General features: G+C 58.5%; 51 protein-coding genes and 2 tRNA genes. 38 read left to right on the plus strand and 15 right to left on the minus strand.

What is annotated here, in order from left to right; translation table 11 throughout:
• Positions 1–226: 226 nt before the first annotated feature.
• The 13 genes from DW037_RS07005 (at position 227) to nrdD (ending at position 12,845) form a co-directional block, all read left to right on the plus strand.
• Positions 227–1,960, plus strand: a complete 1,734-nt coding sequence (locus tag DW037_RS07005) for a glycoside hydrolase family 13 protein (protein ID WP_233542297.1) — start codon at positions 227–229, stop codon at positions 1,958–1,960.
• A gap of 141 nt (positions 1,961–2,101) precedes the next feature.
• A tRNA-Gly gene (locus tag DW037_RS07010) sits at positions 2,102–2,177 on the plus strand.
• 3 nt (positions 2,178–2,180) lie between these two features.
• Positions 2,181–2,255, plus strand: a tRNA-Val gene (locus tag DW037_RS07015).
• Between the two features lie 143 nt (positions 2,256–2,398).
• Entirely contained in the window at positions 2,399–3,028 is a 630-nt protein-coding gene (locus DW037_RS07020; RefSeq protein WP_147326449.1) for a 4'-phosphopantetheinyl transferase superfamily protein, read from the plus strand.
• Positions 3,029–3,057: 29 nt separating this feature from the next.
• Entirely contained in the window at positions 3,058–3,675 is a 618-nt protein-coding gene (locus DW037_RS07025) for a TetR/AcrR family transcriptional regulator C-terminal domain-containing protein (protein WP_117583870.1), read from the plus strand.
• A 322-nt stretch (positions 3,676–3,997) separates the two neighbouring features.
• Positions 3,998–5,284, plus strand: coding sequence for a thiolase family protein (locus DW037_RS07030; RefSeq protein ID WP_233503833.1), 1,287 nt, complete (start codon positions 3,998–4,000; stop codon positions 5,282–5,284).
• Between the two features lie 38 nt (positions 5,285–5,322).
• Positions 5,323–5,745 carry a Zn-ribbon domain-containing OB-fold protein gene (locus DW037_RS07035; RefSeq protein ID WP_117583871.1) on the plus strand — a complete coding sequence of 141 codons (423 nt, stop codon included), beginning with the start codon at positions 5,323–5,325 and terminating at the stop codon, positions 5,743–5,745.
• A gap of 104 nt (positions 5,746–5,849) precedes the next feature.
• Positions 5,850–6,083, plus strand: a complete 234-nt coding sequence (locus DW037_RS07040; RefSeq protein WP_055251381.1) for an acyl carrier protein — start codon at positions 5,850–5,852, stop codon at positions 6,081–6,083.
• Positions 6,084–6,088: 5 nt separating this feature from the next.
• Complete coding sequence (locus tag DW037_RS07045; RefSeq protein WP_117790657.1) at positions 6,089–7,096, plus strand: phosphate acyltransferase; 1,008 nt, start codon at positions 6,089–6,091, stop codon at positions 7,094–7,096.
• Positions 7,097–7,099: 3 nt separating this feature from the next.
• Entirely contained in the window at positions 7,100–8,212 is a 1,113-nt protein-coding gene (gene buk / locus DW037_RS07050; protein WP_117629736.1) for a butyrate kinase, read from the plus strand.
• A 74-nt stretch (positions 8,213–8,286) separates the two neighbouring features.
• Positions 8,287–9,486: an MFS transporter gene (locus tag DW037_RS07055; RefSeq protein WP_117583874.1), complete on the plus strand. Its 1,200-nt coding sequence runs from the start codon at positions 8,287–8,289 to the stop codon at positions 9,484–9,486.
• Between the two features lie 100 nt (positions 9,487–9,586).
• Positions 9,587–10,054: a hypothetical protein gene (locus DW037_RS07060; RefSeq protein ID WP_117583875.1), complete on the plus strand. Its 468-nt coding sequence runs from the start codon at positions 9,587–9,589 to the stop codon at positions 10,052–10,054.
• Positions 10,055–10,622: 568 nt separating this feature from the next.
• Complete coding sequence (gene nrdD / locus DW037_RS07065) at positions 10,623–12,845, plus strand: anaerobic ribonucleoside-triphosphate reductase (RefSeq protein WP_117583876.1); 2,223 nt, start codon at positions 10,623–10,625, stop codon at positions 12,843–12,845.
• Between the two features lie 46 nt (positions 12,846–12,891).
• Here the strand turns inward: nrdD and DW037_RS07070 are convergent, their stop codons facing one another.
• Positions 12,892–13,155 (minus strand): hypothetical protein, encoded by a 264-nt coding sequence (locus tag DW037_RS07070; RefSeq protein ID WP_117583877.1) that lies wholly within the window; start codon positions 13,153–13,155, stop codon positions 12,892–12,894.
• Between the two features lie 116 nt (positions 13,156–13,271).
• Between DW037_RS07070 and nrdG the strand changes: the two genes are divergently transcribed.
• From nrdG to folB, 4 genes are all read left to right on the plus strand, one after another.
• Complete coding sequence (nrdG, locus tag DW037_RS07075) at positions 13,272–13,853, plus strand: anaerobic ribonucleoside-triphosphate reductase activating protein (RefSeq protein WP_117583878.1); 582 nt, start codon at positions 13,272–13,274, stop codon at positions 13,851–13,853.
• Positions 13,854–13,919: 66 nt separating this feature from the next.
• Positions 13,920–14,477 (plus strand): GTP cyclohydrolase I FolE, encoded by a 558-nt coding sequence (gene folE, locus DW037_RS07080; RefSeq protein ID WP_117583879.1) that lies wholly within the window; start codon positions 13,920–13,922, stop codon positions 14,475–14,477.
• 1 nt (position 14,478) lies between these two features.
• Complete coding sequence (locus DW037_RS07085; protein WP_171021502.1) at positions 14,479–15,060, plus strand: HD domain-containing protein; 582 nt, start codon at positions 14,479–14,481, stop codon at positions 15,058–15,060.
• Between the two features lie 43 nt (positions 15,061–15,103).
• Positions 15,104–15,589: a dihydroneopterin aldolase gene (gene folB / locus DW037_RS07090; RefSeq protein ID WP_117583880.1), complete on the plus strand. Its 486-nt coding sequence runs from the start codon at positions 15,104–15,106 to the stop codon at positions 15,587–15,589.
• A gap of 6 nt (positions 15,590–15,595) precedes the next feature.
• On the opposite strand, the gene DW037_RS07095 is transcribed toward folB, so the two are convergent.
• Together DW037_RS07095 and DW037_RS07100 are read right to left on the minus strand one after the other, a co-directional pair.
• Positions 15,596–16,372, minus strand: coding sequence for a M48 family metallopeptidase (locus tag DW037_RS07095; protein WP_158571961.1), 777 nt, complete (start codon positions 16,370–16,372; stop codon positions 15,596–15,598).
• 74 nt (positions 16,373–16,446) lie between these two features.
• On the minus strand, positions 16,447–17,460 hold the full coding sequence (locus DW037_RS07100) for a dipeptidase (protein ID WP_117583882.1): 1,014 nt from the start codon (positions 17,458–17,460) through the stop codon (positions 16,447–16,449).
• Positions 17,461–17,580: 120 nt separating this feature from the next.
• Here DW037_RS07100 and DW037_RS07105 point away from each other — a divergent pair, with 120 nt between their 5' ends.
• From DW037_RS07105 to DW037_RS07115, 3 genes are all read left to right on the plus strand, one after another.
• A complete protein-coding gene (locus DW037_RS07105) occupies positions 17,581–18,009 on the plus strand; it encodes a peptidylprolyl isomerase (protein ID WP_055286916.1) in 429 nt (142 codons plus the stop codon).
• A gap of 3 nt (positions 18,010–18,012) precedes the next feature.
• A complete protein-coding gene (locus DW037_RS07110; protein WP_117629737.1) occupies positions 18,013–18,591 on the plus strand; it encodes an urease accessory protein UreE in 579 nt (192 codons plus the stop codon).
• Between the two features lie 83 nt (positions 18,592–18,674).
• Positions 18,675–19,472 carry an HAD-IIB family hydrolase gene (locus DW037_RS07115; RefSeq protein WP_158551675.1) on the plus strand — a complete coding sequence of 266 codons (798 nt, stop codon included), beginning with the start codon at positions 18,675–18,677 and terminating at the stop codon, positions 19,470–19,472.
• Between the two features lie 15 nt (positions 19,473–19,487).
• On the opposite strand, the gene DW037_RS07120 is transcribed toward DW037_RS07115, so the two are convergent.
• The 5 genes from DW037_RS07120 to DW037_RS07140 all read right to left on the minus strand — a co-directional run bounded on the left by DW037_RS07120 (position 19,488) and on the right by DW037_RS07140 (position 23,010).
• A complete protein-coding gene (locus DW037_RS07120) occupies positions 19,488–19,868 on the minus strand; it encodes a Fur family transcriptional regulator (protein WP_199408885.1) in 381 nt (126 codons plus the stop codon).
• Positions 19,869–19,929: 61 nt separating this feature from the next.
• On the minus strand, positions 19,930–20,340 hold the full coding sequence (locus DW037_RS07125) for an acylphosphatase (RefSeq protein WP_117583885.1): 411 nt from the start codon (positions 20,338–20,340) through the stop codon (positions 19,930–19,932).
• A 2-nt stretch (positions 20,341–20,342) separates the two neighbouring features.
• Positions 20,343–21,449, minus strand: coding sequence for a Gfo/Idh/MocA family protein (locus DW037_RS07130; protein ID WP_117583886.1), 1,107 nt, complete (start codon positions 21,447–21,449; stop codon positions 20,343–20,345).
• Positions 21,450–21,522: 73 nt separating this feature from the next.
• Positions 21,523–22,008 carry a ribonuclease HI gene (gene rnhA / locus DW037_RS07135; protein ID WP_117583887.1) on the minus strand — a complete coding sequence of 162 codons (486 nt, stop codon included), beginning with the start codon at positions 22,006–22,008 and terminating at the stop codon, positions 21,523–21,525.
• Positions 22,009–22,107: 99 nt separating this feature from the next.
• A complete protein-coding gene (locus tag DW037_RS07140; RefSeq protein WP_117583888.1) occupies positions 22,108–23,010 on the minus strand; it encodes a LysR family transcriptional regulator in 903 nt (300 codons plus the stop codon).
• A gap of 272 nt (positions 23,011–23,282) precedes the next feature.
• On the opposite strand from DW037_RS07140, the gene DW037_RS07145 reads away from it, so the two are divergent.
• From DW037_RS07145 to DW037_RS07155, 3 genes are all read left to right on the plus strand, one after another.
• Positions 23,283–24,593 (plus strand): O-acetylhomoserine aminocarboxypropyltransferase/cysteine synthase family protein, encoded by a 1,311-nt coding sequence (locus tag DW037_RS07145; RefSeq protein WP_117583889.1) that lies wholly within the window; start codon positions 23,283–23,285, stop codon positions 24,591–24,593.
• Positions 24,594–24,905: 312 nt separating this feature from the next.
• Positions 24,906–25,682, plus strand: coding sequence for a hypothetical protein (locus DW037_RS07150; RefSeq protein ID WP_117583890.1), 777 nt, complete (start codon positions 24,906–24,908; stop codon positions 25,680–25,682).
• A 187-nt stretch (positions 25,683–25,869) separates the two neighbouring features.
• On the plus strand, positions 25,870–26,076 hold the full coding sequence (locus DW037_RS07155) for a hypothetical protein (RefSeq protein WP_117583891.1): 207 nt from the start codon (positions 25,870–25,872) through the stop codon (positions 26,074–26,076).
• A gap of 107 nt (positions 26,077–26,183) precedes the next feature.
• On the opposite strand, the gene DW037_RS07160 is transcribed toward DW037_RS07155, so the two are convergent.
• The gene (locus tag DW037_RS07160; RefSeq protein WP_233503834.1) at positions 26,184–27,098 is read right to left on the minus strand and encodes a ketopantoate reductase family protein; all 915 of its coding nucleotides are present in this window, start codon (positions 27,096–27,098) and stop codon (positions 26,184–26,186) included.
• A 261-nt stretch (positions 27,099–27,359) separates the two neighbouring features.
• Between DW037_RS07160 and DW037_RS07165 the strand changes: the two genes are divergently transcribed.
• The 5 genes from DW037_RS07165 (at position 27,360) to DW037_RS07185 (ending at position 32,763) form a co-directional block, all read left to right on the plus strand.
• Positions 27,360–28,547 carry an aldo/keto reductase gene (locus tag DW037_RS07165; protein ID WP_117583893.1) on the plus strand — a complete coding sequence of 396 codons (1,188 nt, stop codon included), beginning with the start codon at positions 27,360–27,362 and terminating at the stop codon, positions 28,545–28,547.
• 98 nt (positions 28,548–28,645) lie between these two features.
• Positions 28,646–29,512 carry a deoxyribonuclease IV gene (locus DW037_RS07170; RefSeq protein ID WP_117583894.1) on the plus strand — a complete coding sequence of 289 codons (867 nt, stop codon included), beginning with the start codon at positions 28,646–28,648 and terminating at the stop codon, positions 29,510–29,512.
• A 147-nt stretch (positions 29,513–29,659) separates the two neighbouring features.
• Positions 29,660–30,520, plus strand: coding sequence for an ABC transporter substrate-binding protein (locus DW037_RS07175; RefSeq protein WP_117629739.1), 861 nt, complete (start codon positions 29,660–29,662; stop codon positions 30,518–30,520).
• Between the two features lie 116 nt (positions 30,521–30,636).
• The gene (locus tag DW037_RS07180; protein WP_233505693.1) at positions 30,637–31,998 is read left to right on the plus strand and encodes an ABC transporter permease subunit; all 1,362 of its coding nucleotides are present in this window, start codon (positions 30,637–30,639) and stop codon (positions 31,996–31,998) included.
• Positions 31,999–32,010: 12 nt separating this feature from the next.
• Positions 32,011–32,763 carry an amino acid ABC transporter ATP-binding protein gene (locus tag DW037_RS07185; protein ID WP_118373060.1) on the plus strand — a complete coding sequence of 251 codons (753 nt, stop codon included), beginning with the start codon at positions 32,011–32,013 and terminating at the stop codon, positions 32,761–32,763.
• A gap of 117 nt (positions 32,764–32,880) precedes the next feature.
• On the opposite strand, the gene DW037_RS07190 is transcribed toward DW037_RS07185, so the two are convergent.
• Both DW037_RS07190 and DW037_RS07195 read right to left on the minus strand, forming a co-directional pair.
• The gene (locus tag DW037_RS07190) at positions 32,881–33,300 is read right to left on the minus strand and encodes a flavodoxin (protein ID WP_118373061.1); all 420 of its coding nucleotides are present in this window, start codon (positions 33,298–33,300) and stop codon (positions 32,881–32,883) included.
• Between the two features lie 46 nt (positions 33,301–33,346).
• On the minus strand, positions 33,347–34,051 hold the full coding sequence (locus tag DW037_RS07195; RefSeq protein ID WP_158551283.1) for a DUF3793 family protein: 705 nt from the start codon (positions 34,049–34,051) through the stop codon (positions 33,347–33,349).
• A gap of 176 nt (positions 34,052–34,227) precedes the next feature.
• On the opposite strand from DW037_RS07195, the gene DW037_RS07200 reads away from it, so the two are divergent.
• Both DW037_RS07200 and DW037_RS07205 read left to right on the plus strand, forming a co-directional pair.
• Positions 34,228–34,611 (plus strand): heavy-metal-associated domain-containing protein, encoded by a 384-nt coding sequence (locus tag DW037_RS07200; protein WP_117629743.1) that lies wholly within the window; start codon positions 34,228–34,230, stop codon positions 34,609–34,611.
• A gap of 273 nt (positions 34,612–34,884) precedes the next feature.
• Positions 34,885–37,410, plus strand: coding sequence for a hypothetical protein (locus tag DW037_RS07205; protein WP_147329354.1), 2,526 nt, complete (start codon positions 34,885–34,887; stop codon positions 37,408–37,410).
• Here DW037_RS07205 and DW037_RS07210 read toward each other — a convergent pair.
• Together DW037_RS07210 and DW037_RS07215 are read right to left on the minus strand one after the other, a co-directional pair.
• Complete coding sequence (locus DW037_RS07210; protein WP_233505694.1) at positions 37,407–37,832, minus strand: hypothetical protein; 426 nt, start codon at positions 37,830–37,832, stop codon at positions 37,407–37,409. The genes DW037_RS07205 and DW037_RS07210 overlap by 4 nt on opposite strands.
• Positions 37,825–39,330 (minus strand): DNA repair protein, encoded by a 1,506-nt coding sequence (locus tag DW037_RS07215; RefSeq protein WP_117790651.1) that lies wholly within the window; start codon positions 39,328–39,330, stop codon positions 37,825–37,827. Before DW037_RS07215 ends, DW037_RS07210 begins: the two co-directional genes overlap by 8 nt.
• A 226-nt stretch (positions 39,331–39,556) precedes the next feature.
• Between DW037_RS07215 and DW037_RS07220 the strand changes: the two genes are divergently transcribed.
• From DW037_RS07220 to DW037_RS07235, 4 genes are all read left to right on the plus strand, one after another.
• A complete protein-coding gene (locus tag DW037_RS07220; protein ID WP_158551676.1) occupies positions 39,557–40,081 on the plus strand; it encodes an iron-containing alcohol dehydrogenase in 525 nt (174 codons plus the stop codon).
• A gap of 199 nt (positions 40,082–40,280) precedes the next feature.
• The gene (gene pgi, locus DW037_RS07225; RefSeq protein WP_117583900.1) at positions 40,281–41,975 is read left to right on the plus strand and encodes a glucose-6-phosphate isomerase; all 1,695 of its coding nucleotides are present in this window, start codon (positions 40,281–40,283) and stop codon (positions 41,973–41,975) included.
• 236 nt (positions 41,976–42,211) lie between these two features.
• Complete coding sequence (locus DW037_RS07230) at positions 42,212–43,054, plus strand: Cof-type HAD-IIB family hydrolase (RefSeq protein ID WP_117583901.1); 843 nt, start codon at positions 42,212–42,214, stop codon at positions 43,052–43,054.
• Positions 43,055–43,117: 63 nt separating this feature from the next.
• Positions 43,118–43,777 carry an HAD family phosphatase gene (locus tag DW037_RS07235; protein ID WP_338134623.1) on the plus strand — a complete coding sequence of 220 codons (660 nt, stop codon included), beginning with the start codon at positions 43,118–43,120 and terminating at the stop codon, positions 43,775–43,777.
• A 264-nt stretch (positions 43,778–44,041) separates the two neighbouring features.
• On the opposite strand, the gene DW037_RS07240 is transcribed toward DW037_RS07235, so the two are convergent.
• Both DW037_RS07240 and DW037_RS07245 read right to left on the minus strand, forming a co-directional pair.
• Positions 44,042–44,824, minus strand: coding sequence for a TatD family hydrolase (locus DW037_RS07240; RefSeq protein ID WP_117583903.1), 783 nt, complete (start codon positions 44,822–44,824; stop codon positions 44,042–44,044).
• A 14-nt stretch (positions 44,825–44,838) separates the two neighbouring features.
• Positions 44,839–45,636, minus strand: a complete 798-nt coding sequence (locus DW037_RS07245) for a ThiF family adenylyltransferase (RefSeq protein ID WP_118373063.1) — start codon at positions 45,634–45,636, stop codon at positions 44,839–44,841.
• Positions 45,637–46,097: 461 nt separating this feature from the next.
• Between DW037_RS07245 and DW037_RS07250 the strand changes: the two genes are divergently transcribed.
• The 4 genes from DW037_RS07250 to DW037_RS07265 all read left to right on the plus strand — a co-directional run bounded on the left by DW037_RS07250 (position 46,098) and on the right by DW037_RS07265 (position 49,479).
• Complete coding sequence (locus DW037_RS07250; RefSeq protein ID WP_022094448.1) at positions 46,098–46,376, plus strand: autorepressor SdpR family transcription factor; 279 nt, start codon at positions 46,098–46,100, stop codon at positions 46,374–46,376.
• Entirely contained in the window at positions 46,369–47,073 is a 705-nt protein-coding gene (locus DW037_RS07255; RefSeq protein ID WP_118373064.1) for an SdpI family protein, read from the plus strand. The genes DW037_RS07250 and DW037_RS07255 overlap by 8 nt, the downstream gene beginning before the upstream one ends.
• 177 nt (positions 47,074–47,250) lie before the next feature.
• The gene (ettA, locus tag DW037_RS07260) at positions 47,251–48,930 is read left to right on the plus strand and encodes an energy-dependent translational throttle protein EttA (protein WP_055251458.1); all 1,680 of its coding nucleotides are present in this window, start codon (positions 47,251–47,253) and stop codon (positions 48,928–48,930) included.
• Between the two features lie 291 nt (positions 48,931–49,221).
• Positions 49,222–49,479, plus strand: coding sequence for a hypothetical protein (locus DW037_RS07265; RefSeq protein WP_118373066.1), 258 nt, complete (start codon positions 49,222–49,224; stop codon positions 49,477–49,479).
• The last annotated feature ends 41 nt before the right edge of the window (positions 49,480–49,520 follow it).

A 49,520-nucleotide genomic window follows, 5' to 3' on the forward strand; every position in this document is an offset into this window, starting at 1 on the left:
GCTCCTGTCGTTTCCGTGCCCCTGGATTGGGTCATAGTGTCTGTCGTGGCCGGGGAAGTGGGTCTTCCGTTCTTTTCACTAATCGATTGATTCGCTCCAGGAGGCTCGAGCCCGTGAGGGAGCGAGCGTTTGGGGCGTGGCTGTGGCGTTGTTTGCCGCGAATGTCCGCTTTGGGCGTATCATCGTGGGCATCTCGCAAAACCTCGTTGCAAGGGAGACTCATCCCATGGCTACAGAAAAGTCCTCGTCGCGCCCATGGATGTCCGATGCCGCGATCTATCAGATCTATCCGCGCTCGTTTAAGGATTCGACTGGTTCGGGTCTGGGCGATATCGCGGGCATTACCCAGCAGATGGACTATCTTGAGCAGCTGGGCATCGAGGCCATCTGGCTGAGCCCGTTTTACCCATCGCCTCTTGTCGATGGCGGCTATGATGTGGCGGACTACTGCGATGTCGACCCACGTCTCGGCTCGCTTGACGACTTCGATGACATGATCGCTGCGGCTCATGCGCACGGCATCAAGGTCATCGTCGACATCGTGCCCAACCATTCGTCCAACCAGCACCCCTGGTTCAAAGCCGCTCTTGCCGCCGGCCCCGGATCACCCGAGCGCGCCCGTTATATCTTCCGCGATGGTCGCGGCGAGCACGGCGAGCTGCCTCCCACCAATTGGAATGCCAACTTTGGCGGCCCCGCCTGGACGCGCGTCGCGGACGGTCAGTGGTATCTGCACATGTTTACGCCCGAGCAGCCGGACTTTGACTGGTCGTGTCCCGAGGTTCATGCGTTCTTTTGCGACGTCCTGGCGTTTTGGAGCGATCGAGGCGTCGATGGCTTTCGCATTGATGTGGCGCACGGTCTCGCCAAGGATCTCGACCGCGATGACCTCGACCGGTGGCATCTCGCCGAGGGCGATGACATGGTTGAGGACGGCACCCATCCGCTGTGGGACCGCAACGAGGTCCATGAGATCTATCGCGAGTGGCGCCGCGTGTTCGACCGTTATGATCCGCCGCGCAGCGCCGTTGCCGAGGCGTGGGTTCTGCCCGAGCGCCAGTATCTCTACGCACGCCCCAGCGAGCTTGGCCAGACATTCAACTTTGAGTTCGCCAAGGCCACTTGGACCTATGATGACATGCACGCTGCAATCGAGAAGGGCTTGAAGGCGGCTATCGAATCCAATTCTGCCTCGACCTGGGTACTCTCCAACCACGACGTGCCGCGCGTGGCGACACGCTATGCCCTGCCGCAAATCAAGGCGACGCGCTACCATCAGATTGCGCTCGACTGGCTCTTACGCGACGGGTCGTCTTATGACGAGGGCCGTGAACTCGGTGAGCGCCGCGCGCGGGCGGCCCTTTTGCTTGAGCTGGCGCTTCCGGGCTCGGCATACGTGTATCAGGGTGAGGAGCTCGGCCTTTTTGAGGTGGCCGATATCCCGTGGGTCGCACTCGAAGATCCTACTGCGACCAATACGCACGGACCGAAGCGCGAGAAGGGGCGCGACGGCTGCCGTGTGCCCCTGCCGTGGGTGGCAGCGGACGATCCCGTGCAGGGCGGATCGTTTGGGTTTTCACCGGCGGACGCCGATGCGGCGCCCCATCTGCCGCAGCCTGCATGGTTTTCCGATTACGCTGCCGATAGGGAAGAAGCGGACCCGACATCGATGCTTGCGCTCTATCGTGACGCCCTCTGGCTGCGGCGCAAGCTGCGCGGGCGCGCCAACGATCTTAAGTGGCTCGATCTTGACGGGCGCACCGGCCTTGCGGATGGTGCCGAGGGCGCTGAGGGCGGCGTCATCGCCTATCGCCGTGACAACGGCTGGGCGTGTGTGACGAACTTCGGTGCAGCACCCGTGGAGCTGCCGGCGGGCAGGGTCCTGCTCACCTCATCACCGCTTGCAGACGGCAAGCTCGCGCAGGACAGTTCTGCCTGGATCATGCTCGCTGAGTTGTAGGGGCCTCTTGCGGCGAGTTTGCGTTTGCCTGCGCTTTCCGTGGTGGCTGATGTCTTCGCGAGGTTCGCGAGGGTGTCGCAAAACTTTTCAAAAAAAGTTCTTGCATTTGGGTGGATTATCCCGTATATTAAATCCTCGCAGGCGGACATGGCTCAGTTGGTAGAGCACAACCTTGCCAAGGTTGGGGTCGCGGGTTCGAGCCCCGTTGTCCGCTCCATTTGGGCGTTTAGCTCAGGGGGAGAGCGCTTCCCTGACACGGAAGAGGTCAGAAGTTCAAATCTTCTAACGCCCACCAAATGTTCGCAGCTCAGAGGCTTAGCCTCTGAGCTGTTTTGTTTTGGTCGCCAAATCGCCGGCAAAAGGTACCTCGCTTCATGAAAGAGCGGTTCTGAACGTCAGTTTAGCCTTGTCATCTCAATCGAGTGGGGGTTGACCATTTTGAACATAACCGTGCATCTCGTTGACGTTTCTGCGATCGATCCCGGCGAGACCGTTGATATGGCATCAATCGCGGGACGTTATGCCTCGCGTGCCTCCAATGGAGATCTCCCCATTGCGTCTCGGAGGGAAGCTGCGGGCGTGGGTCTGCTGCTTCGCGACGCCCTGGGTGTCTTCGACGACACCCAGCTTGCGCGCTCTGCTTTCGGCAAGATCGAGCTTGCGGATGGGGAGGCCCCCTCTATTTCCATTTCACATGGCGGAAGCGTGGCCGTCCTCGCTGTTTCCGATGTTGCTCGGTCGGTCGGAGGACCTATTGGCGTGGATATCGAGGCGGTCGATGAGATTGTACCTATTGCGGTTGAGCGTATGGCGAGCTCAAGGGAACGGGCGTGGATTGACGCTGCGGCAGATTCGCAGGAACGCGCCTTTCGGCTGTGTCGGGTTTGGACGCGTATCGAAGCCGTCCTGAAGGCGGAGGGGTCCGGCTTTTCAATCGATCCCCGCAAAGACGGGTTGCCGAGCGGATGGTTTACTTCCTCGGTGGTGTTTGGCCAGTGTGTCATCTCTTGTGCAGCGCGTTCTATGCCCCATATCGCCATTGAGGAGCATGCCTTTCGGGTAGCATAGTAGCCAATCGCCAACAGGGGAGGCCTTCTATGTCACTGAACGCTAAAAACGATATTGCTTCGCGGATCGAAGGCGCCGTCTTTGAACTTATGGCGACAACGCCTGTGCAATCGATTAAGGTCACCGACGTACTCCGTCTTGCCCATACATCAAAATCAACCTTCTATCGTTGCTACCGCTCTGTCGATGATGTGGTCAAGCGCTTTGAAGATGAGCTGCTCCAGAACATGCAAGACATTAACGACGTTGCCCTTGAGGCTCGTTTTGGTGATGCGCAGCTTGATCCCACGCCCACGATGATCAAGCGCATGGAAATCCTCAAGGCCAATCGCTCGAAAGTCCTGGCGCTTAACAGCGATAACGGTGATCCCGTGTTTGCACACAAGGCAACGATCTTCATGCATGACTATTTTCGCGATCGTTTGCGGTCGACGTTTTCGGATGAGACGGACCTCGATCTGTATCTTGCTTTTGCGCTTGCGGGCCACCATAACCTCATCCAGTATTGGCTCGAAGTCCGGCCTGACCTTGAGGCACGAACCGTTGCCGCCGCGCTCAATCGCATGTTCTACGCACCGCTCTTTGTCGACGATACCTCGCGCCATTGGCACCCACGTATCCCCGATTTTGAAAAGCCACTCGGGTGAGCGGCTGTTTTTTAGGGATGAACGGTTGCGCATGCAGCGAACTCAAAGTGCTCCAACCCTATGAATCGGTTTTAAGCACGGTCATTTATCTGCTATTTGGAACGAAATTAAGCTATGCGTACCAAATGATGGGACATATAACGGCTTTTTGTCCCACAACACCAAATAAACCCCTCATAAACTAAAGCTACGTTCAAAAGAACCACTGCAGTAGTTCAACGTGTGACGGCACAGAAAAGCCGCGAGCGCTCTCTCACCTTCGCTCGCGGCCGGACTGCGCCATCACTCCGTACACCCTCACATGATTAGGATGTGATATTCAGTGGTTACGCTCGGAAAGAACATGCGCAGCGTCTCGATTGTAGGCGTAGGCTGCACCCCGTTCAAGGATTTTGAGGAGCATCCCGAGACCCAGGGCATTGGCGAGGGCGAGGCGTTTGGCTATGCTGCCCTCGAGGCAATTGCCGATGCCGGTCTTGAGCCCCGCGATATCGACTTTTTCTACCACGGCAGCGCCAATCCGTATCTTGTTGGCGATTGCATTACCCCCAACATGCAGGTTGCCGATTGGTTTGGCGTTCGCGCCAAGGGTTCCGTCCATCATTCCGAGGCTTGCTGCACGGGCTACGTCGCCCTTGAGCAGGCCGTGATGGCAGTCGCCTCCGGTGCCTACGATGTCGTCCTTACGGGTGCCTGCGATTTGGCTTCGACCCTTCCCGTTGAGCACATGCCCTCGCATATTCGCCAGGACTTTACGCTTGACGTCATGATTCCCTCGCTCGATAAGATCTATGACCGCGCGTATGGTCGCCCGCTCGATGGTGCCTTTGGCGTGTCGTTCGACAACTGGATCAACGAGTATTCGATGCAGTACGACCTTACTGCCGATCAGATCGATGACGCCCTGAACGGCCTTACCAAGAGCCTTCGCCGCGGTGCCGTCCTGAATCCCCTTGCCTGGTACGAGACCACGGTCGAGGAGGATGCGAAGGCGGCTGGGTTCGATACCGCCGACGAGTATCTCAAGAGCATGTACAACCCGCGCGTTACGCAGTACCTGCGCGTTACCGGCTTTGAGAAGAAATGCGACGGTGCCGCCGCTGTTGTCGTGATGCCCACGGAGAAGGCCAAGGCCATGGGTGTCCCGTATGCACCTATCGAGGTTCTGGGCACGGGCGCCTCTGCCGTCGAAGCCGGCCTGCTTCACAACGAGCACTGGGCTACCGAGCTTGCTGCCAAGCAGGTCTACGACCTTACCGGCGTGAGCCCCGATGAGATCGACCTGTTTATGTGCAATGACTTCTTCCTGGCTTCCGAGATCGTCTCGGCCGAGGAGTGCGGCTATATTCCGCGCGGCGAGGCTTGGAAGTATGCGATCGATGGCCGCACCGCTTTTGACGGCGATAAGCCCATCAACCCGCACGGTGGCCGTTGCAACTTCGGCCACGCTCATGGCGCATCCGGTATCGCCGATATCGTCGAGGCCGTCAAGCAGATGCGCGGCGTCGCCGGTGCAACCCAGATGAAGAAGATTCCTGAGACGGCCTTCCTGCGCGGTTTTGGCGGTTCTCAGAATGTGCGCTGCCAGATTCTTCGTACCGTCGCCTAAGCGACCGCGGTTTTCGATTTCCCATAAGGAGTATTCTCATGCAACTCAAAGATATGGAGCCCGTGGTCAAGAAGTTCTACACGGGTCTTGAAGAGGGCATCTATTGGGCACGTCAGTGCCCCGAGTGCGGAGCCGTCGAGTTTCCGCCTCACCTTGCCTGCAATGCCTGCGGCTACCACAAGACCGATTGGGTCCAGGTTTCCGGTCACGGCCATCTGATCGATTTTACCCTGCCTGGTCCGCAGAACGACAAGCCCTACCTCAAGGAGTATGGCAAGTACGCCTACGGCGCCGTCGATATTGACGAGGGTTCTCAGTACACCTACGTCATCTACGGCATTACCAAGAAGAAGGCCCCCGAGATCCGCGCCAAGCTCATGGCGGGCGAGACCGTTGGTGTCCATGCCAAGGTCATCGATCGACCGGGTTACAAAGAGCTCACGTTTGAGCTTGACGACTAGGTTTTCACCCTTTTAACAATTCGATTCCTCTCTTAGGCCACGGCGGGACCCGTGTCTCCAGCCCGCCGTGGCCGCCCCTCTTTTTATCTTAGAAAGGCACCATCATGAACGAAGAACTCACTCAGCAGATCTGCGATTTTGCCAAGTCCGCTTACAACTACGATGGCGATGTGACCCCCGAGACGACGTTTGAGACCCTGGGCAAGGGCTCGATGAAGATGATCGCCCTGACCTCCATGATCGAGAACGAGCTCGATGCCGAGGTCCCCGTTCGCGAGGTCATGGTCATGAAGACCATCGGCGAGCTTATCGAGCGCACTGCCGAAGAGATGGAGTAGCTGCCATGGACCTGATGCAGACCCTGCGCGAGCAGGCTGCCGCCAAGCCTATGCGCGTTGCTTTTCCCGAGGGCGAAAACGAGACCATGATGCAGGCGGTCGCAAAGATCGCCGCCGAGCATCTTGCCGAATGTGTGCTGGTCGGCGACGGCGGTAAGCTCAAGGAGCTTGCCGATGAGCGCGGCATCTCCCTTGACGGCATCGAGATTGTCGATGTGACCGACGAGGAGGCGAACGCTGCCTGCTGCGAGCGCTACCTTTCGCATCCGGATTGCAAGTTTAAGCCCAAGGGCGCCGCGCGCCGTATGGCGCGTCCGCTTGAGCGCGCCCTGATTTTGCAGGTGCTCGGCGATGTCGACGTAATGTTCGCCGGCATTGATAACGCCACGGGCGATATTATCCTGGCGGGTCAGACCATCGTCGGCCTTGCCGACGGGGTGGACACCGTGAGCTCGTGCGGTATCGCCGACATTCCCAACTGGAACGGCGGCGAAGGTGGCCTTTTGGCTTTTGGCGATTCCGCCGTTTGCGTCGACCCTACGAGCGAGGAACTTGCCTCGATCGCGATTTCGTCGAGCGAAACGGTGCGCTCGCTGACCGGATGGGATATCCGTTGCGCGCTGCTTTCGCATTCGACTGACGGCTCGATGGATAACGAACTCGTCGACAAAGTACGCCGCGCTCGCGAGATTGCCAACGATCGCCGTCCCGACCTTGCCATCGACGGCGAGTTCCAGTTTGACTCGGCGATTAACCCCAAGGTTGCGGCCAAGAAGGTACGTCGTGAGTCCGCTGTTGCGGGACAGGCCAACGTGGTCATCTGGCCTGATATCAACGTGGGCAATATCGGCGTCAAGATCATCCAGAACCTGACCGGCGCCAATGCTTACGGCCCCATGCTTCAGGGCTTCAAGAAGATCGTGTGCGATTGCTCGCGCTCTGCGCCCGTCGACGAGATCGTCGGCAACGTGGTGATGAGCTGCGTGCGCGCCCAGGCGCTTAAGGAGGCTTAAGATATGTCCGATAAAAAGACTCCCTGGCGCATCCTGGTAATCAACCCGGGTTCCACTTCCACGAAGGTGGGCGTTTTTGAGGGTGATGAGTGCAAGCTCAGCAAGAACGTTGCGCACGATGCGAAGGACCTCGCCCAGTTCGATGGGGTTTCGGCTCAGATGCCGTATCGCTGCGATCTGATTCTTGGAGCACTGGGGGAGGCGGGCCTGAAGCTCGAGGACTTTGATGCATTTGTCGGTCGCGGCGGCGGCTTGCTTTCGTTGCCCGGCGGCACGTATGCCATCAATGAGGTCATGCTCGAGCATGCCCGCATCGGTGCGAACGGCATTCAGCACCCGGCGCAGCTTGGCCCCCAGATTGCCCATGAGTTCGCTTCAAAGACGGGCAAGCCCTCTTTTGTGGTGAATCCTCCCGATACCGATGAGCTGTGCGACCTCGCACGTATGACGGGCATTAAGGGCGTGTATCGAAACGTGCACCTGCACGCCCTTAATCTTAAAGAGACCGCCATTCGTCACGCGGCAAAGCTCGGTCGCGCATATGACGAGTGTAACTTTATTGTTTGTCATATCGGCGGTGGCATTTCGATTTCCGCTCACCTTAAGGGCAAGATGGTCGACGGCAACGACATCGTCGGCGGCGAGGGCCCCATGGCGCCGACGCGCTGTGGCTCGGTCCCCGCAATCGAGGTCGCGAAGTATACGGCGGAACATGGTCTCGACGTTGCCCGCGCCCATTGCATGAAGACCGGTGGCTTCGTTGACCTTTTGGGTACGTCCGATGCCATCGAGGTGTGTGAACGTGCCGCTGCGGGCGATAAGGCTGCAGCACGCGCTTGGGATGCAATGGTTTACCAAATCTGCAAGTGGATTGGCGAGATGGCCTGCGTGCTGAAGGGCGACGTCGACGGCATCTTGCTCGGAGGCGGCATGGTCCACAGCAAGGAGCTCGTTGCCTCGATTGAGGAATGCTGCTCTTGGATCGCTCCCGTATCGGCTTATCCCGGCGAGTTTGAGCTCGAGGCGATGGCGTCTGGCGCCTGCCGCGTGCTCGATGGTGTCGAGGAAGCGCTCGTGTACAGCGGAGAACCCGTGTTCACCGGATTCAACGACTAATAGTGCTGTGTTTGGGGCGGCCGCTGGTGATGTCTGGCCGCTCCGACCCTTTTCTTTAAGTGTAAGGATGGATCATGGATAAAACCAAGATCAAGTACCTGGTGGGCATTTACGCAGCCGCCATGTGCATCATGGGCATGCTCGTGCCCGTTCCCATCGTGGCCTCTGTTGCGGCCGCGTTTCCCAACGAGAACATCGCTGCCGTTCAGATGATTATCGGCATCATCCCGTTGATGATGGCGTTGTCCGCCATGCTCGTCTCTTCACAGCTTGCCTCTCGCGTGTCCAAGAAGAAGACGACGCTCGTCGGTCACATTATCGTGATGCTGGCAGGCGCCTCGGTGCTGGTGTTCCACGACTCGCTCGGCCAAGTCTTAGCGGCTTCTGCTGTCATGGGCCTTGGTCTCGGTGCCGTGCAGAATTCAACGGACGCTCTTATCGCGGATTACTTTGGCGGAAAGCAGCGCTCGTTTGTCATGGGCATCTACTCCACTTTTGTTGCACTGGGCGGCATTATCTGGACGATGGTTTCCGGCATCTTGGGTTCTGCCGAGTGGTTCCACAGCTATGCGGCGTACTTCATCATGATCATTTTCATCGTAATCGAGGCTGTTTGCCTTCCTGAGGGTCATCTTGAGCCCAAGCGCGAGGTCAACGTGTTTGCCAATATGCCTAAAGAGGTCGCGATTATCACGCTCATGAGCTTTGTGTTCGTACTTACGTTCCAGCTCTTTAGCTCCAATGTCTCGCTGCTTGTCGTGGGCCGTGGCTTTGGCGGTACCGTGGAGGCCGGTCTTGCCTCTACCGTTATGACCGTTGCCGGTATTGCGGCTGGTCTTTTGGTCGGTCCGCTGTTTGCCAAGTTTAAGAACCTGGCTATGCCGATCGCGTGGGGCGTGACGCTCGTCGGCCTGGGCCTGACGCTGGTTGCGCCCGCCTTTATGGTGCTGTGCGTTGCGGGTTTTGTCGTTGCGCTGGGCAAGGAGACCTACGTGCCGCTGGAGGGCAATTTTGCCGCCGGCAACTCTGCCCCCGAGGGACGTGCGTTTAACCTCGCCATTGGCATGGCAGGTATCAACTTTGGCATGGCATTGTCTCCCATTGTGTTTGAGGCCGTGACGTCGCCGTTTGGTGCAACGATTGACCAGAAGTTCATCGCCGGCATGATCGTCTGTGCGGCTTGTGTCGTCTTTGGCGCCATTAAGTATCGCAAGCTCACCCCGGCCCAGCTTGCCGAGGCCGAGAAGATGGCGGCCGGCGGCGAGGCGGAGTAGCCGCTCGAGTAGTTGCTTTGCCGCACATCATGTTTTATCGGGGCCGCCGACATATGCCGGCGGCCCTCTTTCTATCAATGACTTTGAAAGGCTTACGGCTATGAAGTTACCTGTCAGGCGCGTTATCGGTATTCTCAACGGCTTCTTTAACCCGCTATTGCTCTGCGCGTTTCTCCCCATCATTGAAGGGGCGCCTGGCTTGGATCTGACGGGCCCCACGGGCTTTTGGGGACAACTCATCGTGGCCACGGTGATCGCCGAGGTTCTGAGCGCACTCCCGCTGTTTGGCAAAACGGTTGGTATGTGCCTGGACTTTTTTGGTTTTGAGCAGGGGAGTGCATCACACAAGATCGCCGGTACGGTCATCGGTGCCACGCTCCTTTTTATGGTGATCGGTTTTGGCGAGATTGCCTTCCAAGGAGGATTCGGAACGATTGAAGGCCGTACGTTCTTCGCGCGTTGGGCCGGCCTCGTCACAAAGGGATGGGCCTTTGTGGTTATCGCCGGCGTGCTGCTCGATCCCTTTACAGCGGCTCTCGGCCGCATGATGGTTCGCGAAGAGAGGTAATAGATCCTCGCCTATCGAATGCCGGCGGACGGGGCGCCGGGGCTGTAGTCTTCCGAGCGTTTACAGTCCTGTCGCTCCGTCCGCCGGCATTCGACCGCAACATGTTGGTCAAGCATAATCTTTTGGATTCTTTTGGCGTGAGCGGCTTGGTTTTGGTAGGATTTGTCAGCGGCGCGGTTGAGGGGGTTTCAAAACTGCCGTGCAGGTAGTCGAGCTGATAACGTTTTAGCACTCTGCCAAGAGCCCTTCATTTTTAATGCGTTTGCAAAATGACTAATTGCTTTGACCTGCTGAAACACTATATGTTGTGTTTGACCTAAAAAAAGAATACAGGATATAGATGCCTCTTTGTCGTATGATAGATGGCGGACAGAGAACGAAGACCTTAACTGCCTCTTTTGAACGTGTCCTTGAGCCGCTTGATCGGCTTCTGGGAATGTCCGCATGGAGGCTTATGGTTTATCGAGAACACAGATTGCGCGACGGCGCCGCAAGACAGGGACAGGCCCTGCCGGGCATCGTTTGGCTCTGAAGCGCAATGAGGCTACGATGCGAAAGAGGCAAGAGGATGAAGATCATCAAGCGCAGCGGCACCGAGGTTGTCTTTGACATCGATAAGATCGTCAATGCCATCCGCGCCGCCAACTTGGAGGTCGAGGAGAGCTCTCGTCTAACCGACCGCCAGGTGGTTTACGCGGCACAAAACGTCGCCGAGGCATGCGAGAACGCGGGCCACACCGTTTCGGTCGAGGAGATCCAGGATTTGGTCGAGGACGAGATCATGCGTCTCGACTGCTACGAGGTTGCTCGCCACTACATCATCTATCGCTATGTTCAGAGCCTGAAGCGCCAGAAGAACACGACCGACGACAAGATTCTGTCGCTGATCGAGTGCAATAACGAAGAGGTCAAGCAGGAGAACTCTAACAAGAACCCGACCGTCAATTCCGTCCAGCGTGACTATATGGCCGGCGAGATTTCCAAGGACCTGACTCAGCGTGTGCTGCTGCCCCAGGAGATCGTGGATGCCCACAATGAGGGCCTGATCCACTTCCACGATTCTGACTACTTTGCCCAGCACATGCATAACTGCGACCTGGTGAACCTGGAGGACATGCTCCAGAACGGCACCGTTATCTCGGGCACGCTGATCGAGAAGCCGCACAGCTTCTCGACTGCCTGCAACATCGCGACGCAGATTATCGCCCAGGTTGCTTCCTCCCAGTACGGCGGCCAGTCTATTTCGCTGACCCATCTTGCCCCGTTTGTTGAGGTGAGCCGTCAAAAGATTCGCGGCGAGGTTGCCCGCGAGCTCGAGGAGCTCGGTGTTTCGGCATCTGCCGAAAAGGTCCGTGAGGTCGTTGAGGACCGTCTGCGCGATGAGATCCGTCGCGGCGTCCAGACGATTCAGTATCAGGTCGTGACCCTTATGACCACCAATGGCCAGGCGCCGTTCGTGACGGTCTTTATGTATCTCAATGAGGCCCGTACGCCCCAGGAGAAGCACGACCTTGCCATGATCGTGGAGGAGACGCTTCGTCAACGCTATGAGGGCGTTAAGAACGAAGCCGGTGTGTGGATTACCCCGGCATTCCCCAAGCTTATCTATGTACTCGAGGACGATAACGTTCACGAGAATTCTCCGTACTTCTACCTGACCCAGCTGGCTGCCAAGTGCACCGCCAAGCGCATGGTGCCCGATTACATCTCCGAGAAGAAGATGCGCGAGCTCAAGCTGTCGAAGGGCGAGACCGCCGGCAACGGCGATTGCTACACCTGCATGGGTTGTCGCAGTTTCCTGACGCCCGACCGCTCGGGCAACGGCTTTAACAATGTTGCCAACGCGCTGAACTATGACCCGACCAAACCTAAGTACTATGGCCGCTTTAACCAGGGTGTTGTGACCATCAACCTGCCCGATGTCGCGCTGAGCTCGCATCAGGACATGGACAAGTTCTGGAAAATCTTCGACGAGCGCCTCGAGCTGTGCCACCGCGCCCTGCTGTGCCGTCATGAGCGCCTGATGGGCACGCTTTCGGATGCCGCGCCGATTCTTTGGCAGTATGGTGCCCTAGCGCGTCTGAAGAAGGGCGAGACGATCGATAAGTTGCTCGTGGGCGGATACTCTACCATCAGCCTTGGCTATGCCGGCCTGTATGAGTGCGTCAAGTACATGACGGGCCACAGCCACACCGAGAAGGAAGGCACGCCGTTTGCCATGGCCGTCATGCAGCGCATGAACGACAAGTGCGCGGAGTGGAAGGCCGAAAGCGATATCGATTTCTCGCTGTACGGTACGCCGTTGGAGTCGACGACCTACAAGTTCGCCAAGTGCCTGCAGCGTCGTTTTGGCATCATCCCGGGCGTGACGGACAAGGGCTACATCACCAACAGCTACCACGTCCACGTGTCCGAGGAGATCGACGCATTCGACAAGCTCAAGTTCGAGGGTATGTTCCAGCAACTTTCGCCGGGCGGTGCCATCTCCTACGTCGAGGTTCCCAACATGCAGGACAACCTCAAGGCTGTCATCCGCGTGATGCAGTACATCTACGACAACATCATGTACGCCGAGCTCAACACCAAGAGCGATTACTGCCAGGTGTGCGGCTACGACGGTGAGATCAAGATTGTCGAGGATGACGGCAAGCTGGTGTGGGAGTGCCCCAATTGCGGCAACCGCGATCAGGAGAAGATGAACGTCGCTCGTCGTACGTGCGGCTACATCGGTACCCAATTCTGGAACCAGGGCCGAACCGAGGAGATCCGCGACCGCGTGCTGCATCTCTAATAACCATCCCAGGCTGCCCCGTAGCGAGGCCCCGGACCTTTACTCGCTATTTCGGACAGTCCTGGCTCACGACGGAGGCGCCACTGGCGCCTCCTGTTCGTGCGGAACTCATATCGAGCAAAGGTCCGGGGCCTCGCTGCGGGACAGCCAAGGTGATGTAGCTGAGATGCGGCATGCGGTCTGCTCGCTCCTCGAAGTTCTTAGCGGAAATGAGTTGAGCTGCAATGACGATCTGCTTGCAATGGCGGCTGAGCTGCAGCTGAGTATTTATTGGACCTCGAACCCTATACTCGATGTTCGCTTCGTTCATTGAGTTACCCTTTGCATGAGGCCGGGACATATCGTCCCGCCCGCAGTTTCGCAGGCCGAAGGCCGAGAATGTTTGAGGACGGGATGATATGTCCCGGCCTCCCGGGAGAGTTACCTATGAACTACGCGAACATTAAGTATTTCGACATTGCTGATGGGGAAGGCGTTCGTACTTCTCTGTTTGTGAGCGGGTGCCGTCGTGGGTGCAAGAACTGCTTTAACTCTGTCGCGTGGGACTTTGCTGCGGGCGAGCTGTTCGATCGTGCCGTCGAGGACAAGATTATCGAGAGCCTCGACCATCCCTTTATTGACGGCCTGACGATTCTGGGCGGCGAGCCTATGGAACCTGAGAATCAGGCGGGGCTCGTTGAGTTTGTCGAGCGTGTTCGTGCCGCTTATCCTGCGGGGTCAGGAAAGACCATTTGGTGTTTTACTGGCGACGTGCTCGAGGAACTTATGCCGGGCGGTCGTCACCATACCGAAGTCACGGACCGTATCCTTGCCTGCCTCGATATGTTGGTGGACGGCCCGTTTGTTCAGGATCTGTACGATATCTCATTGCGTTTTAGGGGCTCGAGTAACCAGCGCGTGATCGATATGAACGCCACGCGCGACCGTGCTGAGCGCGAGGGCGTTGCGCTTTGTGATGCGGTTGAACTTTGGCGTGATGATCCGGTCTATTCGACCCATACTATGTAGCTTGTGGTCGATGCCGAAGGGCGTGGTACCATAGCGCGAACGTGAAATCGGAAAAGTGAGGCCCAGATGGTCGATCAGGAAAAAGTCGAGGCCGCCATTAAGCTGTTGCTTGAGGGCATAGGCGAGGACCCAACTCGTGAGGGCCTGCTGGAGACCCCGGCGCGCGTTGCCCGTATGTATGGCGAGATCGCCGGCGGTATGGAGCAGAGTGCCGAGGAGCACCTGTCCAAAACCTTTGCCGTCGCTTCGAACGATTTGGTTATCGAGCGCGACATCACGTTTTACTCGCTGTGCGAGCATCATCTGCTGCCGTTTTATGGCAAGGCTGCGATCGGCTATATCCCTAACGGTCGCGTGGCGGGTCTGTCTAAGCTCGCTCGCACGGTTGAGGTCTATGCCCGTCGTCTGCAGCTGCAGGAGCAGCTGTGTGCGCAGGTTGCCGACGCCCTCATGGATTATCTCGCTCCCCAGGGAGCGATTGTGCTCATGGAGGCTGAGCATATGTGCATGACCATGCGCGGCGTGCAAAAGCCCGGCACCAAGACCGTGACGCTCGCTCGCCGCGGCGTCTTTGAGACCGATCCCGCGCTCGAGGAGCGGTTCTTTAGGATGCTGGGCCGTTAACATGAGGGTCGTCAACGACTTTACATCGAAGACCGATGAGGGGACGTCGCGTCGCGGCTTTATGGCTTCGGGCCTGGCCCCTTTTGGTGCTATGCCTCGCATTGATTACATTTGTGCCAACGGGCTGTTCCGGCGGCACCTGGGTAACATTGCGCAGTTGGAATCGGGACGCATTTTCTGCCGCCACGGTATTGACCATCTGCTCGATGTCGCTCGCATTATGTGGATCAAGAATCTCGAGGAACAGCTCGAATTTGACCGCGAGGTCATCTACGCCACGGCACTTCTTCACGATATCGGCAAAGATGAACAGTACGAATCGGGTATATCCCATGATGTTGCAAGCGAACGCGTCGCTGATGCGATTCTCGGCGGCATGCCCGATGATGTGGCGTTTGAGCCGGCCGATGCCGCAGCCATTAAGACGGCCATTTTGGGCCATCGAAAGCTGCGCGTGAACAGCCAACCGCTTGAGCGTCTGCTCTATGCAGCCGACAAAGCGTCGCGCGCCTGCTTTGCATGCCCCGCGCGCAATGCTTGCAACTGGAGCGATGATAAAAAGAACCTGTCGATTCGCGTGTAGTTAGTTTGCGCGGTCGGGGTTCTAAACGAAGGAGACGATCGCGATGAGTAACAAGAAGCTGCCCGAGAGTGCAACCAAGACTGAAGGCGCCGAGCTCGCCCGCCGTGGAAGGGGCGAAATATCCACCGCAACGGCGGTGCCCCACGTGAGCTATGACGACTTGCGCCATGCCGACCGTATTGTCATTGACGGCCTAGAGGTTTTTGCCAACCATGGCGTGTATCCCGAGGAGAACGCGCTGGGTCAGAAGTTCATCGTGTCCTTGGTGCTCTATGCCGACCTGCGCGCAGCGGGGGAGCACGATGACTTGGACGCCTCGATTGACTACGGCTCGGTGTGCCACGATGTCGATGGCTATCTGCGCGAGCATACGTTTAAACTCATCGAGGCGGCAGCCGAGGGGACGGCCCAGATGCTGCTGCGCCGTTATCCCTCGCTGCTTGGTGTGCGCATAAAGCTCGATAAGCCGTGGGCTCCTGTTGGCCTGCCCCTGGCAAGCTGCGGTGTCGAGATCGAGCGCGTGCGCTAACCGGTTCTAATACGTCTCTACGGGAGGCTGCTTGAGCCGCTGCGACAGAGCTCTATTGTTGGGGCAGTGCGTGTCGAGCAGGGCGTGAAACCGCTGATTGTGGCTTGGCTCGAGCAAGTGGACGAGCTCGTGGGCGACAACCATGTCGAGGCATTCGACGGGGTAGGCGGCGAGCTCGCGCCCGATGCGAATGGCGCCGGATTTGGGCGTGCATGAGCCCCAACGCGTTTTCATGCTGCGTACGGAAATGCGGGAAACGGTGACGCCCATTGCGATTTCGTACGCGTGCACGATGTCGCGTAGCGCTGCGGTGACCTCGGATGCATAGAGTTGGTCGATGCGGGTCTGGAGTTCTTTGGGCGTTAGGCCGTCAAGGGCTGTGCGCTGCTTTGCCTGCGTGCGCCCACTTGGCTCATCGGTACCCATAAAACTTGCGAAGGTGGCCTGTTTGGGTCGCGATGCGGGTGATGCAAAGTTGTGATCGAGTGCATCCTGTACCGTAATGGGCTTGCCCCAAAGTGCAATGATGGACGAGGGACTGAGCGGCTCTCGCGCCGTCGCCTGACGCTGCTCACGCTGGGCAAGTCGGCTGATAATCCAGGCGCTGTTGCGCTTAACAAACGCTTCGATACGCTCGCGGCTGGCGCCGAGCGGTGCGCTGGCGTGGACCTCGCCGCTCGATGTGACGCGTAGGTTGAAGTTCTTGACGCGCTTTTTGGTAACGACGACAGGGATGGGCGTCCCATCCGGTCGGGATACGGAAATCGTAAACTGCTGCGTCAAAAGCGGTCCTTCAGATTGGGGACGGGCCGGCATGTCGACCGTTCGGCATGCCGGCCCGCTCAAGGGATGTGAAATTAATAGCGCTCGAAGAAGGCAAGCGCGTTGTCGCTGCAGAGCTTTTGCATCACGGTCTTGCCAAAGTGCTTGGAGAGCATGTTCTGGAACTCGGGCATCATGCTGGCATCGGAGAGGAAAGCGGGCACAGTGGCGCCGTCCCAGTCGCCGCCGAGCGCGATGACGTCCTCGCCGCCCAGGTCGAGCCAGTGCTCGATATGTGCCGCTAGCTGGTCGAAGGTGACGTCTGCGGCGGTCTTGTCGGTTGCGTCGTTGGAAAGGAACTCGCTGCAGTAGTTGAGGCCGACGATACCGCCCATGTCGCGAATGGTGCGGAACTGGTCGTCGGTGAGGTTGCGCTTGACGCCGCAAACCGCACGGGAGTTGGAGTGGCTGGCGACGAAGGGACGCGTGGCGTGGGCGACAACCTCGTCAAAGCACTCATCGTTGAGGTGGGAGACGTCAAGCACCATGCCGGCGTGCTCCATCTGCGTAAGTGCCTCGATGCCGGCGGCGGTGAGGTCGGCGTGGGTATCGTGTCCGCTTGCGAGCGGCCCCTGCGCGTTCCAGCTGAGTGACGACATGAGTACGCCCAAGCTCTTGAGCACCTCGATCAGCGCGGGGTCCTCGGCAAAGAACGTGGCGTTTTCGATGGTGTGGATGCAAGCGACCTTGCCGTCCTTGAGCGCGGGGCGGATGTCTGCGGCGCTGCGCACGTTGACCATACTGTCGTGGTTGAGCATTGCCTGGCCGCTCATATGCGCCATGATCTGCGCCTGGAAGCGCGCGGCGTGGGCGGTGGGAATCTCGTCGGGGACAAACGTGGCGAAGCACTGTGCCCATGGCGTGTTGCCGATCTTTGCGAGCGAGATGGCGCAGGCGTTACCCTCGATGAGGTCGAAATCCTGCGGATGCGTTTCGTCGCCGGGGAAATAACCGTCGGTACCGGCGGTAAAGCGCAGGTCGAGATCGAGTGTGGCCCAGCCGATGCGGTCGGCGGTGTCGCAGTGTAGGTCAAATACGGGATATGCCATGGTTCCTCCGGTTGCAGCGTTTCTTTGCAAACTGTCTTTGAATTGTATGACTAGGGTATAGTTAGCGCCATATGTTCATGGCGGTCCGCGTTGTGCGCCGCCCTTATCACGGAGGTTACCATGTCCAACCAGGGCAAGAAGGTCAAGACCCATTATCGCGGCACGCTCGACGACGGCACGCAGTTCGATAGCTCCTACGATCGCGGCGAGCCGCTGGAGTTCACCTGCGGCGCCGGTCAGATGATCAAGGGCTTCGACGCCGCTGTTGTCGACATGCAGGTGGGCGAGAAGAAGACCGTGCACATTCCTGCTGCCGATGCCTACGGCGAGCACAATCCCGAGATGGTTATTACCTTCCCGGCCGAACAGGTTCCCAACATCGAGCAGATCGAGAAGGGCATGAAGCTTTTCCTGTCCACGCCGAGCGGTATGCCCGTCCCCGCCGTGGTCATCGACGTAACGCCCGAGGCCGTGACGCTCGACGCCAACCACGAGCTGGCCGGCAAGGACCTCAACTTTGATATCGAGCTCGTCGAGGTCGAGGGTTAGAGTATGCCTGAACGCTTGGTTTCGACGACATGCTTGGGAAATCTCAACGATCCGTCCTATGAACTCCTGCTTCGCCGGAAGTTGGGCGGCGTCTTTGAAGTTGACGAGCTGCTGCTCGATTGGGACCAGGCTGATGTATGCGCGCTTGTGGGCGTGACGGAGCTGGGGCGCACGGTCGATGTTCGGCTGGATACTGCCGACGGCGGTCGTCTTGCCGACGGTGACGTGCTCGCTATCGACCATACGGGTGCGGTGCCCGTGGTGGTTGTCGTACGTCTGCGCGGCGCCGAGGTTTATTTGGTCGAAGTTGACCGCATGGACCCGATTGCGCTCGCGCATGCGTGCTGGGAGATCGGCAATATGCATACGCCGCTTTTCCGAGGCGATTCGGACGAGCATACCGTGCGCATGTATACGCCGGTGCAGCCTGTTTTGGGCCGCATGCTCCGGGGCGTCGAGGGCGTTCGGCTCTCGGTGGTTACCCGTGAACTCGATTCGGACCGGCGCTTTGCGTCGAATGCGGCGGATGCCGTTGTGAGTATGGCTCCAGACTTTACGATCGTAAAGAAGGCGCGCGGTTAACGTGCGTATAAGTAAGACGGACTTTGAGAGGCAACTATTCAAAGTCCGTCTTTCTGTTGATGAGATGCTGTGGGGGAAAGCATATGGGTCTTGAAGGAATCAAGCTGATTGCATGCGATTTGGACGGCACGTTGCTGCATCCGGGGGAGCGCGAGCCGCGTTCCGAGGCCTTTGAGCTCATCGATGAGCTGCATCGTCGCGGTATCGTGTTTATGCCGGCGAGCGGCCGTCAATATGCGAGCTTGCGCTATCTGTTTGCCCCGGTGGCCGATGAGCTCGCCTATGTATGCGAAAACGGAGCTCTGGTGATGAGCGAGGGACGCGCCGTTGTCAAGCGTTCCATGGAGCGTAGCCTTGCTATGGATATCGCGAATGCCGTGATTGCATATCCCCATGCCGACGTGACCCTTTCGTGTGAGGGGCACCTCTACACCATGAGCGGCAACGATGCGTTCGTCGATCATTTGCGCTATGAGGTCCACTGCGATGTGGCGGTGGTCGACCGTCCCGAGGACATCGAAGAGGACGTCATTAAGATTGCCTTCCAGACGCCCGAGGTGAATCAGCCGGCGGCGCTGGAGTATTTTGAGCGCCACTTTAGCGATCGAGTCGATGTCATGACATCGGGAACCGAATGGACGGACTTTATCGGCTTTGATTCGGGTAAGGGTTCCGCGCTTGCCGATTACGGTCGTGCCCTGGGTATTTCGCCCGATGAGATGATGGCGTTTGGCGATAACGAGAACGACCGCGACATGCTCAACGTAGTGGGCCATCCTTATCTAATGGAGAGCTGCAATCCCTCTATGCGTGGCATCAACGACCGCGTCCGCTATGTGTACACGGTCGAAGAAGAACTGCGTCGCCTGCTTGCCGAGTAGGCATGTCCCAAACATCTACCGGCAGTCGGGGCAGAGACCCTCGAAGATGGTGTAGTGCGACGTGACGTGCCAGCCGATTTGCTCGGATGCCTTGGCGTCGAGCTGGGCATCGAAGGGGAGTGGTATGTCGATGACGCGGCTGCACGAGGTGCAGATGATATGCGCATGCGGCTCGATCGTGCGATCGAAGCGGCTGCCGCCCGGCGTCTTGATGGAGAGAATCTCGCCGGCGTCGGCCAAGAGATTGAGGTTGCGGTAGACCGTGCCGCGGCTGATTTTGTCATCCTGCGCGCGCACGACGTTGTAGATTTCGTCGGCGGTGGGATGGTTATAGCTTTGGCGCACGGCGTCAAGAACCAGCTTTCGCTGCCTGGTATTCCTTCTTTGCACCGCCATGCGCCTCGCCTCTTTTCTATCAACGGTCGTAGGTAAATGATACCGTATTTAGCACACAATACTAATAACGAGGCGTGAAACCGTCTTCATTGGCAAGTGGGGCTCGGGCCTGGGCGTCTACGAGGCGAAAACGCGTTCCCATACGCTCGTAGGAGGCATGAAGCGCCTCGAGATGAGATAGGATATTTGCCGGAGCCCCCTGTATCTCCATCTCGACTGAGCCGTCTTCCATGTTACGCACCCAGCCGGTGAGCGCGCGTGCCTGCGCGAGGTTGGTGTTGGTAAAGCGAAAGCCAACGCCCTGGACTTGCCCCGCCCAGCGCAGGAAATAGCGCAGGGGAGTGTCTTGAGTGGCCTCGTCGCTTGCGAGCACAGTAAGCCTGCGGCGCAGCTCGAGCTCGACGTTTGATGGTTTTTGAGGCTCTCGACTGCCGCCGGTGACGCTGGAGAAGAACGTATCGAAGAGGCCCATAGCTATGCCTGCTTGCCTGCGTCGGCCGGGAAGGTTATGCCGGCCTGCTGGCGCACGGCATCCATGATGCGCAGTGAGACGAGTGTGACATCGCGGTAGTGGCCAAGCTCGTGGCGTCCCGCCGGGGTCTCCCAAATCTCTTCCTTAACGTTATCGATGCCGCCGATGGCGGTGATAAAGTCTGTGAGTTCGTATTCCATAGTGTTGCTCGATTTGGGCAGGTCGAGCACGCGGCCGTTGTCTCCCTGTTCGCGCGGTGCCTCGGTCGCCGAGCCGCGTACGACGTCGCCGCGATAGTCGATGCGGACGTTGCGGGGCGTGGACAGATGGTCGATCTGGATAGTGCCACGCTCGCCTTCGATCTGCGAGGGCAGCAGGTCATTCGTAATTTTGGAGTGCGCGAGCTCGACGGAGATACGGCCGCCGCCGTAGCTGGCGAGGATGGAACCGCAGCCATCGATGGGGCCGTGCGTGAGCCGTCGCGTGGTGGGATCGAGCAGAGTGGTCATGCTCGTAAGGCCGGAGGGCATGCCAAAGATCTCGACCATGGGCTCGACGGTATAGACGCCAATGTCCATGAGGGAACCCGATGCCATATTGCAGTCGAAGATATTGGTGGCGCGTCCCGCGAGAATCTCGTTGTAGCGCGAGGAATATTTGCCAAAGCGCAATGAGGCGCGGCGGATGGGGGCGATCTCGCCCAGGGCGTCCTCGATGGCGTGGAAGGCGGGATCGTGGAGGGGACGCATGGCCTCGAGGGCCACGACACCTGCTGCCTCGGCAGCGCGGAAGACTTCCAGCGCCTGCGCTTCGGTGGCGCAGAAGGGCTTCTCGACGATGACGTGCTTGCCACCGGCGATGCAGGCAAGGGCCTGCTCGTAGTGAAGTGCGTTGGGGCTGCCGATATAGACGGCGTCGACGTCGGCGGCTGCCGCAAGCTCATCGAGTGAGATAAAGTTTCGCTCGCCATCGCGCTCGGCGGTAAAGGCAGCACCGCGATTGGCATCGCGTGAAAGCGTGCCCACAAACGCGGCTTGGTCGTTGGCGTTGACGACTTGGATAAAGTCGTCGGTGATCATGGATGTGCCGATGGTCGCGATGCGCAGCATACGTCCCCCTTGCGTTGTTTGGTCTACAGGATGAGTGTAGCGCGTGGGGATATAAAGCTGTGCGAAAACGCTATTACAGGTCGCTCTCGTTAAAGCCGGTGTCGATATCGAGGTTGCTGCCGTCGGCCGCCGTGGTGGCGAGCTCATCGCAGCGCTCATTGAGCTCGTGGCCGGCGTGACCCTTAACCCAGATGAACTCAACCTTATGCTTGCTTTTGGCGGTGAGTAGGCGCTCCCACAGGTCGCGGTTCTTGACGGGCTGCTTGTTGGCGGTTTTCCACCCGCGCTTTTTCCAGCCGTCGATCCAGTGCTTCTTAAAGGCGTTGACGACGTACTGCGAATCGGAATGGACTTCGACCTCGCAGGGGCGGTTGAGTGCCTCGAGCGCCACGATAACGGCCATGAGCTCCATGCGGTTGTTGGTGGTCTTGGCGTAGCCGCGCGAGAGCTCGGAGGTAAAGGTCTTGCCGGCGGGGTTGGTGTATTTGAGCACGGCGCCGTAGCCGCCGCGTCCCGGATTTGATCGGGCCGAGCCGTCGGTATAGATGATGACCTTCACGGGTTTCCTTTCTTTGAGTGCATTTCATGTGAGTGACCATTGTAGCGCCATGCCCGCCGGGGGCCAGCAATCTACGATTTCTGCCCCGTCTTCCGACTGTTAGCTGGCATGGATGATGCGGTTGAGCTCGTCGAGGTATTGCTGCAAGAGGAGAGAGGGCTTGCGCTCGTCGTGCATGATGTAGCCAACGTGCATCGTTGGGGCGTCTGCTAACGGGATCGATGCCATGCCCCATTGCATTTCATTGGAGAGGACACCGGTCGACAGGGTGTAACCGTTCGACGTGATAAGTAAGTTGGTAAGTGTTCCGCGGTCCGATATTCGTATGTTGCGGTCGCAAGGGATATAGCTAAAAGGTTCCTCGGCGTAATAGAAGGAGTTTGAGGTTCCCTGCTCAAAGCTGTAGCGCGTATAGGGCGCGAGGTCGGCAAGGGACAGCTGAGGGCGGCGTGCGAGCGGGTGGCGTTCGCTGACGAATACGTGGACCGTCGCGTCGAATAGGGGATGGAAGCTTGCGCGGGCATCGGCGAAGGCCTTCTGCAGAACGCGGGCGTTAAAGTCATCCAGATACAGAATGCCGATATCGCTGCGAAACGCACGGACGTCATCGATGATCTGCGATGTGGTGGTCTCGCGCATGATGAACTCGAACTTGCTGTCGCGGCAGCGCTCGACCACGTTGACAAAGGCCTCGACCGAAAAGGCGTAGTGCTGGGCGGAAATGGCGAGGCGGGCTTGCGGGGTGCCGCCGTTCTCGTAGCGTGCCTCGAGCATGTCGGCCTGCTCTACGACCTGGCGCGCATAGCCCAAAAGCTCGGTGCCGTCGTTGGTGAGCGTGACGCCGCGGCTGGAGCGCGTAAAGATCTCCAGATGGAGTTCCTGTTCCAGGCTTTTGACGGCGTTTGAGATGTTGGACTGAGCGGTATAGAGGCGCTGAGCTGCGGCGTTGATTGAGCCGGACTCTGCCACGGCGATCAGAAAACGAAGCTGCTGAAGGGTCATCGACGCCATCCTTTCGATAGTTATCTATAAAACAGATAACAAGTTAGCGCTTTTTAGTGATTGACCGAGGAAGACAATGCCCGTACTATTCAAAACACACAAAGGCGGTAGGTTATTAAGCCGACTACGGAATCGGGACGCGAAAGGAGGCCCGCATATGAATTGCTTACCAAGACGAATGCCGGGCTCCTGTTTGCGCCCGTCGGCGTGATCAGGAGACAGCGACTTACTTCTCTCTTTTTACTTACTTTCGTTCGATCAAGGAGATCATCATGAGCCAGTTCATCAACAACCCCGAGCACACCTTTGGTTTCGATACCCTGCAGCTGCACGTTGGCCAGGAGAGTGCCGATCCCGCATCCGACTCCCGTGCCGTGCCTATCTACCAGACCACGAGCTATGTGTTCCGCAACTCCCAGCACGCCGCCGACCGCTTTGGTCTTGCCGACGCCGGTAACATCTACGGCCGTCTGACCAACTCCACCCAGGGCGTCTTCGAGGACCGTATCGCCGCGCTCGAGGGCGGCGTGGCAGGTCTTGCCGTCGCCTCCGGCGCTGCTGCCATCACCTATACCCTGCAGGCTCTTGCTCAGGCTGGTGACCACGTGGTGGCTCAGAAGACCATCTACGGTGGCTCCTACAACCTGCTGGAGCATACGCTCTCCCAGTTTGGCGTCGAGACCACGTTTGTCGATGCCCATAACCTGGAAGAGGTTGAGGGTGCCATCAAGGACAGCACCACGGTCATCTATCTCGAGACGCTCGGCAACCCCAACTCTGACATCCCCAACATCGACGCCATCTCCGAGATTGCCAAGAAGCACGGTCTGCCGGTTGTCGTCGACAACACCTTCGGCACCCCGTATCTGTTCCGTCCGCTGGAGCACGGCGCCAACATCGTCGTCCACTCCGCAACCAAGTTCATCGGCGGCCACGGTACCTCGCTGGGCGGTGTGATCGTCGACGGCGGTAACTTCGATTGGAAGGCGAGTGGCAAGTACGCCCAGATCGCTGAGCCCAACCCCTCCTACCATGGTGTTTCGTTTGCCGAGGCTGCCGGTCCCACCGCCTTCGCAACCTATGTCCGCGCTATCCTGCTGCGTGACGAGGGCGCCTGCATCAGCCCGTTCAACGCCTGGGTCCTGCTCCAGGGCACCGAGACTCTGTCGCTGCGCGTCGACCGTCATGTCGAGAACACCAAGAAGGTCGTTGAGTTCCTGGCTGGCGACAGCCACGTCGCCAAGGTGAATCACCCGAGCCTGCCTGAGCACCCCGATCACGAGCTCTATCAGAAGTACTTCCCCCGTGGCGGTGCTTCGATCTTTACCTTTGAGATTAAGGGTGGCCAGGAGGCTGCATGGAAGTTCATCGATCATCTGCAGGTGTTCTCGCTGCTCGCCAACGTGGCCGACGTCAAGTCGCTCGTCGTGCACCCGGCTACCACCACGCACTCCCAGCTCTCTGCCGAGGAGCTCGCCGAGCAGAACATCACGCCCTCCACGATCCGTCTTTCCATCGGTACCGAGAACGCCGAGGATATCATTTGGGATCTGAAGCAGGCCTTTGCCGCGCTGGACGAGTAAGGCGACTTGTGCAAGGACCCCTTGCGACTCGATAGGTATAACTGCATAAAATGCCTGCTCAAGGCGCCTGTGCGAACAATGGTTGCACAGGCGTCGTTTTTGCATAGAGAGGGTGCAAAAACAGGGTTTTTGACACGCTTTATGCAATCGAGATGTGGAAAACTCCTGTTGAGAGGATGTGAGTTTTACGCAATTGACGTGCGCCTTTTGAGTAAAACCGCAGGTCGCGATTTGCTCGGGGTACTATGCAGCGCGATTAAATCACACGCAGCTCAAACGCAGCAAAAACGCACTACGGAGGTTTCCAGCTACATGAGGATCGATTCACGAAAACCGAAAGCCGCCGCCCTTTCCGCCGCTCTGACCGTGGCACTTTTGGCGGGCGCCGGCGCAACTGATGCCCACGCGGCAACACTATCCGATACGGTCGGATCTGCGCCGTCCGAGGCGACGCTGGTGCAGCCCGTCGACTACCGCGGCGACGGTTATGGCTCTATGCAGGAGTGGAACGCCTCGATGGGGGCAAAGCGCGATTCCCTGGAGATGCGCGCTCAGATCATTATGAATATGTATGGCGACTATGCTACCGATGACGAGCGCGCTGTGTTGCAGGGTTGCATCGACGGTGCGGGTAGCCTGTTGACGATGGGGGAAGTCGACGCCAAGTCGACCGAGCTCGACGAGCTTCGCTCCACGCTTGAGGATGCCAAGCGCGAGGCGCTCGAGGCTGCCGCAGCCGAAGCCGAGGCCGCTGAGGCCGTTCAGGCTTCGTATTACAACGCCGGCTCCGGCTCGTCTTATACGTCTGCTGCGTATTACGCGAACGGCTCGGGTCTGACGCGCTCGAGCGGCGTCAATAACTATAACGGCCGCCGCGAGACTTATTACAGCAGCAACGTGTTGTATCACCACCGCACGGGCGAGTGGACGCAGGATTCCGAGGGCTTTTGGCGCGATTCCGATGGTTACTACGTCGTTGCCGCGGGCGATAAGGCCCAAGGCTCTACGTTTACCGGTTCCAAGGGCGAGTGCAAGGTCTATGACTCCGGCTGCGCTGCCGGAACCACCGACTACTACACTGGCTGGTAATCTGCCATAAGCCAATAGGACATGACGGGCGGGCGTCTTTACCGAGCCTTTGGGCAACGTAAGGGCGTTCGTTTTTTGTGCGTGCTTGAGTTAACAGAGCGCTTACCGTGGCAGTACGCCGCGCATATGGGCGCGGGGCACACTAGTTCATGAGAAATAAGGTCTTTCTCTTGGAGGAAGTGGTCTTGTGAACGCTCGAGATATCGCCGTTGCCGCCGTCGCATTGGTGCTTGGTTGCCTTGGTCCTACGGCCGCGCTCATTGCGGGCATGCAGGGGTCATGCGGGGCTGCTCCAATCGTGGTTGGCGCGCTGATTGCGGCCGCGCTGCTGGGAAGTGCGGGTGTAGTCCTTTGTCGCGACGATGAGGGCCAGGCCTCGGAGTCGCAGCTCTGACCGTCGGGACATCGACTACTGGTTATAGATGAAGATGAAAGCCGCCGTAAGGGGAGTGCCCTTGCGGCGGCTTTGCTGTTGAGTCTGTTGACGTGGTGAGTCGGGCGCTACCAGCTTGCCTCGATATCGCGAATGCGCTGATAGAGCCATTCGTTCTGCGGTGCCTGGATATCGTGCTTGGCCGCCAGACGGCAGATGGTGCCGGCGAACTCCTCGACCTCGGTTTTGCGCCGCGCGACGCGGTCTTGCGCCATCGAGGGCATGCCGGCGGGATCGATTCCTTCGATGAGGTGCACCATCTGCGTCAGGTCTGCCTCGGTCAGCTCAACGCCCTCGGCGTTGGCGACCGCAAGCGTTTCGCGCATGGCGGAAACAAGGCAGCGACGCTGCTCGGAGCCCGGCTCCGTGGCGCTTCCGTACGTGCCGCCGTAGGCCATGCAGGTCTGGTTGATGCCGTCGTTGAGCATGAGTTTGGCCCACATGCGGTGCGCAATGTCGCTCTCGACGGTGTGTGCGATGCCGCAGCGCGTGTAGAGCTCGTCGATTGCGGTGATGGCTGCGGGATCCGTACCGGCCGCCGCGCCAAAGCGGATTTCGCCCGTGTTGGTAAAGGTGAGCTCTCCGTTGAGAAACACAGCGTCCATGCCCTGGCAAATACCAAGAACGGTATGCTCCCAGCCAAAGCGCTCGGCAATCTTTTGCTCGCTCGTGATGCCGTTGCACAGCGAGGCGATGAGCGTATTGGGTCCCACGACGCGCTCCATAGTCTTGAGTGCTTGGTCGAGACCGGTGGTCTTGACCGTCAGGATGACCAGATCGGCGGGCGTTGCCTTGCTGGCGCGGACGGACTTGAGCGCACAGGGCTTGCCGTTGACGGTGAGCGCATCGTTTGCGTGACGCTCAAAACGGGCGTCATCCATAACGTATTCGACGGCGTCATTGCCGAGGGCCTTGGCAATCATGCTGCCGTAGAGCAGGCCGACGCCGCCCTTGCCGATAAAGGCGATCTTGTTGATCTGCATGCGAATCATCTCCCCATATAAAAGGCGCCCGCGTAAGGGGCGCCTGATGGATTGTATGCTGCCGGACCATGCTGCGTGCACCGGATGGCCGTATTTGTTTGTTGCTCCTTTCATCGGGCTTTTTGCTGATGTTAAAGCGGTGCCGTGACAGCTCGATTTCTGCTGCGTTACGATACGTTCTCGATTGCGATTCCACGATGTTTCGGCCGCGTGACCATTGTGTTTCGTCTTGCCGGGGCGCTGATGGCGAAAGGAGGGGCCGTGCAATACCGCGTTGACCCCAAAAGTGGTAACCGAATATCTGCTCTGGGTCTGGGCTGCATGAGATTTCCCGGTGCGCCGGGACACCCCGATGCGAAGACGGCCGATGCCATCATTTCCCGTGCGGTGGAACAGGGGATTAATTATCTGGATACTGCGTATCTTTATCCCGGTAACGAGGTGTGCGTGGGCGCCTCACTTGAGCGCTTGGGGCTGCGTGACCGGGTGTTGCTGGCGACTAAGTTGCCGCACGCTTCGTGCAAATGTGCGGAGGATTTCGACCGCTTTTTTGACGAGCAGCTGCACCGTTTGCGGACCGACCATATCGACTACTACCTTATGCACAACATCACCTCGCCCGCCCAGTGGGAGCGCGTGGTGGCGTTGGGCATCGAGGACTGGATTGCGCACCAAAAGGCTGCGGGGCGTATTCGCCAGATAGGTTTTTCGTATCACGGCAGTGCGGCGGACTTCCTCACGATGCTTGACGCGTATGACTGGGATTTTTGCCAGATCCAGTACAACTACGCTGGAGAGCGCTACCAAGCGGGGACGGCGGGACTCATGGCGGCTGCGGAGCGCGGGCTCGCGGTGTTTGTGATGGAGCCGCTGCTGGGCGGGCGTTTAGCGGGCAAGCTGCCGCCGCGGGCCCGCGCTGTGCTCGATGGCGCCCCTGACCCGCATTTGCGCACTCCTGCCGCCTGGGGCCTTTCGTGGGTGTGGAACCATCCTCAAGTCACGATGCTGCTTTCGGGCATGACCGATACCGCGCAGGTGGACGAGAACGCGGCATTGGCGGATCGCGCACTGCCGAATTCGATGACGACAGAGCAGCTCGATACCATCGCGCGTGTGCTGGGAGAGTTTGAGAAATCGAATCGCGTGCCCTGTACGGGCTGCGGCTACTGCATGCCGTGTCCCAAAGGCATCAATATCCCTGGGTGTTTCGCCGCCTACAACGCAAGCTATGCGCACAGCTGGTTTACGGGCCTGTCGCAGTATTTTACGGCGAGCGCGGTGCGGACGAGTGAGCCCAAGTTGGTGAGCAATTGCGTCAAATGCGGCAAATGCGCACGTCACTGCCCGCAGCACATCGATATTCCTGAGCGTCTCGACGATGTGCGCCGACGTTTCCAGCCTGGCCCCGTAACGGCCGCGCTTAAAGCCTTTTGCAAAACGCGTTCCTGATGCCCCTTTTATAAGTTGCGGTGGAATAGTTCCTGTTTGCGGCAGAATAGGGCATCGACAGGAACTATTTCACCGCAACTGATGAGGGGGAGCTGGAGATGCTGACGATTGGGTGTCATCTTTCGACGACGAAGGGCTATCGGGCGATGGGGGAGACGGCGCTATCCATTGGCGCCAACACCTTTGCATTCTTCACGCGCAACCCGCGCGGCGGCAAGGCGAAAGATCTTGACATGGATGACGTGGCGGCCCTGCGCGAGCTTATGGAGAAAAACGACTTTGGCCCGCTTGTGGCTCATGCCCCCTATTCCTACAACCCCTGTTCTGCCAAAGAGCGGGCACGCGAGTTTGCCTTGGAGGCAATGGCCGAGGACTTGCAGCGTCTGGAAGCGCTGCCCGGCAACTACTACAACTTCCACCCCGGCGCGCATGTGGGGCAGGGGACTGATGCCGGCATTCAGATGATCGTCGACACCTTGTGTCAGGTGATGTTTGAGGGGCAGCAGACGACGGTGCTGCTCGAGACCATGGCGGGAAAGGGTACCGAGGTGGGCCGTAGCTTTGAAGAGCTGGCGCGCATTATCGAGGGTGCTGCCGCCAGGCGTCCAGAGCTATCGGACAAGCTGGGCGTGTGTCTGGACACCTGCCATGTGAGCGATGCCGGCTACGACATCATCCATGATCTGGACGGCGTACTCGACGAGTTCGACCGCGTGGTGGGTATCGACCGCTTGCGTGCCGTACACATCAACGATTCGAAGAACCCCAGTGGTGCCCATAAAGATCGTCATGAGTGCATCGGCAAGGGCTACCTTGGCAGCGAGGAGTTTGGCGGCGGTATGCAGGTTATGCAGAATATTGTATCGAATGGCCGCTTGCGCGCATTGCCATTCATTTTGGAGACACCGAACGAACTTGCAGGTTATGCGGCTGAAATCAAACTGTTAAGGTCATTGCAGCAGTAATGACTGTCATAAAGTGGAGTGTTCCATTCACGTTATGGGTTTGTTTCAATCAGTTTTCTAATTGCGGATTCTTCCAAACGGGCGCATAATATCCAACAGTTTTTGCAGACCTCTGAATCAAACGGGGTCACCGGAAGGAGACTGATTATGAAGCTGAAGAAGCTTGGCGCATTTGCCGCCACGGGCGCCATGGCACTCGCCCTCGCACTGACGGGCTGCGGCTCGTCCAACGCCACCTCTGGTTCTGATGCCGGTTCCAGCAGCTCTGACGACGCTAAGGTCGAGAAGGTCGACGGCTCCAAGGAGTACGCGCTCGTCAAGGACGGTACGCTGACCGTCGGCACCTCTGCCGAGTACGCTCCGTTTGAGTACAAGGATGACAACGGCGATTATCAGGGCTTTGACCTTGAGCTTATCAAGGCTATCGGCGACAAGCTGGGCCTGGATGTCGAGTACGTCAACAATGACTTTGACACGCTGGTTCCGGGTGTCGCTTCGGGCGCCAAGTATGACGTTTCCATCGCGGCTATCACCGACACGCCCGAGCGTGAGAAGGAAGTCACTTTCTCCGATTCCTACTACATGGACGATCAGGCTATCGTGACCAAGGTCGATAACACCGACATCACGGCCGACAACTACAGCGAGAAGCTCAACAACGCCGACGCTACCATCATCGTCCAGTCTGGATCGACCGCCGAGGCCTTTGCTCAGGAAAACTTCCCCAAGGCTAAGATCGTTCCCTACAAGGACGCCACCGAGTGCTTCAGCGCCCTGCAGTCCGATAAGGGCGATGCCGTAGTCACCAACCGCTCCGTTGCCAGCCAGCTGACCGCCGAGCAGTTCAACACCTGCCAGACCATCAAGCAGGTCAGCACCGGCGAGGAGTACGCCATCGCCATCAACCAGGGCAACACCAAGCTCAAGGACGACATCAACCAGGCCATCAAGGACCTGACCGACGACGGTACCGTTGACGCCCTCATGGCTAAGTACAACATCAAGTAAATTAATGCTTGATTGCGCGCGGGCCCTTTCCGTTTTGCGGAGAGGGCCTTTGCGCCTCTCTTGACGGAGAGCGTTTCCGTCTCGTTTTGTCGGCAACTTCTACGATAGGAGCCACCTTGTCTCGACTGAACAAAGGGGCCACGGAGCAGCGTTTTTCACTGCCCGCCTTGCTCCAAAAGCTAGCCTGCGTCATGGCCGTGGCGCTCGCGCTGGTGTGCGCGGGGGCATATGCGCCCACGACCGCCCAGGCGCTTGAGACCGCAAAGATTACTGCCCGACCCAACACCGGTTCGGGCAGCGCTGTGGTCGGCGGCACCGAGACGCGCATTACCTGGGAAGTTCAGGCCGATGCCGACGAGGAGCTGAGCGGTCTATCGCTGACGTTTGTCGACGGCACGACGTTTGGTACCGATGACACGCGATTGACGATGCTCTCGGGCGAGGACCTCATGGACCGTACGCCCATGAAGCCTACGTGCAAGGTCGACGGCCAGACGCTCAAGATCGATTTTGGCGAGACGGCTCCGGCCGGCGGCTATTTCCGTGTCGAGGTCTACGGCGTGACCTTCCCCGTCGAGGGCGGCGACGAGGCTTTTAGCGGCACCTACACGTTGGCTGACGGTTCAACCAAGAAGATCTCCAAGATTCCTTCCGTCGAGATTAAGGGCGTGACGGCATTCGATAACTTCCTGGCCGACCTTAAGGAGCAGCCGTGGGTCGAGGCATGGAATTCCAACATGTTCCTTCGCCTGTTCCTGAACCCGGTCATTTTGGTTCAGAGCCTGCCGATCGTATTCAAAGGCTTCCTCATGTCGCTCTCGATCGTGCTCGTGGCATTTCCGTTGGCCATTCCCTTTGGCTTTGCCTTGTCACTCATGCGCATCTCCAAGTCGCGCATCCTGCGTTGCCTTGCCGGCATCTATGTGAATATCATCCGCGGTACGCCGGCGTTCCTGCAGATCTACATCGCGTTCTTTGGCCTGCCGCTGGCCGGCGTCAAGGTTGACGATTATGTGCTGGGCGTCATCGTCATGGCCATGAACTCGTCCGCCTACCTGTGCGAGATCTTCCGTGCCGGTATTCAGTCGATCCCCAAGGGCCAAAACGAGGCCGCGCGCTCGCTGGGCATGAATGCCTTCCAGACACTGCTCTACGTGATGATTCCGCAGACGTTCCGCAATGTCCTGCCTACGCTGACCAGTGAGTTCATCCTGCTTTACAAGGATACGTCGCTGCTCGCGGCCGTGGGCGTGGTCGAGATCGTCATGAACGCCCGTACCATCGTGGCCACGACGGGTTCCATTACGCCGTATGTGGTTGCCGCCCTGTTCTACCTGGTCATCACCCTGCCGCTTGCTCGCTTGGTGAGCGGTCTTGAGGCGAGGCTTCTGGGGACGGCCGAAACCAAGAAGAAGCGTCCCGCCAAGAGCGCTGGACAGGTCGTCGCGACGCCCGCCGACCACATCGCCGGTCTGTAAGGAGGTCCTATCATGAGCGAAACCAATAACTCGAACGAGGTCGTCGTCAGCATCAAGAACCTCCAGAAGGCCTTCGGCGATAACGTGGTCCTGCGCGATATCGATCTGGATGTGCACAAGGGCGAGGTCGTCGTAGTCCTGGGTCCTTCGGGCTCGGGCAAGTCGACGATGCTTCGCTGCATCAATCGTCTGGAGCATCCCACGAGCGGCTCGATCGTCGTTGAGGGCGTGGACGTTTACGCCAAGGGCGTCGACCTTAACAAGGTACGTACGCATCTGGGTATGGTGTTCCAGCAGTTCAATTTGTTCCCGCACCTGTCAGTCAAAAAGAACGTCATGCTCGCACAGCAAAAGGTACTCAAGCGCAGCAAGGAAGAGGCCGAGAAAATCGCTATCGAGGAGCTGACCAAGGTCGGTCTTGCCGAGCGCATCGACTTTATGCCGAGCCAGCTCTCGGGTGGCCAGCAGCAGCGCGTTGCCATCGCCCGCGCCCTGTCGATGAACCCTCACGTCATGCTCTTTGACGAGGCCACGTCGGCACTCGACCCCGAGCTGGTTCGCGACGTTCTTGGCGTTATGCGCGATCTTGCACGTGACGGTATGACCATGATCGTCGTGACGCATGAGATGGGCTTTGCCCGCGACGTCGCCGACCGCGTCGTCTTTATGGACGGCGGCGTTATCGTGGAAGAGGGTACGCCGAGCGAGGTCTTCGACCACCCCAAGAGCGAGCGCACCAAGGCGTTCTTGGGAAATATCTCGTAGCCGCTTTATATGACTGACATAACAGAAAACGGGAGCCGGATGTGATCCGGCTCCCGTTTTTGTTGGGATGCGAATGTGTTTTGGTGCAGAGCGCGTTATGGGCGGAGCTCATTGCCGCTAGGCGAGCTCGGCTCCAAGGGCGCGGCAGGCCGCCTCGCCCTCATCGTCGGGAGCGTCGTAGCAGATGACGGAATCGACGACGTTGACACCTGCCTCGTCGGCGTCGGCCTTCCAGTTGTCCATCCACTCGCCCTCGGCCCACGAATAGGAGCCAAAGAGGACGACCTTCTTGTCACCGAGGGTTTCCTTGACTTCGTCCCACATCGGCTGGAACTCATCGTACTCGAGTTCCTCGGAGCCCATGGCGGGGCAGCCGAAGGCAAAGGCGTCGTAGTCGGCGGCCTTATCTGCGGAGAAGTCGGCGCAGGGGATGACCTCTGCCTCGGTGCCGGCATCGGTTGCACCTTCGGCAACGAAGTTTGCCATGGCCTCGGTGTTGCCTGTACCACTCCAGTAGACGACTGCGATCTTGCTCATATGTTTTCCTTTCGGTTGTGCGGTGTGCGGCCGCGTTTTGTATGCTCTATCGGGTTGCCTGGACAAGTTGTCCCAGGGTGCAGCCCTGTTGATAGATGTACGTAAGGTATTGCGTGCATGCGCGATAGGAATCGAAGGTCGTGAGCGCCTGCTCAACGTTTGTGTATACCTTCCATGCGCCAAAGACCTTATAGTTTTCGCCGTGCTGGACGATAAACTGATGGACATCTTCGTAGGGATAGCCCAAAAAATAGCCAATTTCGTGGGGGAACTCGCACATGCACCCCGTATCGCAGTGCCTATTTCGCGCGAGTGCGCAGACGCTGCTGTCATAGGCGCTTTCTGCGGCATTGCTGCTTGCCAGCGTGATGCGCGCGGCGAGATGCACCAGGGATGCGGGCAGGTTGTGGACATCGTAACCTTCGGCGGTAAGCGCCGTCGTGGCGCGGGGGTCGGAGAGGTATCGCATGAGGTCCGCAGGGCGGTACACATAGATGAGCGCTCCGCAGGGGCGCCAGACCAAAACGCTCATATGGATCCCGAGTGGCTGGAGCTCGCGGTTGCATTGGGCAATGACCGCGAGCAGGCGAGAGCGTCGCTCTTCGATATGGGCGGCGCCGGGTTTTCCGCCTTGGTTGGCGTAAACGCCGGGATAGGTAAAGAGCGAGGCCGGCTTGATACCTGCGAGCGTAGGGGAGCAGTTGCGCACGACAGCCGTTTGGTATGTTGGGATGTCAATGGTTCGAGTCACGATGCTCCTTTCGGGTCCTCAGTTGTTAGCCTAGGAAAACTTATACACGAAAGTAAGCCAAGGTCAACAAAAAAGTTTGAAGCGGGAAACTAATTGACCGAACCGACACGAGTTTGGAGTAAGATGGGAACACCCCATGGGGGTATAGGTATAAGAGTTTGGAGAAAGGGGATCGCATGGAAGACTTGCTAAACCCTGCAAATATCATCGTGCTTGCCGCGATTGTCGTCGGCATGTTCTTTGGCCTGCGGCGTATTGTCGCTTCGACACACGGAAAGAGCTGCTGCAGCGATGGCACGAGCGGTAAGAAGGCCAAGAAGGTAGTGGTTGCGGATACCGATCCGTCCCACTACCCCTATAGCGATGAGCTGCTCATCGGCGGCATGAGCTGCGATGGCTGCGCTCAGAATGTGGCCAATGCCCTCAATGCGCTGAATGGTGTGTGGGCAACGGTAACGTACGCGGACCACACGGCGCGCGTGCGTTCGAAGCGTCCGATTGACCGCGAGGCACTCGAGACGGCGGTGAGAGGTGCGGGCTATTTCGTTATGAAAATGTAGATGCCGCCCTCTCCAATGGGTACCGGCCTCCTCCCCATTGGGGCTATCGACGTCCTAAAATTTGCGCAAAAAACAACTCGCGGATGTGGAGAAAGTGGAGTTTGGTGACGGTTCGCGCGGAATTCGTGACCAATCGAGCATTCGCTATCCCATAAGAAAAATTACAGGTGTAAATTTATATGCTGATTATTGCTGTGCCCAGATTGCAATTAAACGTGGACAGAGATGATGAATGCTAAAACTGGGCTTAAGGACAGGGGAGGCTATAGCCTTATGAGACGAGTGGGAACACTTGGCTTGGTGGCAGCGCTTGCCGCTATCTTGGTATCGCCGCTGCCGGCGCACGCCGAAGACGCTTCGGGTGCCGTTACCTACAATGCGGGAAATGGGTATTCCTTTGAGAAGCTCTCGCATCCTACGGTAGGAACGTCGCAGCCGGATGGCATCGTCGACTACCAGGGTGACGGTGCCGTTGCCGTTCCGGGCGCCGATGGTAACACGGCCAACAATGAAGGCGATCGCGGCCAGAGCTACACTTGGGCGGCTGCGAGCTATGGTGACTGGCTTTATGTGGGCACCTGCTATGCGGCGATGGGCAACACGCTGACGCTCATGAACGGCGTGCTGGGCGATTCCTTTGATGCCGAGACCATGCGCCTGACGCTGGAGGCCATGTTTAACGGCACCTTCTTCTATGGACAGCAGAAGGAGGACGGCACGGCCGACAAGGACAGCGGCGGCATCCTGGTCAAGATTAATACCAAGACCGGTGAGACCAAGCTGCTGCTCTCTGAATCGCTCAACGGCGTCGGTCCTTTGTTCCGCAATGCCGTGAGCTATAAGGGTAAGCTCTATTTCTGCGGCAGCGTCAGGACCAATGGCGGCAAAAGCGGCCTGCCTGCTGTATATGAGATCGATCCTAAGACGGATGAGTACAAAGTTGTCTATCAGGGCCTTTCGAGCATGCAGGATTACGGTGCTGCCTACAAGCAGGGCATTTCTACCGGTATCCGCGGCATGTGTGTCCATGATGGCCAGCTCGTCATCAGTAATGTGGGTAAAGACGCGGCCGGTAACTTTGTGTCGACAATCCTGACGTCGTCTGACCCGTCGAAGGGCCAGGACAGCTTCACCGAGATTGCCAACTCGGGCACGCTGTTTGGCTATCCGGCGATTCGCTATCAGGACAGCATCTACGGCGGCGCCATTTGGGATATGGTCTCGTACAATGGCCATCTCTATGCGACCATCTGCACCGGTACGCCCGAGAACGCTCCCGATGATAATTCCATGCAGTCGTTCGCCATGGTCCGTGGCGACAAGAACGCCGACGGCAGCTATTCGTGGACTCCCATTGTTGGCGATCAGGAGACGGACGGTGCAAAGTACTGCTTTGGCATCGATCCTGCCCGTACCCGTTCTGGCGCTGCTAACCTCATCGTCTACAACGACTACCTCTATATCGGTGAATACAACGACGAGGAGATTGCTCTCGAGCGCATCCTGTTCAACAAATCCAACACCGAAGAGGGCGGCAAGAACAGCATGGGTGGCGTTGACTGCTCGTTTGTGAATGCCAATCTTGAGCAGTCGGTCAACATCTATCGCATGGACAAGGACGAGAACATGGAGCTCGTCGTTGGCGATCGCACCGACATGTTCCCCGAGGGCGGTATTTCCGGCCTGACTTCGGGCTTTGGCCGAAACGAGAACCAGTACATTTGGCGCATGCAGAAGTTCGACGGCAAGCTGTATATCGGTACCTTTGATACCGCGAGCCTGCTTGAGCCGATCGGCCAGTTCTCCAATGGCGACATTATCGATATGACGCCCGAGGAGTGGGACTCTCAGGTTCAGCGCCTTAGGGACCTGCTCAATCACCTGCTCGACAAGAAATCGCCTGACGACCCCATCGTTCCCGTGAACACGCTTGCGGACGATGATTCAAACGAGGCCGTCGAGGTCGATGATTCGAACGAAGCTGCCGATGTCGATGACGAGAAGACTGAGGTTGCTAAGGGCTTTGGCGACCTGAGCGATGCGCTGGAGGATGCCACGGGCGATCTTTGCGATCAGGCCGCGACGATGTCCCAGGACTTTGAGGACGACGCCGCTTATGTCCAGAAGATCGATGGCGAGATCGCGTACTTCAAGTCCTTTGCCGACCAGTATCAGGACATGCTCGATAGCTATGAGAACCTGAAGCAGCAGTACGAGGATGCCTATGGCACCGAGCTGCCGAGCGATATTCAGGATGCGCTCGATAAGCTGCTGAGCGAGGATAACCTCAAGAAGCTGCAGAGCGTGCTTACGTGCATGTGTTACCTTCGCGATGCCGAGCGTGGCTTTGATATGTATGTGACCGAGGACGGCGTGAACTTTACGACGCTGACGACCAATGGCTTTAACGATCCGTATAACCATGGTCTGCGCACCTTTGCGGTGACCAACCAGGGTCTGTGCCTCGGTACCGCCAACCCGTTCAATGGCTGCCAGGTTTGGATCCAGCGCAAGGAGAATTCTGAGAATCCGATTGATCCCGGTACTCCGGATCCGACGGAGCCCACGGATCCCTCGCAGCCGGGTGGCGGCGATCAACCTGGTGGCAGCCAGACGGGCGGCAACGACCAGTCGAGCAGCACCACGACCACCGTCACGACGACCGCTAAGAAGACTCCGAAGGACGGCTCGCTGCCTCACGCTGGCGACTCGACCCTCACGCTGGTCTTGGGATTGCTGGTTGCAGCTGCCGCAGTACTTGGCATTGCTCTCGTCTTGCGTAAGCGTTCTCGTCGCTAGGCTCGACCACGCAGCTTGATGCCTTGGATATCGTCGAAGTTGATGGCGATATCCCTGAGTTTGAGCAGCTTGAATGCGGGTAATACTTCGTCGAGAATGCCCGTGCGGCTGCGATAGCCGTATGTATCGTAATAGGTGACACGAACCAAGTCGCCACGTTTGAGACCCTCGAGCTTTTTAGAAAGTACGAGGGCTTTTTCTTCCGTGAGCTCACGTTTTGACTCGACGGTGATTTCCTGCTTGCGCACGAGTTCGTAGTATCCCGTGAGGGCGGCAAAGGGCATAAACTGTGCGGCGCGGTTGGCGCGCACGGCACCGTTGGCAGTGAGGTTGGGGTCGGCGGCGCGGCGTCTGCCCTCGGGGTCCGCCAGGCGCTCGAAGGCGGTCGGCGGGCGCACGGGCTGCTGCTTGGGTTTAGGCACGATGTCCTCCAACTTGGCCGTTGCGTTCGCGCGCGGTGGCGCCGGCGGTAAAGCTTAATCCCTTGACGAGCGCGTTCTTGCCGTACTTGCCTTTCACGGCCAGGACGGCGCGCGCCAGGTCGCGCTCGCGCTCATCGGCCTCGATATCGCTGAACAGATCGATGGTGGCAAATTCCTCGGGCACAAGATTGCCAAATCCCAGGTTGATGCGCTTGACCGGTCGTTTGGGATCGACCGTTTGTGCCCAAAGGTCATCGAAATACCCCATGATTTTCTTAAACGAATTAGTGCGCTCGGGCAGCTTTCGCGAGGCGTTGGAGTGCGCAAAGAGTGCGGCATAGCCACCACGCGGTTTGCCGCCATGCTCTCCCACAAAGATGCCATCGATTGCCTGCGCTTCGCGCACCAGGCGACGCCTTTCGTCATCGCGCTGGACGGGCTTGGGAGCACGGGGCGCGAGCTCGGGGCCGTCGGTCGCTGCGGGCTCGATGCCCGAGGTGCTCGAGCGCAAGTGTCCGCAGCCGTCTATATACTGCGCCGTGCCGCTGGCGTTGAGCCGGCGTATGTCGGCGCGCTCGCTCGCGTAGCCCACAAAGAGCGAGATACTGTCGCAGACCACGTGCTTATCGACTAGATCCAACACGGCGTTGTCGACCATTTCGCGCAAGACGGTGTAGGCCTGCTCGTAGGCATAGCCCTTCGAGAGCACCTGTCCTGTGGTGGTCGAAGTTGCTTGCGGGCGATAGGCTTGGATATCGGCGATGGTTGTCGGCTCGCGCCCGAAGGCATGGTCGATGAGATATTCGGCATTGACGCCGAGCTCGTCGTAAAGCAGGTTTTCGTCGAGCGCCGCGACGCCCATCAGATCGTAGACGCCGTATTTCTCGAGGCGGGCTGCCACGCCGGGACCGATGCCCCAGATATCGGTGATGGGACGATGGGGCCAGATCTCCTTGCGAAAGGTCTCGTCGTCGAGTATGCCGATGCGGCTGGGTACGTGCTTGGCGGTAATGTCGAGCGCTACCTTGGCCTGGAATAGGTTGGGGCCGATGCCGACCGTCGCCGTGATGCCGGTGCGCGCGAGGACCTCGTCGCGCAGCGTGCAGGCGAACCCTTCCGCATCTGTGTGATAGAGGTCCAGATAGGGCGTCACGTCGATAAAGCACTCATCGATGGAGTAGACGTGCACGTCCTGGGGGCTGACGTATTCCAGATAGATACCGTAGATTTTCGCCGACACCTCCATGTAATGCTGCATGCGCGGTACGGCCGTGATGTAGTCGATGCCATCGGGAATTTCGAACAGACGGCAGCGATTGTGTATCCCGAGGTCCTTCATGGCCTGTGTGATGGCGAGGCAGATGGTCGTGCGCCCGCGCGATTCGTCGGCAACGACCAGGTTGGTGGTGAGCGGATCGAGCCCACGGTCGACGCACTCGACGCTGGCATAAAACGTCTTGAGGTCGATGCAGATATAGGTGTGCTGCTCGTGCGCCATCCGTGTCCTTTCATCAAACACATGTTCTTATCGAATACCTGTTCGATAATACCCGCTCGTCCGGACATCGTCAAAACCTGTCAAAAAGGGACTGGTTTGTTTTGGTCGGTCATGAATCGGGTTTTAACGCAGCTCTAAAGAGTGCGAAACAGCTCGGAAAACCTCGCTTCGTAGCATGAGGCTAACGATTGATACCACCATAAAGCACGGAAGGGTTGTGGGGATAATGGTCAACTATGGGTTTGGTATGCCGACGCGCTTGGTTGCGGATGGGGATGTGGCTCGCTGGTGCGGGCGATTGGTTGCCCACTATGGCGGCACCAAGGCACTGGTCGTGCTGGGAGGCGACAAGCACACGCGTGATGAGCTCGTTTCGGCGGCGCTGGGCTCGGTTGATCGCGCCCTGCTCGAGCGCGTGCTTTTCCGCTGCGGCTCGGTTGAAGGCGACGGAGGAGACGAGCTGATCGACGAAGCCGTGGCCCTGGCGACCGACGAAGGCGTGGACTTTGTCTTGGCGATTGGCGATGCCGATACTGCCGGCTTTGCGCGCGAGCTCGCCCGTCGCATGGCGGCGCTCGATGTCGGCGAAGACGGTTTTGTCCCTTATGGATGTATCGTCTCGGAGGGCAAGGTGCCTGCCGTCGTGGGGGCCGGCGAGGTTCCCGTTTTTGCCATCATCGCGCCCGAACTGCTGGAGGGCATCGGGTCTCCTCTGCGTGAGTTGCTCGGTAGCGTCTGCGCTGCGGCCTAATATTTGGCATAAAGGGATAGGTTATTTTTGATTGGTAAAGCGTTTGACCTGCCAAATTAAACCTGTCCCTTTTTGGTCGGTTGCCGTTTGGGGGCCGATTGGCAACGCTCGCTGATTATAGTCTTGACCTGCGCTAGAATAGTGGCATCTGAATGTCCGGGCGCATGGAGGCGTGCGCCCGTATGCTGAGGAGGACTCTATGGCAACTGTTGCCGCACCTATCGATGCTACGTCGACTGCCGCTTGGAAGGCGCTCGAGGCCCATCAGGAGAAGCTCGAGGCCGAGGGTATCGACCTCAAGGCCTGGTTCGCCGCCGATGCCGAGCGCGTGAACAAGCTGAGCTTTGACGCCGGTGACCTGCACTTCGACCTGTCCAAGAACCTGGTGACTGATGAGACCGTCAAGCTGCTGTGCGATCTTGCCCGCGAGGTGAAGCTCGAGGAGCGCCGCGACGCCATGTTCTCCGGCGAGCACATCAACACCACCGAGGACCGCGCCGTCCTGCACACCGCGCTGCGCCGCCCGGCAAGCGAGAAGGGCCAGCTCATCGTCGACGGCCAGGACGTCGTCGCCGACGTGCACGAGGTTCTCGACCGCATGTATGCCTTCGCCGAGCGCGTGCGCTCCGGTGAGTGGAAGGGTGTTACCGGCAAAAAGATCGAGCACCTGGTGTCCATCGGCATCGGCGGCTCCGATCTGGGCCCGGTCATGGCCTACGAGGCCCTGCGTCCCTACGCCGACGCCGGTATTGACTGCCGCTACATCTCCAACATCGACCCCAACGATCAGGCAGAGAAGCTCAAGGGCCTCGATCCCGAGACCACGCTCGTGATTATCGTCTCCAAGACTTTCACCACGCTCGAGACCCTCACCAACGCTCGTGAGGTCAAGACCTGGATGCTCGAGCAGCTCAAGGCTCAGGGTGCCATCGACGGCTCCGATGAGCAGAACGCCGAGGCCGTGGCCAAGCACTTTGTCGCCGTTTCCACCGCACTCGAGAAGGTCGAGGCCTTCGGCATCGACCCCGCCAACGCTTTTGGTTTCTGGAACTGGGTCGGCGGCCGCTACTCTGTCGACTCCGCCGTGGGCCTGTCGCTGATCGTCGTGCTCGGCCCCGAGCGCTTCCAGCAGTTCCTTGAGGGCTTCCACGCCATCGACGAGTACTTCTGCAACACCCCGCTCGAGAACAACGCCGTCGCGCTGATGGGCCTGCTCAACGTCTGGTACGTCAACTTCTTCGGTTCCAAGAGCCACGCCGTGCTGCCGTACTGCCAGTATCTGCACCGCTTCCCGGCCTACCTGCAACAGCTCACCATGGAGTCCAACGGCAAGCACGTCCGCTGGGACGGCAGCGCTGTGACCTCCGATACCGGTGAGATCTTCTGGGGCGAGCCCGGTACCAACGGTCAGCACGCCTTCTACCAGCTGCTGCACCAGGGCACCGTGGTGGTCCCGGCCGACTTTATCGCTTTCGCCAACACTGCCAACCCCGCAACCGACAGCGGCCAGGACGTCCACGAGCTGTTCCTGGGCAACTTCCTGGCCCAGACCAAGGCGCTCGCCTTTGGTAAGACGGCCGACGAGGTTCGTGCCGAGGGCACGCCCGAGCGGATCGTCCCGGCCCGCTGCTTTGAGGGCAACCGTCCGACGACCTCGATCTTCGGCGACACGCTGACCCCGTTCGCACTCGGCGAGCTCATCGCCCTGTACGAGCACATCACGTTTGTCGAGGGCACGGTCTGGGGCATCGACTCCTACGACCAGTGGGGCGTCGAGCTGGGCAAGCAGCTTGCCAAGCAGATCACCCCGGCCTTCCACGACGACGCCGCCAAGGCCGAGCAGGACGCTTCGACCCAGGCGCTCATCGAGTTCTATCGCGCTCATCGCAAGTAGTCTTTACGGCTGAGTTGGCTTATGGCTGAAAGGGGCCCGTATCCGTTGGGATACGGGCCCCTTGCTATTTGGATAGGATGGAATGTATCGGGAGGCGCCTCGACGGGCATCGCAATCGTCGAAGGCGCGCCGTTCATGTTTGGGACAATATGACATTTTTCCCGTTGCAAACAGCGCCGCCGTGGGTGTTCTGTATGATGGCTCAGACAAGGTTGTTCAATGACAGGGAGGCATATATGGCAATCAAAGCCATCGCAATGGATATCGACGGTACGCTCACCAACGATCAAAAGGTCATCAGCCCGCGTACGCGCGAGAAGCTGCTCGCGACGCAGGAGTCGGGCATTAAGCTCATCTTGGCTTCGGGCCGTCCCGCATGGGGGTTGCACGCCTTGGCGCAGGAGCTCGACCTTCAAAACCATGACGGTCTGCTAGTTGCCTTTAATGGCGCGCATGTGGTCGACGCTCAGACCGATGAGGTCCTTTTTGACCAGGCCATGCCGGCTGACGAGCTGCACCGTCTGATTGATCATCTGCGCAATTTCGACGTGATCCCTATGATTTCGCTCGGTCGCGATTTGCACGTCGAGGACTCGTACCATTGCATGATCACGCTGCCTGACGGCTTGCAGAAGAATATCGTCAAGTATGAGCGCGATGCGTGCGATCTTAAGATTCGCGAGGTCGAGAGCTTGCATGAGGTCGTGGACACTTATCCCGTGGACAAGCTGCTGACGGCGGGTGATCCGACCTACCTGCAGGCGCATTACGAGGAGATGTATGCGCCCTTTACCCAGACGCTTTCGGGCATGTTTACGGCCGACTGGTACTTTGAGTACACGGCGCCCGGTATCGATAAGGCCCGTGCGCTCGAGGGTGCCCTGCCCAAGCTCGGCATCGATGCCAGTGAGGTCGTATCGTTTGGCGACGGCCAGAACGACAAGTCCATGATTGAGTGGGCCGGCACCGGTGTTGCCATGGGCAACGCCGTCGATGAGGTTAAGGCCGTGGCCCAGATGGTGACCGCCAACAACAACGAAGACGGTATCGCGGTAGCACTTGACCAACTGCTGGGTTAGAATCGCCGATAGTGTATGGTTCGGGCGTCCGCTTGCGGGCGCCCTTTTGTTAGGGAGGGTGCCGTGTCTGCATTTCCGTTCGACGCCGTTATCTTTGACATGGATGGCGTCATCGTCGATACCGAGTATTACTACCTGGGGGAGACCGCCGCGTTTGCCAAGGAGCTTGGGCTGAATCTAACCCAAGAGGAGCTAAACGGGCAGGTTGGCACCTCACATCAGTTCTTCCTGCATATGCTGGTCGATTGGTTTGAGCGCGCCGGTAGGGGGCATTTCACTGGCGAGGAAGCGTTGGCCCGTTGGGACGAGTGGGCGCATAAGCGCCCGCGCGACTATCAGGCTTTGATCAACCCGGGTGCCGTTGATACGATTCGAGAGCTGCCGCGCCGCGGCGTCCGTGTGGCGCTGGCGAGTTCGTCTCCCATGGTCAGCATCGAAGAGGTGCTCCATGCATGCGGACTGTCGGACGCCTTTGAGTACGTGGTGAGCGGCGAGCAGTTTAAGGAGAGTAAGCCCGAGCCCGACATCTACCTGCATGCGCTGGATCTGTTGGGGCTGCCTGCGGACCGTTGCTGCTGCGTTGAGGATTCGGTGCCTGGTATCACTGCCGGCAAACGCGCGGGGTTAACGGTGATTGCCAAGCGCGAGGAGCGGTTTGGCTTTAGCCAGGATGCCGCGGACAAGATCATCGACCAGCTGCCGGAACTGCTTGAGCTTTCTTAGGGGGTCTGTTGGAGGCTCTTTAGGGGTTCGTGGACAAAAAATGCCAAATATGAGTACTGTCACTAATTTAGTAACAGGGAAATTATGCTTTTAAGGCCCTGGTTGAGCGCCTGGGGGCGATTATAACCTGTTAAATATGGCTTTAGCCATGCTAAAACGCCTTGATAATGAACAGCTGTACATTATCAAGGCGTTCTTTTGTCACAATATAATGCTACTAGCTTTGCAGCAGTACTCATATTTGGCGTTTTTTGCCCACCGGGGTCAGTTGAAGTCAAATATGGAGTGCGAATTTCCTAAAACGGTTGATTCGACGCTCTCCTCGGCGCAGTTTTTAAGTTCGGCGATGTGCAGGGAGGCGCTTTTTAGCGATGTGATGAGCTGTCGCGCGCTTGCATCTGCTTGCGGTTCGGCTGGAGCGTCGGTTTCGAGCAGCAGACGGTCGAGTGGGATCTGTCGGGCGTATTCACGACCGCGCTTGGTAGCGAGCATCCGCTCGTTCACGGAAAAATAGCAGCCTGCGTTTCGCGCACGGTCGAACTCGTTCGAGGTGCCGCTAAACCAGTGGAAGATGATGGCGGGGGAGTTGGGGCTTGGGGTGAGTAATCCATATGACTCAAGGGCGTCCAGTACGGTTCCTGCCGAACGAACAGCGTGAATTGATATCACGCGCCCGGCAAGAGGATAGTGCACGAGTGCATTACAGAGCTGGTCGAGCGCCTGTGTTTGTAGCGGCTCGCTTCCGGCACAGCGCGCGGAAAAGTCGAGTCCGACCTCGCCGATAAAGCGCTCTTGTGCGGCGACCTTGCAAAGCAGATTGATTTCGGCGGCACCGCATCGTCCGTCGGCGAGCCACCAGGGATGGAGGCCGATGCCGGCAAAGATGTTTGAACGGCTACGGGCGCGCTTGTTGGCGCTTGCGAAGTCGCGCGGATCGACGCCGCAGTCAAAGAGACCCATGCCCAGCGCCGTCGCCTCGTCGGCAACGGCGTCCGGGCGAGCCATTAAATCGAGATGGCAGTGCGCGTCAAATAACTGCGGTGTCATTGCGGCACATCTCGTTAATCTAGGCGCTGGCCGTCGGCGCGCACGCGCTCGCACCCGCGCCCACTGATCTGGCGTATAACCTCGCCGGCGATCATCTGGCCCATGATGGGCGGCATAAAGCTCGCGGTTCCCAGCTCGGTGCGCTCGTGGATGTTGGAAGGGTCGCGGGGCTGGGTTTTAACCGATTCCTCGCAGCTAAACAGCACGTGCAGGCTCTTGATGCCGCGCTTTTTGCACTCTTTGCGCATGATGCGGCTCATGGGGTCGCGCACGGTGTCAAAGATATCGGCAAAACGCAAGCATTCGGGATGCAGCTTGTTGGCCCCGCCCATAGAGCTAACCAAACGAATGTCGTGATCTTGAGCATATTTGGCAATGGTGAGCTTGGCCGAGATGGTGTCGATGGCGTCGACGACGTAGTCGAGCTTGCCGCCCGTCTGCTCCAAAACGCCCGCGAAGAAATCATCGATGTTGTCGCTCAGCAGGTATTCGGTACGTTTGATAACGGTGGCGGCAGGATTGATATCGTGGATCATGGCTTCCATAACATCGACCTTGCGCTTGCCGATGGTGCTGTGAAAGGCGATGGCCTGGCGATTGATATTGCTGGGCGCGATGATGTCCTTGTCCAGAATTACAAAATGACCAATGCCGCCGCGGGCGAGTGCCTCGCAGCAGTTGGAGCCCACACCTCCGCAGCCGAGTACCAGCACCGTGGCATCGGCGAGCTTGTCGAGTGCCTCGCGGCCCATGATGATCTCGAGCTTGGCATCGCGCGTCTCGTTGGGAGTTGCGGCTGTGGTTTCGGTCATAGACATCCTCCGATGGGGAAGCGAATCGTGTTTTAGCTATCGCCATTATAGGTATTATCGCGATTCCATTTGAGCCCTAGGGGCTTGTTGAAATGAGGCAGTGATTCGCATAAGATGAAGCAGATGGCACCCGTTGCAGCGGGTTGGCCAACTCCCAAACACGTTTGTAGCGTGAGAAGTGGCCGTCTTCGCATTACGCGGGGGCGGCTATTTCATTCGACCTCCAATGTGGATGCCGAGCTCCACAGCCGCGATTACAAGCAACAACAACGTCAGGACATCGTTAATACTCATAGTCCATCTCCTTCTTGGGAAGAGGGAGCTGGCCCATCTGCTTCTGGACCCATTGTATCTAAAAACGAACGAATGTTCTATACATAACATTGCTATTAGATAATTAGACAAACATCTAAATATCGAGTATAGTGTGCGCGTCGTGAGAGATAGTGAGAGGAGGTCTTATGCCGGGAGAGGGTTTTAAGGCGCTTGCCGATCCAACGCGACGGCGCATTTTGGAGTTGCTGCGCGAGGGCAATTGCACGGCGGGGGAGCTTGCCGAGCATTTCGATATCAGTAAGCCGTCGCTAAGCCATCACTTGGCGACGCTCAAAAATGCCGGGTTGGTGACCGACGAGCGCCATGGCCAAAACATCGTATACAGCTTAAACACCACCGTCATGCAGGATTTAATTGGCTGGTTTATGGGCTTTACAAACACTGAAGGTGATAAGGATGAATAACGAAAACAAGGGCATTCACCCCACGGGGGTATCATCGCGCGTGTGGATTGCGCTGGTCGCTCTGTGCGTCGCCAATGTCGTAGCGCACCTCATGGTGATGCCGAGCTTGCCTGCGCAGATTCCCACGCACTGGGGCGCGAACGGCGCCGTCGACGGTTGGGGTCCTAGCTGGATGGCCTCCGCGCTCGGCGCGCTGCCTCTGGCGCTTCTCGCAATGTTCTGCGTGGTGCCGTGCATCGACCCCAAAGGCGAGGCATATCGAACCTCGGGCAAGTTCTATCAGGGCTTCGTAATCGCCTTCACCTTGTTCATGTGCGCCATAAGCTGGCTGGGAGAGCTTACGGTCTGGGGCGTGGTGCCGGCGGTCGGTTCGGTCAACGTGCTGATTTCCGGTGCTATCGGTTTGCTGTTCATCGGCGTAGGCAACTACTTGCCGCGTGTGAAGCAGAACTATACGCTCGGTATCAAGACGCCTTGGGCGCTTGCCGATCCCGAGAACTGGCGCCGTACGCAGCGTTTTGGCGGCGCCTGCTTTATGGTGCTGGGTGTTGGTTTGATTGTGATGGGCGTGGCGGGTAGCGTGCTTTCGAGTGAAGTCGTCGCCGCGGTGATTGCGGTTCTGGCGTTTGGTTCAGCTGGAGCTGCCTACGTCTATTCGTATCTGCTGTGGCGCAAATCGCAGCGAGCCGCTCGTTAAGGTTGCGGAAAACTAGCGTACGCAGTTCATAGTATGTTCCGGGGGACTTTTCCCAGGTAGTATTAGGGGGTGTGGGCAACCATGCCCCTTTTTATTAGAACGCGCGGATTGCCTCTCCGATTTTCCATCACGGGGAGGATCAGAAGATTTCCGCAGCTAGATAAGGAGAAGCTGACATTGGCTGAGTTCATTTATCAGATGTATCAGGCTCGCAAGGCCCATGGCGACAAGGTGATTCTTGACGACGTGACCCTGAGCTTCTATCCCGGTGCCAAGATCGGCGTTGTGGGTCCCAACGGCATGGGTAAGTCGACCCTGCTCAAGATCATGGCCGGTATCGAGGAGGTCTCAAACGGCGATGCCAGGCTCACCCCCGGCTACACCGTGGGTATCCTGCAGCAGGAACCGCCGCTCGACGACGACAAGACCGTCATCGAGAACGTGCGCATGGCGTTTGGCGATATGATCGCCAAGGTCGATCGCTTCAACAAGATCGGCGAGGAGATGTGCGACCCGGACTGCGACATGGACGCCCTCATGGCAGAGATGGGCAAGCTCCAGGACGAGATTGACGCCGCCGACGGCTGGGATATCGATTCCAAACTCGGCCAGGCCATGGACGCTCTGCAGCTGCCCGATTCCGACATGCCGGTCAACGTGCTTTCCGGCGGCGAGCGCCGCCGTGTGGCCCTGTGCAAGCTGCTGCTCGAGGCTCCCGACCTTCTGCTGCTCGACGAGCCCACGAACCACCTGGACGCTGAGTCGATCCTGTGGCTCGAGCACTTCCTGCACAACTACCAGGGCGCGGTCCTTGCCGTCACGCACGACCGCTACTTCCTGGACAACGTCGCCGAGTGGATCTGCGAGGTCGATCGCGGCCACCTTTACCCCTACAAGGGCAACTACTCCACCTATCTGGAGACCAAGGCTGCGCGTATCGAGGCCCAGGGCAACCGCGACGCCAAGCTCGCCAAGCGCATGGAGGCCGAGCTTGAGTGGGTGCGTAGCTCGCCCAAGGCTCGCCAGGCCAAGAACAAGGCCCGTCTGGCTCGCTACGAGGAGATGGAGGCCGAGGCCCGCGCAAGCCAGAAGCTCGACTGGACCGACATTCGCATCCCTGTGGGCCCGCGTTTGGGCAACAAGGTGCTCGAGGCCCATCATCTGCACAAGGAGTTCGATGGCCGCGTGCTCATCGATGACCTTTCGTTCACCCTGCCGCGCAACGGCATCGTGGGCGTCATCGGCCCCAACGGTGTCGGTAAGACCACGCTGTTCAAGACGATTGTGGGTCTGGAGCCGCTGACTTCGGGCGAGCTTGAGGTGGGCGAGACCGTCAAGATCTCCTATGTCGACCAGAACCGTTCCGGCATCGACCCCGATAAGAACCTATGGGAGGTCGTCTCGGACGGCCTGGACCACATGATGGTCGGCGAGACCGAGGTTCCGAGCCGCGCTTATGTGGCGAGCTTTGGCTTTAAGGGCCAGGACCAGCAGAAGCGCGCTGGCGTACTTTCCGGTGGCGAGCGCAACCGTCTGAACCTGGCGCTCACGCTCAAGCAGGGCGGCAACCTGCTGCTCCTCGACGAGCCTACGAACGACCTTGACGTCGAGACGCTGTCCTCGCTTGAAGCGGCGCTGCTCGAGTTCCCGGGCTGCTCGGTGGTCATTAGCCACGACCGTATGTTCCTGGACCGCGTCGCCACGCACATCCTGGCGTGGGAGGGCACCGACGAGAATCCGGGCAACTGGTATTGGTTCGAGGGCAACTTCGAGGCCTATCAGGCCAACCGTATCGAGCGCCTGGGCGAGGACGCAGCCCAGCCGCATCGTATTCACCGCAAGCTGACGCGCGATTAGTAGCAAGTAGAAAGGCCGCCAGCAAGGGCGGCCTTTCTTGTAGCAATTGCACTGCAGCTATGCCCTGGCTGCTGGTTTGATTCATAATCAAAGTCATCTCTTTGGGATTAAAGCCCGTTTTTGCTATGAGTGATTTTCTAATTCCGTTTAAAACGTAAAGACGTATTGGGCTACAAGGACATAAGCAAAGCATAAGCAAATCGAATTGAAATATAACCAGTGCTGTAACGTTACAAAAAAGGTTATAGAATAGGAGTATCTTATAAGTCGCTCCTCTAGAAAGAAGAACATATGCTTTCGCGTCGTCGTTTTCTGCAACTTGTCGCGTCTTCAATTGTCGCCTTAGCCGCACGTCCGAAAGAGGTTTTTGCTTCGACGGGCAATATTGATGGTGAGCAGATACAATTTACTTCAGAAATTGCGCAAGAGCTTGCCGATAAATATATAAAGGGACTCCTCGGCTCTTCGTATACGCCCTCTGACCCTATTCCTTTTGTAGACGTTGATGGGTCCCCGCTTGGCTACATTGTTCCGGTTGTGACAGGTTGATTTTCAATCTCAACGCAACAGCCTGAACGGACCCCGCGTTT

This window comes from Collinsella sp. AF39-11AT (genome assembly GCF_003474585.1).
Classification (GTDB): domain Bacteria; phylum Actinomycetota; class Coriobacteriia; order Coriobacteriales; family Coriobacteriaceae; genus Collinsella.

What these genes read in the sequence shown, in the direction of transcription:
- pgi (WP_117583900.1), top strand. Translation starts at nt 40,281, where the DNA reads ATGGCAACTGTTGCCGCACCTATCGATGCTACGTCGACTGCCGCTTGG.
- folB (WP_117583880.1), top strand. Translation starts at nt 15,104, where the DNA reads ATGAGTAACAAGAAGCTGCCCGAGAGTGCAACCAAGACTGAAGGCGCC.
- DW037_RS07190 (WP_118373061.1), bottom strand. Translation starts at nt 33,300, where the DNA reads ATGAGCAAGATCGCAGTCGTCTACTGGAGTGGTACAGGCAACACCGAG.
- DW037_RS07230 (WP_117583901.1), top strand. Translation starts at nt 42,212, where the DNA reads ATGGCAATCAAAGCCATCGCAATGGATATCGACGGTACGCTCACCAAC.
- DW037_RS07250 (WP_022094448.1), top strand. Translation starts at nt 46,098, where the DNA reads ATGCCGGGAGAGGGTTTTAAGGCGCTTGCCGATCCAACGCGACGGCGC.
- DW037_RS07200 (WP_117629743.1), top strand. Translation starts at nt 34,228, where the DNA reads ATGGAAGACTTGCTAAACCCTGCAAATATCATCGTGCTTGCCGCGATT.
- DW037_RS07125 (WP_117583885.1), bottom strand. Translation starts at nt 20,340, where the DNA reads ATGGGCCTCTTCGATACGTTCTTCTCCAGCGTCACCGGCGGCAGTCGA.
- DW037_RS07175 (WP_117629739.1), top strand. Translation starts at nt 29,660, where the DNA reads ATGAAGCTGAAGAAGCTTGGCGCATTTGCCGCCACGGGCGCCATGGCA.
- folE (WP_117583879.1), top strand. Translation starts at nt 13,920, where the DNA reads ATGGTCGATCAGGAAAAAGTCGAGGCCGCCATTAAGCTGTTGCTTGAG.
- DW037_RS07040 (WP_055251381.1), top strand. Translation starts at nt 5,850, where the DNA reads ATGAACGAAGAACTCACTCAGCAGATCTGCGATTTTGCCAAGTCCGCT.
- DW037_RS07115 (WP_158551675.1), top strand. Translation starts at nt 18,675, where the DNA reads ATGGGTCTTGAAGGAATCAAGCTGATTGCATGCGATTTGGACGGCACG.
- buk (WP_117629736.1), top strand. Translation starts at nt 7,100, where the DNA reads ATGTCCGATAAAAAGACTCCCTGGCGCATCCTGGTAATCAACCCGGGT.
- DW037_RS07170 (WP_117583894.1), top strand. Translation starts at nt 28,646, where the DNA reads ATGCTGACGATTGGGTGTCATCTTTCGACGACGAAGGGCTATCGGGCG.
- DW037_RS07120 (WP_199408885.1), bottom strand. Translation starts at nt 19,868, where the DNA reads ATGGCGGTGCAAAGAAGGAATACCAGGCAGCGAAAGCTGGTTCTTGAC.
- DW037_RS07005 (WP_233542297.1), top strand. Translation starts at nt 227, where the DNA reads ATGGCTACAGAAAAGTCCTCGTCGCGCCCATGGATGTCCGATGCCGCG.
- DW037_RS07240 (WP_117583903.1), bottom strand. Translation starts at nt 44,824, where the DNA reads ATGACACCGCAGTTATTTGACGCGCACTGCCATCTCGATTTAATGGCT.
- DW037_RS07055 (WP_117583874.1), top strand. Translation starts at nt 8,287, where the DNA reads ATGGATAAAACCAAGATCAAGTACCTGGTGGGCATTTACGCAGCCGCC.
- DW037_RS07150 (WP_117583890.1), top strand. Translation starts at nt 24,906, where the DNA reads ATGAGGATCGATTCACGAAAACCGAAAGCCGCCGCCCTTTCCGCCGCT.
- DW037_RS07100 (WP_117583882.1), bottom strand. Translation starts at nt 17,460, where the DNA reads ATGGCATATCCCGTATTTGACCTACACTGCGACACCGCCGACCGCATC.
- DW037_RS07255 (WP_118373064.1), top strand. Translation starts at nt 46,369, where the DNA reads ATGAATAACGAAAACAAGGGCATTCACCCCACGGGGGTATCATCGCGC.
- DW037_RS07140 (WP_117583888.1), bottom strand. Translation starts at nt 23,010, where the DNA reads ATGACCCTTCAGCAGCTTCGTTTTCTGATCGCCGTGGCAGAGTCCGGC.
- DW037_RS07265 (WP_118373066.1), top strand. Translation starts at nt 49,222, where the DNA reads ATGCTTTCGCGTCGTCGTTTTCTGCAACTTGTCGCGTCTTCAATTGTC.
- DW037_RS07045 (WP_117790657.1), top strand. Translation starts at nt 6,089, where the DNA reads ATGGACCTGATGCAGACCCTGCGCGAGCAGGCTGCCGCCAAGCCTATG.
- DW037_RS07025 (WP_117583870.1), top strand. Translation starts at nt 3,058, where the DNA reads ATGTCACTGAACGCTAAAAACGATATTGCTTCGCGGATCGAAGGCGCC.
- DW037_RS07060 (WP_117583875.1), top strand. Translation starts at nt 9,587, where the DNA reads ATGAAGTTACCTGTCAGGCGCGTTATCGGTATTCTCAACGGCTTCTTT.
- DW037_RS07035 (WP_117583871.1), top strand. Translation starts at nt 5,323, where the DNA reads ATGCAACTCAAAGATATGGAGCCCGTGGTCAAGAAGTTCTACACGGGT.
- DW037_RS07110 (WP_117629737.1), top strand. Translation starts at nt 18,013, where the DNA reads ATGCCTGAACGCTTGGTTTCGACGACATGCTTGGGAAATCTCAACGAT.
- DW037_RS07220 (WP_158551676.1), top strand. Translation starts at nt 39,557, where the DNA reads ATGGTCAACTATGGGTTTGGTATGCCGACGCGCTTGGTTGCGGATGGG.
- DW037_RS07130 (WP_117583886.1), bottom strand. Translation starts at nt 21,449, where the DNA reads ATGCTGCGCATCGCGACCATCGGCACATCCATGATCACCGACGACTTT.
- DW037_RS07145 (WP_117583889.1), top strand. Translation starts at nt 23,283, where the DNA reads ATGAGCCAGTTCATCAACAACCCCGAGCACACCTTTGGTTTCGATACC.
- DW037_RS07245 (WP_118373063.1), bottom strand. Translation starts at nt 45,636, where the DNA reads ATGACCGAAACCACAGCCGCAACTCCCAACGAGACGCGCGATGCCAAG.
- DW037_RS07105 (WP_055286916.1), top strand. Translation starts at nt 17,581, where the DNA reads ATGTCCAACCAGGGCAAGAAGGTCAAGACCCATTATCGCGGCACGCTC.
- nrdG (WP_117583878.1), top strand. Translation starts at nt 13,272, where the DNA reads ATGAACTACGCGAACATTAAGTATTTCGACATTGCTGATGGGGAAGGC.
- DW037_RS07205 (WP_147329354.1), top strand. Translation starts at nt 34,885, where the DNA reads ATGAGACGAGTGGGAACACTTGGCTTGGTGGCAGCGCTTGCCGCTATC.
- DW037_RS07085 (WP_171021502.1), top strand. Translation starts at nt 14,479, where the DNA reads ATGAGGGTCGTCAACGACTTTACATCGAAGACCGATGAGGGGACGTCG.
- DW037_RS07185 (WP_118373060.1), top strand. Translation starts at nt 32,011, where the DNA reads ATGAGCGAAACCAATAACTCGAACGAGGTCGTCGTCAGCATCAAGAAC.
- nrdD (WP_117583876.1), top strand. Translation starts at nt 10,623, where the DNA reads ATGAAGATCATCAAGCGCAGCGGCACCGAGGTTGTCTTTGACATCGAT.
- DW037_RS07160 (WP_233503834.1), bottom strand. Translation starts at nt 27,098, where the DNA reads ATGCAGATCAACAAGATCGCCTTTATCGGCAAGGGCGGCGTCGGCCTG.
- DW037_RS07215 (WP_117790651.1), bottom strand. Translation starts at nt 39,330, where the DNA reads ATGGCGCACGAGCAGCACACCTATATCTGCATCGACCTCAAGACGTTT.
- DW037_RS07070 (WP_117583877.1), bottom strand. Translation starts at nt 13,155, where the DNA reads ATGAACGAAGCGAACATCGAGTATAGGGTTCGAGGTCCAATAAATACT.